We start from the raw sequence: 56,380 nt of genomic DNA on the forward strand, positions 1-56,380 counted from the left end.
CCATTGTCGCCATAGCAAGGCCTGCGCCATTAACCATGCAGCCAATGTTGCCATCAAGGGCAATGTAGCTGAGATCGTATTTGGAAGCTTCGATTTCTTTCGCATCTTCCTCTTCCAGATCGCGCAATGCGACAATATCCTTATGACGGTATAGTGCATTGGAGTCAAAATTCAGCTTCGCATCCAATGCCATCACTTCACCATCGCCAGTTACGACAAGTGGATTGATCTCGGCAATAGAACAATCTTTCTCAACGAAAGCGTTGTACAACGAAATCATGAATTTAACAGCTTTGTTAACGAGTGCAGTTGGAATGTTGATTGCATAAGCGAGCTTACGCGCTTGGAACACTTGCAGTCCCACAGCTGGATCAACGATTTCCTTAAAAATTTTCTCAGGGGAATGCTCGGCAACTTCTTCAATTTCCGTGCCGCCTTCCTCTGAAGCCATAATGACGACGCGGCCTGTGCCACGGTCAAGAACAGCACCGATATAATATTCTTTCTTGATGTCACAGCCCTGCTCAATAAGAAGGCGCTTAACTTCTTTACCTTCTGGGCCAGTTTGATGCGTAACGAGCACTTTTCCAAGGATTTCTCCTGCATATGCGCGAACTTCATCCAAGCTTTTTGCGACTTTAACACCGCCAGCTTTACCACGGCCGCCCGCATGGATTTGTGCTTTTACAACAACAACTTTCGTACCAAGCTCTTCTGCTGCTGCAACCGCTTCATCAACGGTGAACGCAACTTTGCCCTCAGGCACAACTACACCATACTGTTTCAATAACGCTTTGCCTTGATACTCATGGATATTCATTGTTGAAATCCTCCATTTCATAGACCGAAATCAGTCGTATGTACACAAACATCTATTATCATAGCATTTTTCCTCTGGTGTTACCTTATATTCGTGCAAGAAGACTTCGGCTTTTTTGATATGGATTCAATCTCAATTTGAGATTAAACGCCACAATCCGCTAATTTACTGCCTTTTACTCGCATCCACCACCCTTTCGTTCAATATTTGACAAAAATGGACAGCGCCCATTATGATTAGTTTGTACCAAACATTCGTTTGCTACTCCATAAGAGCAATCCATTATGGCATTTCACTTAAAATCATAACCGCGATATACAGGACGTAAGGAAGCACCTTCATCCCACTAATTGGAGGTGCTTTTTGTTATGTTCAGCTTAATGCAGAGCGCGACCGTTTATGGCGTCGAAGGCAAAGAAATTGCAGTGGAGGTCGATATTGCAAGCGGCCTGCCGCAAATTGCGGTGGTCGGGCTGCCAGACCCCGCTGTACGGGAATCCGTCGAGCGAGTACGGGCTGCTATTAAAAATAGCGGCTTCACCTTCCCGATGGAGCGTATTACCGTCAACCTTGCCCCTGCCGATTTGCGCAAGGAAGGCACGGCGTTTGACCTTGCCATAGCTGCTGGCATTTTGGCGGCTAGCGGACAATTAAATGCGGCACTCTTTCATAACACGATGATGCTGGGCGAGCTTTCGCTTAACGGATCTATTAGGCCGGTAACCGGCGTGCTTGCGATGATCGAACAGGCCAAAAAATCAGGCATCCGCCGCGTGCTGCTGCCGCTCGCCAATGCTCCGGAGGCTGCCTGGATAGCCGGTATGGAGCTTTTTGCTATCAAGCATTTAATGGATTTGCGTCCACAGGATAGCGAGGGGTTGGAGGCGATTCGCTGTCCTCCGTCCCAACAAAATGGCGACAAGAGCTATTCTGGGATGTTGGCTGAAAATAAACCTAAGCTTGCGCCTCACTGCGGCGACTACAGCGATGTTATCGGTCAGCAGCTGGCCAAGCGTGCGCTCGTTATTGCTGCGGCAGGTCGGCATAATGTGCTGTTTTCAGGCCCGCCGGGCACAGGAAAAACGATGATGATTCGCAGGCTGCCAACCATTCTCCCGCCTTTGACCGAGCAGGAAGCGATTGAAGTGACCAAAATATACAGCGCTGCCGGAAAGCTGTCTACTGACAATCAAGGACTGATTGCTGCTGCCCCTTTCCGCGCCCCGCATCATACGATTTCTGCAGGCGGACTCGTAGGTGGCGGATCTGTGCCAAAACCTGGCGAAGTGACACTCGCCCACCATGGCGTGCTGTATTTAGACGAACTGCCTGAGTTTTCGCGGCAAACACTTGAGGTACTGAGGCAGCCATTGGAAGATGGAATTGTGACGATTGCGCGCACTAGCGCCGTCTTTCATTTCCCCGCCCGCTTTATTTTAGCTATGTCATTTAATCCTTGTCCTTGCGGATTTTCAGGGCATGAGACATTAGATAAACGCTGTACCTGCACGGATGCCATCATTACCCGGTATAAATCCAAGCTGTCCGGTCCGCTTCTCGATCGGATCGACATCCAGCTTGAGGTTCCGCAGCCCATTGACCTCGGCAGCTCAATAACGGATATTAGCCGCAACAATCTGTCCTCTGAAGCGATGCGCCGCCTTGTCGAAGCAGCTCGGAAACGGCAGAAAGCACGTTTTGCAAAGCTGAAAATCGAGGGCGATGCAAGCTTATCTGGCTCATCCCTGCACCGGGTGATGCTGATTCGCCAGGATGCTGCGGAGCTGCTTGGGCAAGCGCTCCAAACGCTCCCTATCAGCATGCGTGCCCATGACCGCATTATGCGCCTTTCGCGAACGGTAGCTGATGTTGAAGGCAGCCACTATATCGAGGCCGAGCATGTAGCAGAAGCTATCCAATATCGAAAGCTACACTTATAAGCTGTTCAAAATAGGGTTAGGCATATAAGAGCAGAGCCGATTTAAACAAGTAATTTTAAACAAGTAATCCATCAAACAACAAAAGGAGCATCACCGCCTATTGCGCAGTGATGCTCCTTTCATTTTTAGCAGGACGGCTTTCATATTCCAATATCTGGGACTCACACGCTTTAAATGTTCGCAATTCAACCATGCACCGCTAAAATGCCGCTATTATATGCTTCAGCTCACTTATTGCATCATCGTGCTCCAGCGTAATAGCAACGACATCAAAGCGTATGCTCCGTTCCAGCTGCCGAGTCAGCTTCAAGTAAACTTGCGCTGTTTCCGCCACTTGTTTTTGCTTGCGCCAGTCAACCGACTCCGCGGCTGTGCCGAAACGCCCGCCTGACCGGCGTGTGCGCACCTCGACAAATACCAGCTTGTCTTCCCCGCACACAATGAGATCCAGCTCGCCCGATCGGCAGCGCCAGTTGCGCTCCTCAATCGTATAGCCGGCTTCCAGCAAGTAGGCTTCTGCAGCAGCTTCCCCAAGCTTTCCGGTCCATTTGCGCTTGTCCGCCCGCTTGCTGCTTGTCAGTTCAGGCTGGTCTGGCTTTCTATTAGTCATTCAAATCCCTCGCCTTACGATCCGAGCGATAAACAAAGCTGAGTATTTCCGCTACCAGCGTATAAAGCTCAGGTGGAATCGTCTGATCGATATCAAGCTTGGACAGCACTTCTACAAGCGAAGCATCCTCCTGCATCGGAATGCCGTTTTCCTTCGCCTTTTCTATTAGCTGCTCTGCTAAATAGCCTTTGCCTTTCGCAACGACGACAGGCGCTGTTCCGACGCCCGGCTCGTATTTGAGCGCAACTGCCCGCCGTATCGGTTCAGGTTTGTTGTTCTTGTTTTCTTCTGCGCTCATACCTTCAGGTCCACCCCTTTATAACGGCCGGAAAGAAACGTCCTTGGGGCAGTAATATGTCCTTCTGCAGCTCCATCAGCAGCGTGCTCCTCATTTTCTGCAATCGGAGAGGTTCGCAGCGACAGCAGCTGGTAGCCCGCCTGATTCAAGCTGTCTGCAACTTCCGCTCGGGAAGATTTCGCAAGACCATCCATTGCCGGATGATTATTCCACAGTGTCAAGCTTACAATTTTGTCCACGACATGGACGTCTACTACCGTATCTCCTAGCGTTTTCATCGATAAATCAAATAGCAGCCGGCAATTATCCGCATCCAGCTCGCCCTTTCGGCCTCGCCGCGTTTGAATATGGACCGATGCCGTCTGATTGCCGTCATCTCCCTTAAAAGGAACGAAAACGGTGAGATGGCTGAAAAGGGCGCCATTGCGCTCAGGAGACATTAGCAGCTGCTGGCCTGTAATATGCTGCACTAGCTGATGCGCCGCCTCTTTAAGTGCGGCGGGCGCGTCATCGGAGGTTGAAAGCGCGAGAAGTACGCTTTTCAGCGATTCCTGCACATTCTGCTTATTATCTTGAGCAAGAGCAGGCAATGGCTCCCCTTTGTACCCTTGCAGCGTATTCGCCCCAGAATCGGCTTTCAGCAAGTCAGCGCCAAGTTTACTGCCTTCAGGCAGCTTGTCGCTTGCCGCTGCTGCCTGCTGGTGTGCTTGGGCAGCTGCTAGAGGCCGCTCAGCTGCTCCAGAACGCTCTTGCAGCTGTCCGGAGCTTGCATTGCGCCCAGACGCGTTTTCACCGCGCAGCGCCTGTTCTGCGCCGTTACGGGACTGATTGGCGACACCCTGCTCTGCTTCTGCAGCGGCAGGCTCCGTCGAGCCTGCCGCTGGCTGTATCTGAATGCCAAGCAGTTGCTTTCCGAGCTGCTGCTCGTGATCGACACCGAGCCACTTCATCATCTGGCCGAGCCAGTTGGCCGGACTGGCTTCCGCTTTGCCAGCCGCTCCTGCTGCCGCAGCGGCGGCCCCCGTTCCCGCAGCAGCATCGCCTTTGCTTGCTGCCACAGCCGCTTCAGCCCCGCTCGCCTTCGCGGGCTGTCCACTGCTTGCCGTCTCCGCCGCTCTCGCCGCGGCGGCTCCCGCTTCTGCTCCGCGCGGCTGCAGCGCATTCGCGCGCCCGGCTTCGCCAGCGGCGGCTTCCGGCTTCTCGCCGCCGCCAAGCCCCCGCAGCAGCTCTGCGCCTTCGCCGAGCAGCGCTTGCAGCTTGCCCAGCTGCTGCGCAAGCTGGGCCTCCTTCCCGCCCGCCTGCGCCTGCCCGCTGGCGGCTTCCTTGCCGCCGGCTGCAGCCGCAGTCGTCGCCAGCTGGCTCAGCTGGTCCAGCAGCTCATGCGCCGCTGGACCAAACATCACCTGCTGCAGCGCACTAATCGTTGCTGCCGTCACAGGCAAACCGCGCTTGAATGCCGAGGCTGCCGCCTGCATCCATTGCTCTGTATCCGCACCAGACGGCATAGCTGCCGCCGCTTGCTGAAACACCTGCGCGGCATCCTTGTTCAGCGGGATGCCTTCTTGATTTAAGTTCTTTATGATTTGCGCCGCCCATTTCTGGTCGGGCAAAGCGAACTGCTTAAGCAGATCCTTAATTGACTGTTCCGGCAGCTCGGCGAGCGAAGCGTCTATTTGCTTCAGCATAATAAGGCCGCCTTCCGCCTGCGCCCCAACCTGAAGCATCGCTGCTTGGCCTGCGGCCAACGGCACCTCAAGCGTCGCCCTTACCTGCACGCCGTTGATTTGCACAATGGCCTCATTGTTGTCCGATACCTGCAGCACCAGGGCGCGTACCGTCTGTCCCGGCTTCAGCTCAGCTGAACGTATATCCGTTCCCGACGCTTCGCCCAGCATGCTTCTCATCATTTGTCCAATATTCATTGCCATCGCTCCCGTTTTACGATGAAATTCAGCTTACGCCCGTCAGGCTTCATTCTGCTTCGCTATCAAAACATGCTTTATTACCTTTATCGGCTAGTCGCCTTCGTATGATGAATCAGCTTTTTCGCCGCTTGCTCAATCAACCCCTATTTAACCCCCATTATACAAAAAAAAGACGGCGCATGCGCTGCACCAACAGCGCGCCGTCTTTCTTTATTTAAGCAAATCTAGCGATAGCCAAACCGCCCAATGCCATTATCCAAATAAGCATATAAACTTATAATCCGCCGCTCGTTTAAAATAATTGCTGCTGCTCCGCAAATATTTTCCCAAGAAAGGTTTTGCGATGCAGCGGGCTCGCCCCATACTCTAGCAGCCGCTCGCGATGTAGCTTGGTCGGGTAGCCCTTATGTACAGCTATGCCGTATTCTGGATACAGCTGCTCCCATTCATCCGCACATAAACGATCGCGCGTTACTTTGGCCAAAATCGATGCAGCAGCAATCGTCTGGCTGTTGGCATCCCCTTTGATGATCGCAAGCTGCGGCTTTGGCACATCCACTTTCTCTGCATCAATGAGCAAATAATCAGGCTCTATCGCCAATGATTCGATTGAAAGCTTCATTGCAAGCCTAGCAGCCTGCTTAATATTAATGCGGTCAATTTCAGCAGCGTCTACACGGGTAACCGACCACGCGATACACTTTTCGATAATGATATCATAAAGCTGATCCCGCTTTTTCTCCGAGAGCTTCTTGGAATCATTTACCCCTTCAATGACCAGATCAGGCGGCAAAATGACAGCAGCAGCGACGACATCGCCGAACAGGCAGCCCCGGCCAACCTCATCCACACCAGCAATTGCCTGGCAGCCTTCACTCCACAGCTTACGTTCATACTCCAGCATATCCGCCTATCCCCCGCTTCAAATCCTCAGGACTACAAGGACACTCATTGCATCAAAAATCTAGCTATTTTGCTTCCACGGTGCTTCAAGCGAAATATGGCCGAACTTGCCCGCACGCAGCTCCCGCAAAATAATGCCCGAAACCTTCTCCAGGTCAACTCGCGCTCCGCTCTGCAAACAACCACGCTTGCGTCCGATTTCCTCCATCACCTTGACGATTTCATCAGACTCATTCGTATCCGGCTGTTCCATCGTCAACTCGAAGCGCTCTTTCACACTATTCCAGTAACGGTCAACCAATTCCTTCAAAGCAAAAAACGCAATATCTTCAATATTCAAAACCTGCTCGCGAATCGCACCTGTCATCGCAAGGCGATAGCCGACAAGCTCATCCTCGAACTTCGGCCACAAAATGCCCGGCGTGTCTAGCAGTTCCATATCCTTGCCTGCTTTTATCCACTGTTGGCCTTTTGTTACGCCTGGCCGATCACCAGTAAGCGCAATATTGCGACCCGCCAGACGGTTGATCAGCGTCGATTTCCCCACATTCGGAATGCCGACGATGAGACCGCGCACCGCTCTTGGATTAATGCCCTTTGCGATTTGACGGTCAATTTTTTCCTGCAGCAGTTCTTTTGCTTTAACCGGAACCTCGTTTACCCGCGTTCCTGTTGAAGAATCGACCGCAATACATTCATGGCCTTCTCCCTTAAAATACGTAATCCATTGCTCTGTCACCTTTGCATCTGCTAGGTCAGACTTGTTGAGCACGATCAGCCGCGGCTTGCCGCCCAAAATTTCATCGACAATCGGGTTGCGGCTGGACATTGGAATACGTGCATCAAGCAGCTCGATCGTTACATCAATCAGCTTGAGCTTGTCCTGTATTTGTCGTTTCGCCCGCGTCATATGACCGGGGAACCATTGAATCGTCAATTTCTCACCTCATTCAAATGCCAATTAATGCTTAATAAAGCTCAGCTTGTTCAGCGGCCAGAAAATAACTTCCGCCCGTCCTACAAGCTCTTTATCCGAAATATAACCAAGGGCACGGCTGTCCTGGCTGTTGCTGCGATTGTCGCCCATTGCGAAAATCGTATCCTCCGGCACAGTCGCTTCCGTTATTCGCTCATTAGGAAAATCTGATTCTGTATTATAAAGCTGACCATTTGCCTGAGCCTGTTTAATGGCATCCGCAATGTATGGCTCTTCCAATTTCACATCATTAATGAAGACGTCATCGCCTTGAACCTTGATCGTATCTCCTGGCAGTCCAATGACGCGTTTAATAAAATCTCTGCCTTGTTCCGGGACATGGAATACGACAACCTCGCCTCTGTCAGGCTCACGGAATTTGTACAAAATTTTATTCACAATGAGACGCTCGCCTGTTTCAAAGTTTGGATGCATGGATTCACCTTCAACCATAAACGGCGCAAACAGAAAACTGCGGATAATGACGACCAGCACGACTGCTATAGCAAGCGCTTTGATCCACTCTACCGTTTCTTTCATCGCTTTTGCTTTTTGGCTAGGCGCTGCCTTGTCAGACTCAGCAGATGGAGTAGCCGTTTCGGCGCTATCTGATGTGATTTCAGTTACATTTTCATCATTACGTGATTGCTGGTCCATAAAAACGCCTTCTTTCCATCCTCGAATTCATACTTTCTGACAAGCTGTAAGAATAACGAAAGGGAGCTTGTTTAACCAAGCCCCCTCTTGTCTATTCGACTTAACGAATTTCTTTAATTCTAGCTGCTTTACCACGAAGGTTACGTAGGTAGTACAGTTTAGCGCGACGTACTTTACCACGACGTGCCACATCGATACGATCGATTTTAGGCGAGTTCAACGGGTAAGTTCTTTCGACGCCAACACCGTAGGAAATTTTACGTACTGTAAAAGTTTCGCTAATACCGCCGCCACGACGTTTGATTACAACGCCTTCAAATAGCTGGATCCGCTCGCGGGATCCCTCGATAACTTTAACGTATACTTTCAACGTGTCACCGGGACGAAAGTTAGGAAGGTCTTTGCGAAGCTGCTCTTGCGTAATCGCTTGTACGAGATTCATCTTGGATTCACTCCTTCCACCATAGACGTTCTTAATAGCTCTCCAACTTCCCATTTGAAATTGGGTCATTACCATTAGCGGACCGTCCGATTAATACGAACAACATTTGAAATCATACCATATTCAAACCCAAATTTCAACATCTTTTTCCGGGCTTGCCAACATTATCGCTTAAGACTGCTGTTTGTCCAAGGAAGCAAGCCATTTACGCTCCTTGGCGGTCAATTCAGCCTTCTCCAGCAGGTCAGGACGCCTGCTCCGTGTGCGAAGCAGCGATTGCTCGCGGCGCCATGTCTCGATGCGGCTATGGTGGCCGGAAATAAGCACCTCCGGCACCTCCATATCACGAAATACAGCGGGCCTTGTATAATGCGGATGCTCCAGCAGGCCTGTGCTGTATGAATCTGTTACTGCCGAAGTTTCATTGCCAAGGACGCCAGGAAGCAGGCGTGCTACGCTGTCGATAACAACCATCGCAGGAAGCTCCCCGCCAGTCAGCACATAGTCGCCAATCGAAAGCTCATCCGTTACTAAATGCTCGCGTATACGCTCATCATAACCCTCGTAATGACCGCAAATCATAATCAGATGCTCTTCCTTCGCCAGCTCCTCTGCCTTCTGCTGGGTGAAGGTTTCCCCTTGTGGACACATTAAAATAACACGCGGACGGGATCCTGTTCCGACCTGCTCCATTAAGTGCTCAACAGCCGAAAATACAGGCTCTGCTTTAAGCACCATGCCTCCTCCTCCGCCATACGGATAGTCGTCTACCGTATTATGCTTATTGCCGGAGTAAGAGCGAAAATTAATGGCATTCAGTGCTACGATGCCTTTTTCCTGTGCCTTGCCAAGAATACTGGCCCCAAACACGCCATCGAACATTTCAGGGAAGAGCGTAAGCACATCTACTCTCACGCTAAATCAACCCTTCCATCAGATGAACGGTTACCGTCTTCGTCGCAATGTCTACGTTCAGCAGTACTTCATCGATAACGGGAATTAGCACTTGGCTTCCTTTTCCTTTAGGGCGGTCCACGACCCACACATCATTAGCGCCTGGCCGCAAAATTTCAGAAATGGTGCCCAGCTCCTCGCCCTCGTCTGTTACGACGCGGCAGCCGATAATTTCGTGGAAATAATATTCCCCATCATCCAGCTTCCCAAGCTGCTCCTCTGCTACCTTCAGCAGCCAGCCCTTGTACTTCTCCACTTCATTAATATCATTATATCCCTTAAGCTTAATAATATAATTGCCCTTATGCTCACGGGAGCCCGCAATCTCTACTTCCAGCTTCGTGCCATGCTCCTCATGAATCATAACGAGCTTATTGCCTGCTGCAAAACGCAGATCTCCAAAATCGGTCTGGGACAGCACCTTCAACTCGCCGCGCAGACCATGTGTATTAACGATTTTGCCAACTGTAAACCATTTGCCGCTCATTATTCATGTATCCTTTCTTTCGTGTTTTCTTTTTATTATGATCAGGATTTTGCATAAATCAATGAAGCGCAGAACGCCAATAAGCGGTTGCTCCGCCATTCAAGGCCATTTATGCAAAATCCTCATGATACACGCATAAACGGCTGACGCCGGCCCGAAAAAAGGCGGCAGCAGCCGTTTTGCGTAAAAACAGAAAATATCCGCTATGAATATCATCCTGCTTTTATGTTTGAAAAAGGGTTAGGATAAACTACCCTAACCCTCTCCGAATACGTTTTACGATATGATGTCCACGATAACCCGCTTCTCTGATTTGACAGCTGCGGAGGTTACAACCGTACGCATCGCTTTCGCGATGCGGCCTTGCTTGCCGATAATTTTACCGACATCCTCCGCATGAACCGACAGCTCATATACGATGCCGCGGTCATCGTCTCTTTCCTTCACGTTTACGTCTTCCGGATGATCCACTAACGCCTTTGCTATGACAAGAATCAATTCTTTCATTATAAAGGCCCTCCGCTGTTCAACAGTTATTTCTGTTGCTTAAGCTCATGGAACTTTTTCATTACGCCTGCTTTGGAAAGCAAGTCGCGAGCTGTATCCGAAGCTTGCGCTCCGTTTTGCAGCCATTTCAAAGCTTTTTCTTCGTTGATGGATACTTGAGCCGGTTGTGCAACCGGGTTATAAGTACCGATCTCCTCGATAAAGCGACCGTCGCGCGGCGAACGGGAGTTAGAAACAACTACGCGATAAAAAGGGGCTTTGTGAGCACCCATACGTTTCAAACGAATACGTACTGCCATGTGAAATTCACCTCCTTCAACTAATAAACCTATTTGCTATTTAAAACGGAAACTTCATGCCTTTGCCCAGCATGCCTTTAAGGCCCTTCTTGCCGCCCTTGAGGCCTTTAGGCCCCATCATGGACGAAAACTGCTTCATCATTTTGCGCATGTCATCGAACTGCTTGATCAGTCGATTGACTTCGGCAACCGATGTTCCGCTTCCAGCAGCAACCCGCTTCCGGCGGCTGTGGTTAAGAATTTCCGGCTTCGTCTTTTCTTCCTTCGTCATCGAGCGCACAATCGCCTCAATACGGCCGATTTGCTTCTCATCGATTTTCATGTCTTTAAGGCCTTTGACCTTGCCCATCCCTGGCAACATATCCATCAACTGGTCAATCGGCCCCAAATTGCGAACCTGCGCCATTTGCTCCAGAAAATCATCAAATGTAAACTCGGCCGTGCGCATCTTGCGCTCCATCTCGGCAGCTTTGTCTGCATCAATGTTCATCTGGGCCTTCTCGATAAGAGAAAGCATGTCACCCATGCCGAGAATCCGCGATGCCATCCGGTCTGGATAGAACGGCTCAAGCGAATCGATCTTCTCGCCCATAGCAGCAAACTTGATTGGCTGGCCTGTTACAGCTTTAACGGATAATGCCGCACCACCACGGGTGTCGCCATCAAGCTTCGTCAATACAACACCGGTCAGCTCAAGCTGCTCATGGAAGCTTTGTGCTACGTTGACTGCATCTTGACCTGTCATGGAGTCAACAACGAGCAGCACTTCATCGGGCTTAACCAGCTGATGAATTTGCTTCAGCTCGTCCATCAGCGTTTCGTCAATATGAAGCCGGCCCGCTGTATCAATAATGACGTAGTCATTATGATTTTCTTTCGCATGCTGCAAGCCTTGCTTCGCAATTTCTACCGGAGAAGCTTGATCGCCAAGCGCAAACACCGGAGCATTGATTTGCTCGCCGAGCACTTGCAACTGCTTGATCGCAGCTGGACGATAAATATCGCAGGCTACAAGCAAAGGCTTATGATTGCTCTTCTGCAGAAGCTTGGCAAGCTTGCCGGACGTCGTTGTTTTACCTGCGCCCTGCAAGCCGACCATCATAATAACCGTTGGCGGTTTATTCGCTTTCGCCAGCTTGCTTTGCGTACCGCCCATCAGCTCGGTCAGTTCTTTATTAACGATGTTAATAATGACCATGCCTGGAGTAAAGCTTTTCTCCACTTCCTGACCAATAGCCTGTTCCTTTACTTTGGCGATAAAATCTTTGACGACTTTAAAGTTAACGTCTGCCTCCAGCAGCGCAAGACGTACTTCACGCATCGCCTCGTTTACATCAGCATCGGATACTTTGCCTTTGCCCTTCAGCTTGCTAAAAACGTTTTGCAATCGGCTTGACAAGCTTTCAAATGCCGCCATGATCCATCACCTCCGTTATTTCCTTACCTGTTGTTCGTCGTTATTAATTGCTCAATTATATCTAGAATTCCCTGCTTGGCATCCGTTCCAAGGGAAAGCTCTGTTACGCTATTTCCCAGATGTTCGGCAAGCTGCTGCAGCGCTTCATGCTTCTCCAGCAAGCGAAGCTTGCCCTCGTAGCTTTCAAGCACCTGCACCGCGCGCTTCACATGCTCATAAACCGCCTGCCTGCTAATGCCGGATTCCGCTGCAATTTCCCCAAGCGAGAAATCATCGTGAAAATAATATTTAAGTGAAGTCCTCTGCTTCTCAGTGAGCAGGGGCTCATAAAAGTCAAACAATAAATTAATTCGGGTCGTCTTCGCAAGGGCGTCTGGTTCACTAGCATTCATGACCTTTGCTCCTTCCCGTCAAGGGTAAATCCTTTACACCTAAGCAACGTCTCTTATCTTACACGATTGAAGCAGGCACTGTCAAGCTTTAAACCTTGTCATCCCTAAATGGATGCATTTTAGACCAAGCGTAAACGGCCGAAAGCCGTCCTCTGGCGGTAAAGCTAACGTTTCGCGGTGAAATATAAGCGGAGTATAAAGGGGAAACTTATACATTCTTATATTTTCAAAAAGCTTATTTACTGCTGCGTTTCCGCCTCTTCCGATCCCTCTTGATCCTTGATAAGGCCCGCAAACAAGGCATGTACAAACTGCTCCGAATCAAACTGTTGCAAATCCGTCATCTTCTCGCCTAAGCCTACCAGCTTCACAGGCAAATTCAGCTCATTGCGGATAGCAATGACGATGCCGCCTTTAGCTGTACCATCAAGCTTCGTCAATACGAGGCCGGTTACGCCGCTTTTCTCGCCGAACAGCTTCGCTTGGCTGAGTGCATTTTGGCCAGTAGTCGCATCGAGCACCAGCAGCACCTCATGAGGCGCATCTGGAATTTCACGCTGAATGACGCGGAAAATTTTATTGAGCTCTTCCATCAAATTGGACTTGTTTTGCAGCCTTCCCGCTGTGTCGCAAAGCAAAATATCTACGCCCCGCTGCTTCGCCGCCTGCACCGCATCAAACATGACGGCTGCCGGATCGGAGCCGGACTGCTGCTTAATGACGTCAACGCCTACGCGCTGGCCCCACACCTCCAACTGCTCAATGGCACCGGCGCGGAACGTATCGCCCGCTGCCAGCAGGACGCTTTTGCCCTCATTTTTATACTTGTAGGCCAGCTTGCCAATCGTCGTCGTTTTGCCAACGCCATTGACGCCGACGAACAAAATAACGGTAATGCCGCTACCCGACATGCGAAGCGCTGTTTTCTCGTTGTCATCACCCCTCAGCAACTCAACGAGCTTCTCCGACAATACCGGCTGCAAATCCGCCGCATCTTCGATTTTGCGTTTTTTCACTTCTGCACGCAGCTCGTCAATCAGCTTCATCACGGTATTGACGCCTACATCGGCGCCAATCAAAATTTCTTCAAGCTCCTCGTAAAACTCCTCGTCAATCTTTTTCCGGCGCGTAATGAGCTCTTCTACTTTTTCGACAAACGCTGTGCGGGTTTTGGATAACCCTTCTTTAAATATCGTCGTGACCGCTTCCGTCTTGGAAGCGATGCTTTCCTTCAATCTTTTGAAAAAACTCATCGCGATTGCTCCTCCGTCTTCGTAACTATGCTATATGATTTCCTCATTCTTAGATCCGCATGCTACGCGGTAGCCTGCTCCTCTTCTTCCTCCAGACGGACCGATACGAGCTTCGATACGCCGCCTTCCTCCATCGTTACGCCATAAAGCACATCGGCTTCCTCCATCGTGCCTTTGCGGTGGGTAACGACGATAAACTGCGTGAGCTCGGAAAATTCACGCAAATATTGGGCAAACCTAGATACATTCGCTTCATCAAGCGCTGCCTCTACCTCATCCAATACGCAGAAAGGCACTGGCTTCACCTGCAAAATTGCAAACAGCAGCGCAATTGCCGTAAGCGCCCGCTCACCGCCGGAGAGAAGCTGCAAGTTTTGCAGCTTCTTGCCTGGCGGCTGCGCTACAATGTCGATACCCGTATCGAGCACGCGATCCGGCTCGACCAGAACAAGATCTGCCCGGCCGCCGCCGAACAGCTTGGCAAACACGATGCTGAAGTGGCCTCTGATCGCTTCAAAGGTCGTTTTGAACCGTTTCGACATTTCATCGTCCATCTCGCGAATAACTTGATAAAGCGTCGTCTTGGCTTCTACCAGATCATCCTTCTGCTCTGATAAAAACTCATAACGCTCCTTGACGCGCTCATACTCGTCAATAGCGCCCAGATTCACGTCGCCTAGCATCGTAATTTGGCGCTTCAAATCACGAACTAGATTTTGTGTACCAATGACATCTTCAGGCACAGGGTATTGCTCTCTCGCCAGCTCAATGCTTAGCTCGTATTCCTCGCTGAGCTTGCGCAGCAAATTGTCCAGCTCCACATCAAGGCGATTGGCGGCGATTTCGTTTTGGCGCAGCTGCTCCTCGATTTGCCGGAGCTGCGTACGCTGCTCCTTCGTCTCGCTCTCGCCCTGTTCCAGCTCACGGATTCGATCCGCTCTTGCCGAACGCTGCAAATCCGTCTGCTCCGCGCATTCCTGCTTCTTAAGCTTCAGGTGATTAAGCTGCTCCACCTGCTGCACGCTCTCGTCTGCATGGCGAGCAATCTCCTCTTCCTGCTGTGCAAGCAGGGAACGGACATTGCCAAGCTCCTGCTTCGCTCGTACAATATCAGCCCGAACACGGGCGGCTTGGTCTTCAAACGACTGCTTTTCTTGGTCTGTCTTGGCTGAGCTGATTTTCAAATCGGTCAGCTGGCCTTGCAGTGCTTCCTTCGCCGTTTCGCTCGCTTTGCGGCGCTCCTCGGCAAGCTTGATCGCCTCCTGCAGCCTAGCTTCATCTGCTACCAACTTCTCAAGCTTCGCCTGCGCCTGCTCGGTAGTAGCCTGCATCGTTTGCTGCTCAGCCAAATGGCTGCTGCGATCAGCGGAATACAGCTGCTCCTGCTCATTAAGCTGCTTTTCCTCAGACAGCATCTGCTGAAGCTCTGCCCGCACCTGCTGCTCGTCAATACGCGATTGCTCCGAACGCGAGCGCAGCTCCTCCATATTTTGCGATCGGATCGACTGCTCCTTGCGTAGGTCGCTGAGCTTGTCGCGGAGCTGCTTCATCGTTGCCTCAGCTGCCGTAATTTCCTCATCCAGCCCTTCAATTTGCCGCTGCCGTCCAAGCAAGCTTGCTCCTTTTTTCTGCAAGCTTCCGCCTGTCATCGAACCCCCGGCATTTACAACATCGCCCTCTAGCGTTACAACCCGGTAGCGATATTGACATTTTGAAGCGATACGGTTCGCCTGCTCCAAATTTTCAGCAAGCAATACATTGCCGAGCAAGTTTTGAATAATAGACTTATATTGCGGGTCGCAAGAGACCAGATCAGCAGCAACGCCTACAAAACCTTCTGCGTTTTCAGCAAGTCGTCTGTCATGCTCAGGCACTTGCCTTCCGCGAATGACATCGAGAGGCAGAAAAGTAGCCCGGCCGAGCTGACGCTGCTTCAAAAATGCAATCGCTGCGCGAGCTGTCTTCTCATCCTCCATGACCACATGCTGAAGCGCACCGCCAAGCGCTGTTTCAACCGCTACCTCGATCCGCTCTGGCACGCGAACCAGTTCAGCAACCGCGCCATGAACGCCGCTAATGCCGCCCGAAGTGCGGCGCGACGCCTTGAGCACCTCCCGAACGCCGTGCATAAAACCGTCGAGTGCATCCTGCATTTCTTTCATCGTATCGCGACGGGAAATGCTGGCGTCGATTTTTTGCTCCCATTTGCGAATAGCAGCAGCCGCTTCATCTACATACTGCCCGGTCTGCTTCGCTTTTTCAGCCTCATCTATGTATTTGTTGCGAGCGCCATTAATATCTTTCAAAATCGCTTCCAGCTGTGCTTCCAGCTGCGCACGTCTAGCTCCACTTTTCCGCTTCTGCTCTTTCCACTTCAGCTCATCCTCGCCAAGACGCTCCATCCGCCGTCCAACAGCTTCCTTCTGCTGCTGGGCATAACGAATTTCGTTGCGCAGCTCCGCCATTGCACTAAGCACATCAAGCAGTTCGCCCTTCAGCGTCTCCTCGGCATCCGGCGCAGCTCCGCCAACAACGCCAATAAGACGGTCTTCCTCTTCAGCCAGCTTCGACTTCAAATCGGCAAGCTGCAGCTCCAGAGCAGCTGCACGGCTGCGGAATTCCGCCTCTTCCTGCATCAGCGTGCCAATGCGGGCATCCTGAGACGCAGCAGATTCCTCAAGCTGCAGCTTGTTATGCTCCAAGTTGCGTTTGCGTTCCTTCAAAACCTCGCCGTAGCCTTCGCATTTTTCATAATCCTCGCTATATTGCAGCATCGCTTCATGAAGGCGGTCGAGCTTCTCCTCAATTTCGCGCAGCGCAAGGCGATCCTTCTCCAAATGCGCATCATGCTTGCTCACAACCGTTGACAGCTCCAGCTCGCTTTGCTTGAGCACCTCCAGCTTGGCATTTGCCTCCGACCAAGATTTATGGACCGAATCAATGTTGTGAACGTACATGGAAATTTCTTTCGTTCGCAGCTGCTCCCGCAGCGCTTTATAATGAATCGCTTTCTCCGATTGTTCCTTGAGCGGCCCTACCTGGTCTTCGAGCTCAGTAACCAAATCGTGAATGCGCAGCAGGTTCTGCTCCGTCTCATCAAGCTTCTTCTGCGCTTCACGCTTGCGCGATTTATATTTAACGATACCGGAAGCTTCTTCAAAAATACCACGGCGATCCTCAGACCTAGTGCTTAGTATTTCCTCAATTCGGCCTTGTCCGATAATCGAATAAGCTTCCTTGCCGATTCCCGTATCCATAAACAGCTCTGTAATATCCTTGAGCCGACATGATTGCTTGTTAATCATATATTCACTGTCACCGCTGCGATGGACACGGCGGGTTACTGTCACCTCATTGTACTCCAGTGGCAGTGCTCCATCCGTATTGTCGAGCGTCAGCGACACTTCGCCATAATTGACTGCTTTGCGCGCATCGCTTCCGGCGAAAATAATATCTTCCATTTTGCCGCCGCGAAGGCTTTTGGCGCTTTGCTCGCCGAGCACCCAGCGGATGCCGTCGGAAATATTGCTTTTGCCGCTGCCGTTAGGGCCGACCACTGCCGTAATCCCCGTAACGAACTCCATCTCCGTCTTATCGGCAAACGATTTAAAACCTGCTAGTTCAATACGCTTAAGGAACATAAATTGTCTTTCACCTCACCCGCTATTGTACCACAAAATCCAGACGCCGGATAACCTCACTTTATGCCTTCTAGCATCCTTTCTTACAATAAAAAAAGAGGCTACCAGGATTTGTAACAATCCTGGTAGCCTCTTCCTATAGCTTCCTCTTTACGGCTGAGCGGAAAGGGAGTGCCACGCTTCTTCCGCTGCGCGCTGCTCCGCTTCCTTCTTCGTCCGACCGCTGCCGCTGCCGCATCTGGCATCACCCAAAATCACTTCCACGACAAACTCGCGATCATGCGCCGGTCCGCGCTCCTCGGTAATCCGGTATTCTACCGTACCGAGCCCATGATGCTGGGCGCGCTCCTGCAGCTTGGATTTGAAATCCTTCACGAGCAGTCCGTAATCGTTCGATTCGATGAATGGAAACACATGCTCTTCAAGAAAAGCACGGGCCCGGTCCATACCCGCATCGAGAAAAATCGCACCGACAAACGCTTCAAACAAATCCGCCAGCAGTGCCGGCCTTTGTCTGCCGCCCAGCTGCTCTTCGCCCCGTCCCAGCAGGACGTAGGCGCCAAGAGCGAGCCGTTCCGCAAAAAGGGCAAGTGACGGTTCACATACGACCGAGGCGCGCATACGCGTAAGCTCGCCCTCCGGCCGACGTGGATATGAGCGAAACAGAAATTCCGAGACGAGCAGCTGCAATACCGCATCGCCCAAAAACTCCAAACGCTCATTATGCTCGATTGTGCCATGTTTATGCTCATTTACATACGACGTATGCGTGAAAGCTTGCTTCAGCAGCCTATGTTGTTTGAAGCGTAGCCCCAGACGCGACTGCAGCTCGCTTAGAGAATCATGCTTCATAAACTTTCATCACGATCGTCGCATTATGACCGCCAAAACCGAAGGAGTTGGACATTGCGATACGAACATCCGCTTTGCGCGGCTCATTCGGCACATAATCCAAATCACATTCTGGATCTTGGTTGTCTAAGTTAATCGTTGGTGCAATGATACCGTTTTGCAGCGTCAAGCCTAAAATAACCGCTTCCACTCCGCCGGCTGCGCCAAGCAAATGTCCCGTCATCGACTTCGTCGAGCTGACTGCCAGCTTATAAGCATGGTCGCCAAATGCTTTCTTAATCGCTTTCGTCTCCGAACGGTCGCCTACTGGCGTTGAAGTGCCGTGAGCATTAATATAATCGATTTCTTCTGGAGCAAGTCCAGCATCTTTGAGCGCTTTCACCATACAGCGTGCTGCGCCGTCTGGATCAGGCTCTGTCATATGATGCGCATCGCCGCTCATGCCATAGCCAATAATTTCAGCGTAGATCCGAGCTCCACGTTTTTGGGCATGCTCGAGAGATTCCAATACAAGCACGCCTGCACCCTCGCCCATAACGAAACCATCGCGGTCTATATCGAAAGGACGGCTTGCTTTGCTTGGCTCATCATTGCGAACGGACATGGCGCGCATGGAGCAGAAGCCGGCCATTCCCGTTGGACGGATAGTCGCCTCAGCACCGCCGCACAGCATGACATCAGCGTCGCCGCGCATAATCATCTTATAAGAATCACCAATGGAATGCGTGCCTGTCGCACAAGCGGTAACCGCCGTGCTGTTCGGGCCTTTCGCGCCAGTCAGCATGGATACTTGACCAGATGCCATATTGGCAATCATCATTGGAATAAAAAACGGGCTGACGCGCTTCGGGCCTTTTTCCAGCAAAATATTATGCTGATCTTCCCAAGTGCCCAGGCCGCCAATACCGGAACCAATCATAACGCCTACGCGTTCTTCATCAGCGTTTTCACCGATTTTCAAATCTGCATCCTTAACCGCCAATTGGCTGGCTACCGCAGCGAACTGCACGAAGCGGTCCATACGGCGCGCTTCCTTCTTGTCCAATCCGAAATCCTCCGGATTGAAGTTTTTGATTTCTGCGGCAATGTACGTAGGGTATTCCGAAAAATCGAACGCTTCCACAACGGACACACCAGACTTGCCTGCGAGCAAATTGCCCCAAAACTCCTCAAGCTCATATCCGAGGGAAGTCATAACTCCCATACCTGTAACGACAACTCTTTGCTTCATTTCGATTCACCTCTATGAACTGCAATATAGATAACACGCTGCTGCGCTGTATCTTTTATATATAAATAGCTCTTACGCTCATTTATTCGTATTCATAATCACATGCCCTAGATGGAGAGAAGTCCCGTTTGTGACAACGGGACCCAGGCTTCCTTAGTTAAGAGATTGTATGTATTTAACAACTTCTCCTACTGTTGTGATTTTCTCTGCATCTTCATCAGAGATCTCCATATCGAACTCGTCTTCAAGCTCCATGACCAATTCCACGACATCGAGCGAGTCAGCGCCGAGGTCATCTTTAAATGAAGCTTCAAGCGTTACTTCCGCTTCGTCTACACCTAGGCGGTCTACAACGATACGTTTTACGCGATCTATTACTTCGGACATCCGGTTCACCTCCTCTTTGGTATTATACGAGAATTAAAACTAAAATGCCATACGTAACCGTTTTAATTCCCGGCAAGGCCTTTGCGGCACTTTTTTTACATGTACATGCCGCCATCTACATGAATGGTTTGACCCGTCATATAGCCTGCTACATCAGACGCCAGAAAACGCACAGCTGCTGCAATATCCTCAGGGCTACCAAGGCGCGCAAGCGGAATTTGACCGGCAAGCGATTCCTTCATTTCTTCTGGAAGCTTGTCCGTCATTTCAGTCTGAATGAAGCCTGGCGCGACGCAGTTGACCGTAATGCCTCGCGAAGCCAGTTCCTTCGCGCTAGCTTTCGTAAGGCCAATAACGCCAGCCTTAGCGGCAACATAGTTAGCTTGTCCAGGATTGCCAAGCACCCCAACGACGGATGAAATATTAATAATGCGGCCTGAACGCTGCTTCATCATTGGACGAGTAACCGCCTTGATGCCATTGAATACGCCCTTCAAGTTCGTCTCAATAACTTGGTCAAATTCCTCTTCCTTCATACGCATGATCAGGTTGTCTCTTGTAATTCCGGCATTATTCACCAAAATATCAATAGCACCGAACTGCTCCAGCACATCCTTGACCATAGCCTCGAATTCAGCCGCCTTGCCTACATTAGCCTGCAGTACAATTGCACGGCGTCCAAGCGCCTCTACAGCTTGAGCTGTCTCAGCGGCGGCTGCCTCGCTGCCCGAATAGTTAATGGCCACATCGGCCCCGGCTTCTGCCAGCGCGATCGCAATCGCTCTGCCAATTCCACGGGAAGCGCCCGTTACAAGCGCCTTCTTGCCTTCCAAATTCGCGAACATGATAAAACCTCCCCTATTCGGCTGCTTGCAAAGCATCCAGAGCTGCAATGCTGTTAAGCGAGATCACCTTGACGGATTTATCGATTTTTTTGATCAAGCCGGCAAGCACCGTGCCTGAACCGATTTCCACGAAAGTATCTACGCCTTCCGCGATTAAATAACGAACGCTGTCTTCCCACAGTACGGGCGAGTAGACTTGCTCGACCAGCAGTCCGCGAAGTTCCGCCGCATCCGTCACTGCACTAGCAGTAACGTTAGCTACAACAGGCACAGCTGCATCGCTCATGCTTACGTCTGCCAATACGCCAGCAAGCTGCTGGGCAGCAGGCTTCATAAGCGATGAATGGAAGGGGCCGCTAACCTCAAGCGGAATGACCCGCTTGAATCCTGCTTCCTTGCCGCGTTCGACAATCGCCTGAACACCAGCCGCAGAACCGGAAACGACGATCTGCCCTGGGCAGTTCACGTTCGCAAGCTCGACAACATGGCCTTCTGCCGTCACTGTACGGCATAGCTCGGCAAGCGCCTCGCGCTCTGCGCCAAGCACAGCTGCCATTGCGCCATGTCCACCCGGAACCGCCTGCTCCATAAAGAGACCACGGGAACGCACTGTACGAACGGCATCCTCAAAGGACAAAACGCCCGATGCTACTAGCGCGCTGTACTCCCCAAGGCTGTGGCCCGCTACATAGTCCGCTTTCAAACCGCGGCCTTCTAGCGCTTGCAGCAGCGCGACGCTTACCGTAAGCAGCGCAGGCTGCGTATTCGCCGTCTGCTTCAGCGTATCTTCCGGCCCGTCAAAAATAATCTCGCTCAGCTTGAAGCCAAGCGCTTCGTCTGCCTGTTCAAAAACCTGGCGCGAGCGCGAGAACGCTTCATAAACATCTTTGCCCATCCCTACAGCCTGAGCACCTTGTCCTGGAAATACAAAAGCGGTTTTACCCATCCTGCAATCCCTCCGTTACCAAATCAATACAGAAGCTCCCCAAGTCAGTCCGCCGCCAAAGCCGACGAATACGAGAGCGTCTCCTTCTTTCACACGATTTTGCTCAACCGCTTCCGCCAGCGCAACCGGAATCGATGCTGCGGACATATTGCCGTAGTTGTTCAAATTTATCATGCATTTCTCCTCAGACAAATTCAGACGGTTAAGCGCCGATTGAATGATTCGAATATTCGCCTGATGCGGAATAAGCAGATCGATTTGATCCTTCGTCATATCCGCTTTGCGAAGCGCTTCCTCTGCTGCGCTGCCCATAATGCGCACCGCAAATTTAAACACATCATTGCCAGCCATATGGATAAAATGCTGCCGTGATGCGACACTTTCCTCCGAAGCCGGCATGCGGGAACCGCCGCCGCTTACTTTCAGCAGTTCACCGCCGCCTCCATCCGCTCCGAGCTGGAAAGACTTGAAGCCTCTGCCTTCTGGCACCTCGCCAAGCACAACCGCACCCGCACCGTCGCCGAACAAAATGCATGTATTGCGGTCTGTGTAATCCGTTATGCGCGAAAGCGTCTCTGCGCCAACAACAAGCACATGCTTATACAAGCCGGAAGAAATCATGCTCGTTGCTGTCGCAAGGCCATAAATAAAGCCCGAGCAAGCTGCGGAAAGATCGAATGCTGCCGCCTGCTTGGCTCCAAGCTTCTCTTGAAGCAGACAGGAGGTCGATGGAAACGCCATATCAGGTGTTATCGTCGCCACGATAATGAGGTCGATATCCTCTACCGTAAGTCCCGCAGCTGCAATCGCAGCTTTGGAGGCTTGATAAGCGAGGTCTGAAGTCGCTTCTTCGGGGGCAGCCATCCGGCGCTCGCTAATCCCGGTGCGGGTAACAATCCACTCATCATTCGTTTCGACCATTTGTTCAAGCTGCTGATTCGTAATAATACGTTCAGGCACATATTTGCCTGTACCAATAATGCCTACAGGATGCAAATTCACCACAACACACTCACTTCCCGCTTATTTCCGCTGCGATCGATTCGGTCAGCTTGCCTTGAATGGCAATTCGCGCCTGGCGAATCGCGCTTTTGACAGCTACCTCGTCAGAGGAGCCGTGGCATTTCATGACGAGCCCGTTCAAGCCGAGCAGCGGAGCGCTACCATGTTCTTTATAATCCATTTTGTTTTTGAGCTTGCGCAGCTTCGGCAGCATAATCGCTCCGGCCAGCTTCGTAAGCAGCGTTTCGCCAAAAGCGTCTTTGATGAAGCCAAACAGGCTGCCTGCCGTGCCTTCCATCGCTTTCAACATAATATTTCCAGCAAATCCGTCGCAAATGAGAACATCACAGCTGCGGCTAAGCACGTCTCTTGCCTCAACATTTCCGATAAAATGAATCGGCGACTGTTCGAGCAAATCGTATGCCGCCTTAGTCAGCTCATTGCCTTTGCGAGCTTCCGTTCCAACGTTGAGCAGCCCGATACGCGGCTTTTCCATTCCATGCACTTTGGAGCGATAAATGCTTCCCATAATAGCGTATTGCAATAAATGTTCTGGCTTCGCGTCCATATTAGCGCCCAAATCAAGCGCCAGCATGCCGACATCGTCCATCGTCGGAAGCATAGGCGCGAGCGCCGGGCGCTCAATGCCGTCCAGACGGCCGACAACGAGCAGCCCTGTCGTCATCAATGCTCCGGTATTTCCGGCAGACAGCATCGCATCTGCCCGTTTTTCACGGACGAGCTGTCCCGCCACGACCATGGAAGCCCCTTTTTTACGCCTAACAGCCTTTACCGGCTCATCATCAGGTCCGATAACCTCATCGGCATGACAAAGACTAATATTGGCTGGCTTATTGCCACCCATCAACTGCTCGATGATGGCAGTATCGCCAACCAGTACAAGCTCCGTATCCGGCCACTCGTGCGCGGCTTCAAGCACGCCCTTCACAATGAGCCCTGGCGCATTATCTCCGCCCATAGCGTCAATGGCGATCCGCATGTTCGTCCCCTCCTTCATTCTCCGCCTCCCCCGCGGAGCGGAAAATCACAAAATTCCCTTGAAAAACCATTTCTTCACCAACATACGTGAAAATTTCGACCTTCGCTTTGGAGCGTTCGCCGGAAATGGACCTCACATAGGCTTTCGCTATGCATTTTTCATCTAATTTTACCGGGCGAATGAACCGAATGTCCGCCGTTACCGTTAAAGCGATGGGATTGTCGATAATGGCGACGGCTAGCGAATTGGCTTGGGCAAAAACATGATGGCCCCGGGCAATGCCGGTTCGCGAGAACACATGCTCCTCACGTATTTCAAAGATCGAAATTCCGCTCTTGTCCAGCTGAAGATCAACAATATCACCTATCACTTCATGAAGCGGCAATGACCGTACCGTATCGTACGAACGCTCCGCCATCAGCTTCAGCCGCTCGCGCAGTTCGGGAATACCAAGTTCCATCCGATCCAGGCGGATCGTTTGGATGCTTACCTTTAAATGCCTGGTAAGCTCCCGGTCTGTCATGAACGGATTTTCCTCCATAAGTTTGGCAAGCAGCTGATGCCGCTGCCGTTTGGGCATTCGTTCGATCGTCGGCACCACCTTGGACTGGCGTGAGCAGGCACAAAAACGGCCTTTTTCACCAATCATATATTTTATAAAAACGCCGGTCCAACAGACCAACATCTGCTATTATCACCTGGTACTAAACTTCTCTATAAAAAAAAGCCTCTGTAAGCAGCGAAGCAAGCCTAGACGGTTACTTCCACCTAACTAAAGGCGGCTTCGTCCCGAGAAGAAACGAAAAACGCTGCTATAAGGAGCTAAACGTGTGCAAAAAAACAGCACCTCACCAAGCGATGAAGTGCCATTGTGAGATCCCGGAAATTATTGAGCAATAATTTCTTTCGTTTTGTAGTATCCGCACACTTTGCATACGTGATGAGCCAATTTCAGCTCTCCGCATTGCTCGCATTTTACCATACCTGGCACAGCCAGCTTAAAGTGAGTGCGACGTTTGTCGCGGCGAGTTTTGGACGTTCTTCTTTGAGGTACTGCCATGTTTAACACCTCCTTCACAATATTCGCGAAGCGATACACTATTGATCCTTGAACAAATCCTTCAATGCTGCAAAACGATGGTCTAGCTTCTCGTTGTTGCAACTGCATGTCTGTTCATTTAAGTTCTGTCCGCATGTGTGACAAAGTCCTTTACAATCGCTCTTGCAAAGCGGGGCAAACGGCATAAACAGTTGAAGCGCCTCTTCCACATAAGGCTGCAAATTCAATCTTTCACCGGATACCGCAATGAAGTCGCTGTCGTCATCCTCTTCCTGCTCATCCTCGTCTTGGCCACGTTTCGGCGCAGGCTCAAACTGCTCGGAGAAAGGAATGACTGTATGCTCCTGAACGGCTTCCAAGCATCTGGAGCAAGCAAGCTCCCAATCGATCGTCATTTGACCATCAACCAAGATCGACCCTGCATTTCCTTCTACCTCAAGCGCTACATGGAGCGGACCTGTGTGAATCACATCAGCCCGTCCTTCAAATAGAGGGGCAACATCAATGGATTCATTGATTGTATGCTTCAACCTCTTGGACATCGTTTCTTCTACATGAAACTGCATATTATCACCTCAAACAAACAAAATTTATTATAGCTATTTTATAAGGGTTTTGTCAACATTTTCACAGAGGATTAGCTATTTTCCACTTTCAACGGTTGAAAATGAGGGTCACGATTCATATGTTGATCATAGCTGTGCTATTCTTAAAATATAAGCAATTATAAGTTGTACACTTATTATAGGCTTATATTTCATCGCGAAACGGCTGCTTTGCCGCCAGAAGACGTCTTCAGTCGTTTACGCTTGAAATATAAGCAATTATAAGTTTTACAACTACAATAGGCTTATATTTCTCGGACTGAAACGCGCCGCACCGACAAAGGACGGAGGGCAGCCGTTTCACCTTGTAATGCAATCATTTTACAATTAAGGAGCACGGTTATATGCGTACGGTAGGATTAATTGTTGAATATAATCCGTTTCATAACGGCCATCGCTATCATTTGCAGCAGTCGCTGCTGGCAAGCAGGTCTGACGCCGTTGTCGCTGTCATGAGCGGGCACTTTCTCCAGCGCGGCGAGCCTGCCGTGATGGACAAATGGAGCCGTACGGAAGCTGCGCTGCGCGGAGGCTGCGATCTCGTCATTGAGCTGCCTGTAGCCTACGCTACTCAGGCGGCGGAATGGTTCTCCTACGGCGCCGTTGCGCTGCTGGAGGCAACGGGCGTCGTCGATGGCTTCTGCTTCGGCACGGAAAGCGGCGATTTGGCTCCACTTATGGATGCCGCCTCCGTCATCGCCCAGGAGCCGCCCGCTTTCGCCTCGCAGCTCAAGGAGCTGCTGGCTACGGGAATGAGCTACCCGAGCGCTTACAGCAGCGCGGTAGCCGCTTATTTGGGCAGCATAGGCAAGGCGGAGGCTGCCGCTTTTCCTTTTGCCATGCCCAACCATACGCTGGGGCTGCATTATTTGATCGCCCTTGCGCGTCTTGGCGGGCGTATGGAGCCTTTTACGATTCGCCGCGAGAAAGCCGCTTACAACCAGGAAGACGTAACGGACAGCGCCATTGCCAGCGCTACAGCCATACGCAAACAGCTTCTGCTGGAACGGCAGCTTTCAGGCATTAAGCCATTCGTGCCAGACACAACCTATGACGTATTGGCACGCGAATGGGGTGCAGGGCGAAGTCCCGTAAGCTGGGACAGCTTCGCCTCGCCGCTGCTGCATGCCATCGTCACCCGTTCAGCAGCGCAGCTGGCCGAGCTGCATGAAATAACGGAGGGGCTTGAACACCGCATTCGCAAAACGCTGCCTCGCCTAAAGGAGCTTCAGGTGGAGCATTTGCTTGCTGAGCTCAAAACGAAACGTTATACCCGAACGAAGCTGCAGCGGTCTCTGCTTTCGATCTTGCTTGGACATGCCAAGTCGGATTTCACACCGGACAAGCTGCGGAGCGGGCTGCAATATATTCGCGTGCTTGGTTTTAGCGAAAAAGGCAAAGGGCTGCTGCGAAAAATGCGCACGACCGCGACGTTGCCTGTCCTATTAAGCGCATCGGCTGCCGAGCAGCCCTACCGTTATTTAGAGCTCGATACGCAAGCTACTGCTGCCTATATGCTCGCTAATACAGGAAGCCAGCAGTCGGGCGCCTTATTTCGCGACTATTATGCCAAGCCGATCATGCTCTAATTCACACGGCCTATTTTTCGCTGACATACTGCTCAATGACCTGCTTAGCCTCGCTAAGACTATTCACGCTGACGACCTTCATGCTCGTTCCTATGTCCTTCGCCTTGTCCGCAGCCTCCTTGTAGTTCGCGGACGGGGCGAGAAACAGCTCAGCTCCCTCGCGGCTTGCCGCAATGACCTTGAACGCAATTCCGCCAATTTCACCGACCGTCCCATCCGCTGCGATTGTACCTGTTCCGGCAATAATCGCGCCACCCGTCAAATCCTGCTTGCCGAGCAGCAAATCAAGCGACTGCAGAGCAAACATCAACCCCGCCGAGGGGCCGCCAATGGCTCCTGCATCGATTTGCAGCTTAAAGCGGCTGTCATCCGGCTGCAGGCTGCGAAGCTCAGCGAGCTGTACACCGCCAAGCGCGCTAGGAAGCTTGTCCAACGTTAAAGGAGCCTCATAGGCGCCCAGCGTAATCGCAACGTCTTGCACCGCTCCTCCCCGTTTTACGGTAAATACAGCCTCATCGCCAGCCTTATAGGCTCCAAGCTCAGTGACGATTTGCTTGGCATCCGCAAATGGCTTGCCGCCTTTTAACGAAACGAGAACATCTCCAGGCTCCCATCCACTTCCCTCACTGCCGTCACTGTCCTGCAACACATCCGACACCGCAATGCTGTCGACCACTGATTGATAGGAAAGATGGGCGAAGCGGTACGCGGCTTCAATAGCTTGATTTTGCGAGCCTTGCATGACGACGGTCATTCTCTCGGCATATTCCTGCTCCGTATAACCGCGTAAAATCGATGAGCGGCTGTATGTCGCGATATCCTTATCCCATGCCGAAGAGAGGGTTTCCCACCAATTCGCATCCGAGAGCCTGACAGCCGTCATAAGAAAAGCTCCCTCTTCTGGCGTCGAATTGAGCGATGGGCTTGATGAAGGCTTCACCGCTGCATCGTCATTCCGCTCCTCTACCAAACGCACCATCGGCTTCGTCGGAGCAGCAAGCCCAGGCTCGTACATGACATAAGGCGTTGGTGCGTACAACAGCAAATACATGAATAAAGCGGTCGCCAACATAATAAAACCTAGCTGCCTTACTCCAGACGATTTCAAGGACAACTTGCGCCCCTCCGTTCCTCATAAAGCTTCTTTATCACATATAACAACGGTCTAACGGGCCAAGCGAGTGCATACATATCGTACAAGCCGCTATACTAGCTGCCATTTGCAATCTCCCAACGCTCTCAAGCAACCGTAGTATTGCAAAATTTCTCTTTGGCGGCCTTACAGGCGCTGCAAATAGCCCGCATTTTCCATAAGCGCAGCTGTAAAATGGATATTCTCGCCCTTATCGAAGGCATTCCATTCCCTACGATACGATGACCTGAAATGGAGTTGATCGTCCAGTGGCTAAAACCTTGCTCGCAGCGCTAGCATCCATTCTGCTGGTCGGAGCTGTTATTTACCAGTCCGAGGCAGCCTTTCAAGCTTCCCTTCAAGGGCTGACCTTATGGTGGAATATTGTTTTTCCCGGGCTGCTGCCGTTTCTCGTCCTATTTGAGCTCATTACCGCCTTTGGCCTCGTTCACGGAATTGGCGTGCTGCTCCAGCCCCTCATGGGCCGATTGTTCCGCCTTCCCGGTGAGGCTGCACTGCCCTTGCTGTTCGGCTGGCTATCCGGCTTTCCCGCCGGTGCTGAAACGACGGCCGTGCTTCGCAGGCATGGGCATGTTACGCTCCAAGAAGGCCAGCGGCTGCTCGCCTTTTCACATATGCCAAATCCTATTTTCATGCTTGTCGTTCTTGGCGCAGGCTTTATGCATCAGCCGGAGCTGGGGCTCTTGGTCGCAGCAGCCGTCTGGCTGTCTGCGCTGTGGACCGCCTGGCTGCTGCTGCTCACCAGCAGGTCCGAGGCTTTCCCGGCCCACGCCGCCCAGGTGCAGGAAGGCCGATTGGTCGAGCGGGCGGCCAAGGCGATCACCGCTGCGCGGGAGAGCGACGGCCGCGGCTTCGGGCGGGTGCTCGGCGAAGCCGTATCCGGCGGCGTGCAGAAGCTGATGCTGATTGGCGGCCTGATCATTTTCACCGCTGTCATCGCCCGGCTTATGCAGCCGCTTTGGCTTTTTATCAGCTCAGGAAGCTGGTGGGAAGCGCTCTTCCTGCCCGCGCTGCTCGAAAGCCATATCGGCACCTACACAGTTGCCGTATTGGAAGCACCGAACCTGGCACCTGTGCTGAGCACAGCAATCACCGCCGCGATACTCGCATGGAGCGGCATCAGCGGGCTGCTGCAGGCAGGCTACTCAACGAGCGGCACAGATCTTAAGCTGCTCCCGCTCGCTGGCGCCAAGCTGCTTCATGCCGGGCATGCCGCTTGGTTCGTGGTGCTCTTGTGGAAGCCGGCGCAGCTGATTCTCGCCAGCGCCTCTTTTGATTTTTTGCGGCAAGCCGCTAGCGCGCTGCCAGCTGTTTCATCAAACGGGGCGTGGATGAATAGCCCTTTTCCGGGCTATTTTCACGCGCAGCATTTCCCTAATCTGTGGCCCTATACGTTGGCTGCATCAGCGCTGCTCGTACTGCTGCTCGCAGCGTTGTATATGCTGGCACGAAGAGAGGCTGAAACACCTAAATAATGCCTGGTTTCAACTATGGATACAGCTTAATTAAGCCAAGTGCCTTCTACTGTTTCGACTTGTACTTCTCAGTCAGGCGCTTCTCCACCGCAGGCGGAACGAGCTCAGATACCGCACCTTGAAACTGCGCGATCTCTTTCACGATGCTGGAGCTGAGATAGGAGTATTTCGGATCGGTCATCATAAAAATTGTATCAATATCCTCATCGAGCAGCCGGTTCGTCGATGCCAGCGTAAGCTCGTATTCAAAATCCGTCACGGAACGAATGCCCCGTACAATTACGTTGGCGTTGCGGGACTTCATAAAACGCACAAGCAGATCGCGGAAGCTTTCAACCGAAACATTCGTCAAGTCCGATGTCAGCTCAGTGATCATTTCCTTGCGCTCCTCCAGGCTGAACAGCGGATTTTTGCTCGTGTTATTAAGTACAGCTACTATTAAATGGTCGAACTGCTTCGCCGAACGGCGGATAATATCCAAATGCCCAAAAGTGACAGGGTCAAAGCTTCCAGGGTATACGGCTACGCGAATCTGGTCATTCGTCTGCATCGTTAAGTCCTCCGTTTTGAGCTTCATTCGGCTCGTAGCGATAAATTGTTACCGTCGTGTCGCCGTATTTGTTTTTTTTCATTTGAAAAAAGCCGTTCCACTGCTCTTCATAGCTATGGGCTGCGTCATGTTCAACGACAATCGTTGCCCCGTCTTCAAGCATGCCATGGTCAGCCATATACGTCATGAGCTTGTCCGCCGTTATGATTCGGTAAGGCGGGTCCAGAAAAACAAGCGAGAAAGCGATTCCACGCTTTTCCAGTAATTTTAGAGCCCGTTCCGCATCGTTGCGGTAAATTTCCGCTTCCTGCCCCATGCCGGCCGCCTGCGTATTGTGGCGAATGATGTCGATGCTATTTTTCTCCTGATCGATAAAAATCGTCCGCTCGGCCCCCCTGCTCCAAGCCTCTATGCCAAGCCCTCCGGTTCCAGCAAACAAATCCAGCGCAACGCCCCCATCAAAAAAAGGCCCTATCATGCTGAAAATCGCTTCCTTCACCTTATCGGTCGTAGGTCTTGTATTGTTGCCAGGCACCGCCTTCAGCGGTCGTCCCTTGGCTGCGCCCGCAATGACTCTCACTGCCAAATGCCCCCTTTATTCGCTATCCCGCCTATCGTACCATAATTGCCCCGGGATGTTAAAGAGGATGAAGCTTTTGTAAAAAAAGCTCGACTATCGCCAATTTACAGCTTCTAAGGAATAAAAAACCACAGCCCGCAATTGTTGCTGACACTACGCGGCTCGGGACACAGCCTCCTTTTTTTGAGGACAGAGGTTCCGCTATTCCGGCTTTTGATCCGATTTTATGACGTATGCGGACAGGAAATCCGTTATCTCCCTCAATATCCTGACAAAATGGCTGTTTGCAGCGTATTAACGTCCCCTGAGTCCGCGGGCTTGCCTTAACACGTGATTCTGTCGAAATAACCGCTGCTATGTCCGCCAACTATCTTTGTACAGGGAGTAAAACCCGGAAGCGAAGTGCATAGAGCGACCTTTCGGTATATAGGTTCACGTTCGTCAGAGGCGACATACCCGGCAGGAGAGGCAATACGTCTGGTACTAAAATCGATCTAGATCAGGCTTACATACACGGACTAGCTAAGTGGATTGATAGAAACTACCATACTCTCTACTCCTTCTTCCACATATCGCCAAAACATAACTTTTGTAGTATATTGGTGTCGAAACAATGATAAAGGGAGCGGACACATTGCAAACGAGAAAAACATTTTACAAAAAGATTAGTTATGGCCTATTAACAGCGGTCGCTATTGGCGTTCTGAGCGGGTGCTCCTCGGATGAAGCGGCTACTGCATCACCAAGCCCTTCAGCGAAGATTGAAGCTTCGGCATCGCCTTCACCAGAGACCGAGGCAACTGCCGCACCGACCGCCGAGCCTGAAAAGGACTTGAACGTAAGTGAACAGCTTACGCTTGGTTATATTAACTCCTACTACAACGAAACCGATGTAGAGGCCAGAAAGAAATTTGCTCAGGAGTATATGCATCCTGATGTTCAAAGCATATTTGCATTTGCCGCATCTGCGGTTATTGATGAGAAGGATCATTTTTTAAATCCGAAAGTTGTGGAAACGGTCGACTATGAAAAAGACGGAACGAAAGGCTCCTTGACCTTGGTCAAAGGAGACGGGGATAAGGAATTTATCGGCCTTATTATAGAAGATAAATTCAGCTTTGGATTCATTTCAACCGCAACTAGCGATGATATGAAGGCCGCTTTTGAAGGGGTTCGCGAGCAATTCAAGTAGATTTTAGTATAGGAGTCGGTATTGTTGAAAAGAAGAACACTGTTGTTCAATCAGACCCGGTTTATCATTGTCGCTCTCGTGGCAGGCAGTCTGGTTGGGATCATTTATACGGGGAATAAAGATAAGCAAATAGCGGATGAAGTGCCATCTCCCCCTTCAATAACAACGAGTTCGGAGCGGCTGACATCCTTTTCCCCTTCACCAGAAGTGTACGAATACGATAGGAGCAAGCATGAACAATGAAGAGCCAGCCGTTTTATAAAAAATGGTTGTTTTGGGTAATCACCGTCATTTTGATTGCTGGCCTAGTTAATGGCGGGCTGCGTGATGATGATTCCGCAGACACATCTTCCGTGAAAAGTAATGAAAGCAAGCTCGATAAGGCATCGTCCAAGTCGGAATAGCTGTAAAGAGTATAATGAGATCCTAGGGGGCAATTAAAATGCAGCAAAGAAAACCGATTTATACAAAATGGTGGTTCTGGTTAATCATCGTCCTAATCGTAGGAAGTGTAAGTAATTTGAATAAAGATAGAAGCACTACTCCAACTGCTACAAACGCAGAAAGTTCAAAAAATGAAACCAAAGCGGCATCTGAAACAGCGAGCAATGCAACAGACTCTAAGAAGGACGAGTCCTCGAAAACTGAAAAAGCCAAAGCTGAAGGTGTGGTAGCAACCGACGTGGAAAGCTTCCGTAAAGCGTTCAATAAAGCATCAGAAACGCTGGGAGCCAAGTTTACCGTTAAGTCTTTGAAAGTAGAAGGTTCAGGCTTTCAGCATCAGCTTACTGACTCCATCTACCTCAATGGGTTTGTAAATAAAGAAACAGGAGCTATTAAAGAGCTTCTTATTATGGGCGCTGGTGATGGTACTCCGCAATCGGGGGCTAATTTGATTTTGTCATTCGGAGCTTTAATCGGAGCAACTAATCCTGATTTGGAAACCAATGAGAGCGGAGATATTTTTGAGGAGCTAGGTTTGATGGAAAGCAATGTTGATTTATACAACCTTAATAAATCTGCCGAGCGCAATGGCATTGTATACACCATTAAATCCTCAAAGGAAACAGGTATATGGTTTATGGCTCAGAATGCTACTGTAAAATAAAATGCAAAAAAATAGAGCGCCCCTTTCGGGGCGCTCTATTCATGGGAGATGTGTTTTTACATTCCTAAGCGTGGATGACGTTGCCTGAAAATGCTTGCTATATATGGAGTTCTATTGCCCGTTACTTGATGGTTTCGGGCTTTTTTGATGCTTGATGAAGCATTCTGTCATCAATCCGTCATCAAGTGGCGAGTGCTATTTCTTCCTAATTTAATATTCACCGTCCATCAACTTTCTATAATTTTTACCGATAAATAAATAAAGGAGTGTGAAGCATGTTTGAATTTTTCATGGGATTTCTAGCGTTTAGTTTGTTAATAATAGAGGTAATATTCACATATTACCGTTACCATCAATTAAATAGCCCTCTTCCAAAGATAACGGATACTTCCCCTGTGCGCACTCACAAAAAAGTATTTAAAAGGCGATTAGCTTATGAAAAACTAACAGTAGCAGAATTCGATATTATAAGCTTGGCATTGAAATCGATGGATACAACCAGCACAATAGAAAAAATAGTTGATGTATATTCTAAATTAATATTTTCCACTTTTCTCGGAATAATTGCAATTTTGGTGTCAGCAAATACTGATATGCTACCTCGTCTTGCAAACACTACTATGTTCATTTTGTATGCAGCATGTATTCTTGCATTATGTGCCTCTATTCACTTTGCCTGTTTAGACTTGAGAAACTCCATGACTCGTGCCCATCTTATTATCATTGAAGAAATAGAAAAAAGCCGGCAGAACCAGCCGCAGCCTTAAGAAAAATTATCATGGCATATTTAAGTAGGGATTGCTCTATATTCTGATCAAACCGTATGGGAAAGCATCCCTGCGGCTTTTTCTATTTACTTAAGAAGATAAAAGCACTACCGAAAAGGAGCCCGGCAATGTTCAATCCATATGATTACTACATAACGCCAGATGAGTACGAAGAAGCAGCACGGAATGGAATTAAAGCACAATATGTTAACAGTAGAATTGGAGCGCTAGCATGGGATAAACGATCCGCAATTACTAGGCCAACCCAAATAAAAAAAGACCGTTCTAGGATCGTTTCAATTGCTAAAGCAAACGGAACCGCATATGGGACATTCACAGCCAGAGTCAGAAAAGGGTGGAATTTAGAAAGGGCCGCCACTCTTGCCCCAGCATATTCGAATGGAGCTATGCGTCTTAAAGAAATATATGGCGAAGACTACCTTAGAAAATTGAATGAAAAACTATTTATTAATTCAAGAGCTAAATGATTGCCCCAAACTAAAAATCCGGCAGAATAAGCTCGCCAAACTTAAACATACATGGTCGCATCCCCAGGCATATCGACTCTCAATATCCGAGCTATCCTTGCGCCCTATAGTCTCTTTAACACCCAAATCGTTCAAAACATTTCAACTATGTCATTCGCGGACTGCTCTCCTCCAACCCACTCGTTGGTGCGACGGGATTTTGGATATAAACTCTTGTTCAGTAGCTTTGCTTTGTGTAATTAAACTCACTCAAATACAGCTTAATAGAATATTATTTAATCAGCTGGAATCTCTATCATAATTGTAAGTTCAAAAAAATTTATGAAGTTATTTCCGAATGAAGTCAGCTTTGTTTCATGTCTCTTTGCTGAAAAGTGACTACTAGCTCTATATCTGGAAGACAGACTATTGCTAAGGTGTTCAAACATTTGAGTAACAACATCATCAAGACTTCTTATGCCTGTATCAATTAGGCCCAGTTTTTCAAGCTGATTATCTAAGTAAGAGGTGTAGCCTTTATTCTCATAATAAAGCTTCAATTCTTCTGGATCATCTGGAAGATAGTTGCTCTCTTGTTTTCTCGAACTTCTGTTATATTTAATCAGCCGTTTTAGTCCATCAATTCGCAATTCTCGAAGCACATCAAAATAACCCATCATTCTGCTTTCTTCTCTGATATTATTTTTGTATGTATACTCAAGGCCATTCATAATTAGGTCAACCTTTTCTTCTTCTTGCTCTTCAAACAATTCATTTAGAGTGAATGGAAATGCTTTTTTACGTATGAATTCATTTAATAACTCGTCATTCTTTTCAATCATAAGGGACGTGATCGTTAATAATCTGCTTTCAATTTTCTTGACTCTTGCTTGAAGTCTGTGCATCTTATAGGCATTATACAATTTCCCTATATACGGAACGGCATCTGCTGATCCTTCCAATAAATCGTAAGCTGGTGAATCAGGACTAATCCCTAACATATCAGCTAGTAATATTAAATTATTAGACTCCATTTTGACTCCCCTTTCTTTTATAACCAATACTAAGAATGGAAACTAATCGAAATATTTAAAGTATCCCAACAAGCCCGCCATTACCGATATACCAATCACTGGACGCATTAAGAAGCGTGGTAAAAACCACGAAATAATTCCCCCTATAATACCGCAGCAGAACATAACAATCAGCACAATAATCAACTTGTTAAATATGGCGTCCGCGCCAGACTGTACTCCTGAAAAATCTATCATCCCAATCCCTCCATATTCTTTATCGGCAGATCACCACTGGGAGTATATAGTTGATTCAGAGACCTATATAGGAAACCAAAAGTCTTTGAACAAACACACTCTACTTGGCTGTGATATCCTACGTTTGATTTCACCGATCTTTGTTTACCCCGGTGTTGTCACCCTTTCGGCAAAATAAAAAGCCGTCCGAATGGACGACCTTTATTATTAATGATTTTTTTTCAGAACAGATTTTTCAAAATCGCCCCAATTAGGAAATTCGTCTAATGAATTGTAGTACGTTCCCCGATACCCAAATGTGTTCCCGTCAAACTCACTATCAACATACCTGCGACTTTTTCTTTCGTCATCTGTGGCGGTCTGAATATAAAAAATTCTCACTACACTCATAATATCTTCCGGCGATTCCCCTGTTAATGCTGAATAAGAAGAGACGTCAATGGAAAAATTCTCAATTGTTGACCCATCAATAAAGCACTGTAACTGCCCCTCATGCTTGACTATACTTGCATTGAAAATTGCAAGATAGGCGCTGCGACACAAAGTATAGAATTCTTCTTGATAACCGCCATCCAATATCTTTTTATTCAGATCAGTGCCTTCTATTTCTTCGTTTAACTTTTCAAAAAATGTAGTCCTAGGCATACTATTCATCCCCTTTTATACTCTAGCAGAAACAACAATTCGACAAAAGGAAGTTTTTTCTACAAATATGTCAAATATACCATATATATCATTTAAGGAGGTTTTGAGCAAATGAGACATTTCCTAGTCGGTGCGTCATATATTGTTTCTGGAGAAGATTCAAATGGCAGATTTATTGGAATAGATAGCCACAACGAAGTCAATGGTCGAGTTGGCGCAATTTTTCGTTTTGCCAACAAAAATTATATTAAACCAGACGAAGTTTTTAAAGAATGTCTTCTGCTAAAATCAAGGTCAGAATTAGCAATTGATGAAGGGTATTCAATTACAAGCAAATCTCTATCGCATGAAGATAGCGGAAACATTCCGCTCGATTTGCTATTAATCAATTTCAGTGGGAATGAATACGAAGATTTGCTTAGGATTAAGAAAGGCTGGGCTCTGGAGCCTGAGTAGCCTTACTGTTCTTATTTGACAATCAACTCACATTCGTAATAAACTAAATATTATTTTGATTGTTAAAGGTAGAGGTTTAAATCCTCTGCTCTCCAAGTTTACGATTCAATTAAGAGAGAATCCGATATTGAATAATCTGCTCGCAGGTATTCAGTCGGTCGCTCTCGCAATTGTTCTCCCACTTATTATTACAAAGGGGTTGGTGCCTATGTGCATAATCGTAATTCTGTTGTCCTTGGTTGCTTCTGGAGAGCTGGTGTAAATAGCACAATATACAATAGAAAGCGTTACGGCCAAGGGCAACGCCCAACTACAATCCGTCCACTTTGGGCGGTTTTTTATTTTGGTCGACAACCATTTATCAACGTGGCCCGGTCATGGTGAATCGCCATATCCGAACCGGTAAAACAAACCTAAATTATTTTGATTTCGGTAGTGCTGTTTCCCATAGCCTACAAGCTCAGCGCAAAATTGCGTTCTCAGCATCGAAACTTCTCCCCAAAACGGAGGAAAAGTCTTTTTCTCAATTCTGAGAAAAAGTCCGCTCTAAAAATCAATTCTTAAATCTGAGGGCTGATAATTGAGCCGTGAGCAGTAGGCTATTGATATTAGGTATACTCAAAGTTGAGCGCACTCCATGGTATCCATCAATTGGATAGAATCCTTTGATCTTGTCGAATGAGTGGCAATGTCACCACCTAATCATTCCGACGTCTGAACATTCGATATTCGTCGATGTTGTTCGTTTTCCATTCCCGTGATTAAAAGTGCGACGACGTACTTTTTGTGCATGTTCTAGCAATGACAGGCAAGCCCTGACTATTCCCCTTTAATGAGCGTCAGCACAAAGCCTCTGACTACCTTCTCAGCAGTCTTTATTCCTTCTTGCCACCTCGTTAATCATCATTTTCTTATAAAAGTTCATTTTCAAAATTCATAATATCCTCTCTTAAGTTCAATCTGCATTGATTTTTTTATATTATCGAGTGACGATTTTAATTCTTCTTTCTGAGTGGCTATCTCAACACGTTTCCCCTCTAACTCTTCACGTGAAAATATTGGTAAGTACTCAATATTTAACAAGTATAGCTTAAATGTTTGAATGAGTTTATTTAATTCGGTTGACACCTGATCGGATAAATACAAACTAGTTAAGAGACATAAGTTTTTGCTTCATTTATTGTATTCTGCGCACCATTAATTTCAGCTATCCTCAAATTCTCTTTCAAATCATTTATTAATTCAAGCTTCTTTTCATCCCAAGTAACTATGTATTTCTGTATAAAAATATCTGGTAAATTATAATCATGTTTAAGGCTGTATTCCAGCTGTTGGGCATTCATGTTGATAAAACTCGGCTCACTTCTGAGTCCCATTAAACTCATGGCCCTTCCTTCGGCAAGCAGTAATAACTCATATATTTTGGGATATGCTTCATGCTTTTTCACAGTAAATAAACTAAAGTCATGCATTCTTCGTTGTAAATCAAATTTGTTAAGTTCTAATAAATTTTGAAGGTCAAGTTTATGATTTTCCATTTTCTTATCAAAAAGATGATCTAAGTTCTTTTTAGTAAAGTAACGAACTCCTACCCAAATAGTTGCTAGCAACACTCCAGATGAAATCACCAATTCTAAAGGTTCAATTATAATTGACACAAACTATCCCTCCATAAAATATACATCTTACAAATGATCATTCGACAATATGAAATATTATCCTTTAAAATTTTCAATTAAAAGAAAAAAGAGCCCCAGGGCTCCCTAAAAATTATTGAATCAGCCACGCAGTTGCTGCACTTAATATAGTAATTATGACACTCATTTTTTGAGAACCACTGTGTTTAATTCCGTCATCAAACGCAATTTCTAGCGCTCAATTAGAAAAATCAATTCCTTGAAACCCCCTTGATTCATAAAAGTTTACAAAAAAAATCGAGCGCCCCTTTCGGGACGCTCTATTCATGGGAGAGGAGAAACCGGACGAAGAGCTTATGGGGAACGTAAGTCTTCTCCGCGGTTGTCTACGACATCTTGCGACGCCGATAATTTTATTTTGTCCGTTTTGCGGACATTTATACCTTCACGACAAGAAAAAGATGGAAAGACAGCCAAAAAGCTTCGGACATCCTGTATAATTCATGGTAAGCACAAGCGTAAACAGCTGTCGCCGTCCTCTGGCGGCAAAGCAAGCTGCCGTTTTGCTTTGAAATATAAGCCCATTATAAGGATGAAACTTATAACTTCTTATATTTATAAAAAACTTACACCAATTTAAAGGGGATGCACCATGGACTTTGTGGCAATTGACTTTGAAACCGCCAACTCCAATCGCTCCAGCGCCTGCGCGATCGGCATCGTCGAGGTGCAGGGCGGCAAAATCGTTTTCGAGCAGGTTTGGCTCATTAATCCGCAGCAGCATTTTGACCGGATGAACATTGAAATTCACGGCATCACTCCGGCTATGGTGGCGGATAGCCCTACTTTTTCCGAGCTATGGCCTGTACTTGAGCCATTATTAAAAAATAAACAGGTAGTGGCGCATAATGCTTCCTTCGATATGAGCGTCCTGCGTTATTGTCTAGATGATGCGGCTCTGCCTTATCCGGCATTTCATTATTACTGCACCTATCAGCTTAGCAAAAAACTGCTGCCGGACATGCCCTCCTACCGTTTGAACGTATTAGCTGGCCATTATCAAATTCCGTTAAATCACCATGATGCGCTTGATGATGCGAGAGCGGCAGCATTAATTTTAGTAAGACTGCTAGAGCGCGAGCAGCAGCCAAGCCCTACCGAGCTTGCGCTCGACAAGGGCTATAAAATAGGCAAAATGCATGCTCGCGGTTACTCGCCCTTCTCAACAACAGCTGCTAAAAGCAAGAAGCAACCAAAGCCAGCCGCCTCTGCCAGCACTAAACGTGCTGCAGCTAGCGCCACAGAAATAATAACCGAAAATTCTGGACTAAAGCTTGTCAGAGGGCAAAAAGCTGACATTACCCTCCATTTGGGGTTGAATCAGCTGGTTGCTCGCGTTTCATGGAAATTGTTAAATCCGGCGCTTGAAATTGACGCCACGGCCTTCCTGCTATCTGCTGCAAGACGGTGTGAGCGGGATGAAGATTGTATTTTTTACGGAAATCCCGTTTCATCTGATAACTCCGTCTCCTACTCCAAGCTAGGCCCCAATGCAGCACAGTTTAAAATCGATTTCAGCAAGCTGCCGCTGCAGATCCAGCGAATGGCCTTCACTCTCTCGATCTACGAAGGCGAGACACAGCAGCATGATTTCAGCCAGGTGACCGAAATCAGCATCTGTCTGCTGCATCCGCAAACGGAACAAGTGGTAGCTCAATTCGATTTTGGCGAAGATCTGCTTAAAGAAACAGCTATCGTCATTGGGGATTTATATTTGCACAACGGCAATTGGAAATTTGACGCCATCGGCAAAGGTTTTTTTAGCGGCTTGCAAGCTTTATGTGAAAATTTCGGCCTGGAAGTTAGCCATATTTCAAATGAGGCACATTCATTATAACAACCTTGATGACGCTCTGGCCTTACTCCCAGCTATCATATCTCAAGCCTTCAATGATCTGCGGTCGTTTCGTAATGCCCGCAGCGGCTTGCAGGGCTATTTTGCCTTTGCCGCTCTTCACCAGCTCAAATAGCTGCTCCGTATGGAATACACCGCCTGGCAGGCCGCCTTCATAAACAGCGGTGGCAACAGCGGTCGCCACTTTAGCGGTCGCTGCCGCCTCGTGGGAACCATCGACCAAATATTGAACATGCTTCTTCTTACCCGCTTTCATTCCCCAGCCATCTACTTTAACCGCATAGCCGTCTGAGCCAAAACGCATCATCCCAAAGCTGCTCACAGCGGCAGAGCGAATCCATTTGACTTTCAGCAGCCGGAATAATCCCGTTGCGCGTATCCACGCAACCAAGCGGGTGACCGCACCTGAATCGAAACAAAGCCTTGTTGATACGGTCGGCACTTTCAGCGTTCTTGGCAGCGACTGCTGATCGGAGAACGGGAAACGGTAAGCCATGCGGCTGCCCAGCTCCTTGCCGAAGTCGGTGCGCTTGCCGCCGCTAAAGCTGACCGTCTGCGCGACACCGCCATTTTCAACAATTGAAAATGCACTGCCAATGCTGTCGACCGTCCACTCTATCGCCGCCTTGCCATGCTGATCGCCAAGCCCCAGCATAATTGCGATATCTACGCTATCGAGCTGATCCAGCTCCTGCTGCGCCTTGCGTGCGAGCAAATTCGTTACACCTGGCGCTAGCCCGACGCTCAGCACCGCTGTCGCCTGTGCCTGTGCAGCTTCCTCTGTATGCTTCTCTAAGCTGGTCAGGAAAGGGCCATACGCTGAAATATCCACGTAATGCGTTCCACTCCGCAGGCTAGCCTGTACAAAGGCATCATCCGTCTGATCCATACACATGACAATTAGCTTGACACGTTCGAAATCCATTTCCTGCTTCCAGTTGCTTAAATTAAATGCCATTGGTTTCACCTGGCCGCCCGTCTGGTCCGCGAATTGTTTCGCACGCTCTAAGCTTCTGCCCGCCGCATACACTTTACCTGGAAATTTTGCTCCGAGCTGCTTGCTTATATCTCCGCCCACATGGCCGTAGCCGCCTATAACAACGATGTCTTGTTTCATTTGTCCTGCCTCTTCTCTTCTATGTTATGCTCCCCGTCTGCTTTGACAGCAAACCATCCTGTAATAAGGTAGGAACCGAAAAATTTTGAAATATGGTTAAAGCCAACTTCCCGAAGCAGCTCTTCCACCTGCTCTGGCGGCACAGGATCTGATTCGGCGCCAAGAGAGGCGGCAAACCGCTCCCAATCCTCCAGCGGAATGCCATTATCCAGCATGTGGCTTTGCCAAGCGCTCATTTGCACGGCGAATGCTTCCTCCTGGCGATCACAGCTTATTGCGGCAATCAATAACGGCGCTCCCGGCTTCAAACGTTCGGCTATGCTGCGCAGCAGCTTCCTTTTCTGATCCAGCCCCTTTATAAAATGCAGCACTAGCAGGGAAGTCGCTGCATCATACAGCTTGTCCTTCGGCAGCTCGTCTGCCGTTCCCTCGTGCAGCGTTACTCCCGCTTCCAATCGCTCCATCCGAATGCGCTGCTCGGCTATTGCCAGCATGCGTGCAGACGGGTCAACCCCGGTAAAGCTCCACGCTGGATGCGCACCGCCGAGCGTCACAATCTCCTGCCCGCCGCCTGCGCCAACAACTAATATGTCCTGTTCCCTTTCAGGACCAAGCATCGCGTTCATTAAACGATCTGTCATATCATACAGCATGAAATAGCCGGGTATTTTTAAAGAAATCGTTCGTCCATAGCCCTCCACTTGGGGATCATTCCAACTCATTGTTTTCTGTTGTTGCGGCTGCTTCTCATTCATCGGTACAGCTCTCCCTTCAACTCTGTATATGGTCCACCCTTTTCAATTTGGCGGGTATTCTGTAAAATGTAATCTGTAATTAATGTTAATTATATCGGGTCGCCACAAAATCACTATCCCATAAATGTGGGTAATCAGGAGAGCTGGGATGAACAAGCAAAGAGAAAGTGTACGGAAACAGCTCGCCAAATTAGAGGAGGCTAACCTCCGCTCCAGCGAATACAGGGAGAGGCTGCTTGCAGAGCTGCGAACGACGATGCCTTTTGCAGCCGCATGCTGTACGCTGGTCGATCCGCATACGATGCTGTCTACTGGCGCAGTTACGGAGGAAGGCGTAGAGGCCATTCATCATCTATTGTTTGAATATGAATATTTGCGGGAGGATTTCAATTCGTATGAGGAGCTTGCCAAGCTTGCGGAGCCCGTTGCTACATTAAGTGGCGCAACCGAAGGCGATTTAAGTCGAAGCCTCAAATATACAAAGGTGCTGCAGCCTGCCGGCTTTGGAGATGAGCTGCGTGCAGCACTTACGGTGGATGGGGCTTGCTGGGGGTATTTGACGTTATTTCGGCAGCTCAATGAGCCGTTTTTTCAAGAAGAGGAACGCTTGTATATCGCTTCCTTAGTCCCAAGCATGGCCCGCACCTTGAAAAAAGCGAGCTTGCTGCTGCCAGATAGCGAGGGCGCCGCCTTTCAAGACGATCCTGGCATTCTGATTCTGTCTGAGCAGCTGCTGCTTCTATCGAGTAATGACGCTGCAAACAGCTGGCTGTCGCTGCTCCGCGAATGGGAGTTCATCGACGAGCAGACACTGCCGAGACCAATCCGTGCCGTTTGCTCGCGTGCTTTGGCTGCAAGCACCTCGGATAGGGAGCCACAGACCGACGCAAAAGTATGTATCCGCATTCCTGATGGCCCCTACTTATCGCTGCGAGCCAGCAAGCTCCAAGCCGCGGATCACTCGGTTCAGCTTGCGGTATGGTTCGAGCTTGCGAAGCCTGGCGATATTTTGCCAATCATTGCTGAAGCTTATGCGCTAACTTCGCGCGAGAAGCAGCTGGTCGAACGGTTATGGCGTGGCCTTTCCACGAAGGAACTGGCCAGTTCCTTGCATATTTCCTCGTATACGGTGCAGGATCATCTCAAATCTATTTTTGCGAAAACGGAAGTGTCCAGCCGCAGAGAGCTGATCTGGAAGCTTTTTTCCCGTTACAATCTCCCTGCGAATGAATAACGAATCGATAACAGGTTCATAAAGCAGCTATTTGCCTATGTTTCAGCTGTCTTCCTCTGAATGCCAAGAGGGGTAGGCAGCCGATCGAGGCTGTAGCTGTTTTTTTCATTTTGATAGTCCGTTAGCTTTTGATCACCTACCTTCTCAGCCCAGTCTTTCAGCTGTTCCCGCTCGCCCTGATAGTCATAAAAAGGGATGCTGAATCCGCACGCCGTCGTCACCTTATGAATATCTAGCACAATAATTTGCCTAGCGCCTGGCAGCAGTTCAAACCTCCCAATCAGCTCATTCCAGCGCTCAGTTCCTGGCAATACAACTTTCCCTGTGCCGAAAAGTCGCATAATAACGGGCTTCCCCTCCATTGCTATAAACATAATCGTCATCCTGCCATTTTCCAGCACATGCGCACTCGTTTCATTGCCGCTCCCCGTCAAATCGAGATAAGCGACCTCCTGGTTCGACAATATGCGAAACGTATCGTAGCCTTTCGGAGATATATTAACATGCCCTTCCGCCGTCAGCGGAGCCGATCCTACAAAAAACATGTGCTGCCGCCCGATAAACTCCTCGTGCTCCGGCAATAATTTATCAAATGCTTTACCCATTATTTTCAGTTCCTCCTTGTGCAGCTAGCTAACCAAATCATAAATGCCGACTGGATATGTAAGCTTATTATCTTATTATATATCGTTTTTTCTTATTCTATATTCTACTTCTGTATCCCTTTCCTCATCGCCTGTTCCACTGTATAGTATACAGGGAGAGCTTATCCATTTTGTTGCACCCCTACGCTGCAGCACTCTATAGAAGGAGAGAAAACAATGACTACCACCACCCTTACCTTGCTTGATGCTTTGAAACAAAGACGCGCAGTGCGTAATTATTTGCCGCAGGAAGTAGAGGAAGAGAAAATCGCCGCTTTGCTGGAAGCTGCAACGCTCGCCCCTAACGACCGCCTGCGGGAGCCTTGGCATTTTTATGTCGTTCGCGGCGAAGCAAAGCAGCGTTATGAGCAATTGGCGCGTACCTATCTGGAGGAGCGTTTTCCAACCAAGCCGCATTTAGTAAAAGAATCGATTAAAGTGCTGGAAACGACGCCCCTTGCCATTGTTGTAACGGCCGATATCATTGAAGGGGACGAAGCTTCCTCCAAGGACAACGAATATGCCGCAGCCTGCGCCATTCACTCGATGTGGCTGACCGCCGAAACGCTGGGACTTGGACTTGTATGGCGTACACGCGGCATCGGCCTCGTCCATGACGAGCGGATGTTTGCCTTTATTGGATCGCCGGAGGGCAAAAAAATAATCGGCACCCTTTTCATCGGATACCCGCAAGGGGAAGCGCCAGCTACTGCGCGCAAGCCTTATGCAGAGAAAACAACCTGGCTGTAACGCTTAATTTTGCGCAGCTCCTATTTTCATGCAACCTGCTAAAGATTGCTTCGTATGATAAGGGATGAGTTCCTTATGCTAGGAGGTGCGCAGATTTTATGAATACTTTCGGAAGAGGCTGTCTGTATATTATTATCGGCTTCGTGCTATTGTTTATTTTCGCTTTTGTTGCTGGCAGAACCATTCACATTCCGTGGTTTATAACGATTCCGCTGATTGTGCTTGCTTTCTGGGCAGCCTCCCAGCGTAAAAAATAGCTGCCTTGCCCTTATATAATCGTCACGGTGCGTGTGCTCGGCTCCCATTCGATTTTTTTATTCAGGGAAGCAGCCAGCGCACGCATCGTTACATACCCCGTTCCTCCATCCAGCAGCGACTCCAGCTCCTGGCTATTCACCGTTACTTTTGAACCCGTCCAGCCAATTTTTCCGCCGAGGCGGCTGCCGAGCGCTCTCGCTGGCACCCACACGGTGCCATCACGCTCATAACCGATCACCTCCACCATTCCTCCTTGCAAAATCGGCACCGTCTTCGCGCCCTGAAATACCGTTGTCTTTACAGCCGCTGCAGCCTCGTTATCATACTGTCGAAGCCCATTGCTGTTTATGATGGCGATCAGCTTGGCTGCATACGCCGGATCGGTTGCATAGCCGCAGGCCAGCAGCATTTGCGCCTGTTCCTCTGGCGTCTTCGCAAGCCTCACTCGATCATACCGCGCTTTCATAAACAGTAGATCCTGATCCTTCATAAAATGATAGACACTGCTGTATGCGCGAAAGGCCGCACTCGTATTTATATTTCGGCCATCGACATGCTCCCACGTCCCTTTTACGACCGCTTGGCCCTGCCAATAGGCATTGGGCGAAGCTCCCAAGACTTTAATTCCACCTAAATTATACCAGGAATGAATGACACCTCCGGTTTCCAAAATATACTGCGCCAGTCGTACAGATGGCAGCATCGGTGAGCCCTCGCGCCGTACTTGTATGACGGCAGGCACCAATGCCGCAATAAATTGCTGTCTTGTCATAGCCACCATCGCTCTCTCTCCCCCTTCTTTTTCCCAAGTTGATTATTCGTCAAGTTGTCCATCTATTATGGCTTATGCAGCAAACCTGTTTTGTGGCACGGCCACCGCACACTCTCCCACGTTCAGTGTATCAAGCACAGCTTCCTCGATGAGTACCGCTCGGTTATTGCCGCACATTCTGCATGCTTCTAGTCATACGCCGTTTTTTACTATCCATTAGGTCATTGTCCATGAATCTGAGGTCCATCGTGAATACAATATAGTCAAGCGCGTATCCGCTAACGATTTCTCCACATGCAAATGACGAGAAAGGAAGGAAACAAGTGGCCAAATCACTTAAGCGCAAGCGACATCAAACGTCCGCCAAACGCAAGCAGCACAGTTCTTCCACAAAATCGCTTCTGGCCAAACGCCGTAAACGCAAAGCTATCAAACCGCGGGCCAAGCGGCGGGCCGAACGCAGAAAGAAAAATAACGGCGGCCTTCGAAAAACAAAAAATCGCGCCTCCTCCAGCCTATCGCAGCACGTCAAACAGACCCGTCAAGCAGAGGATCACCCATCTGCCGAAGAGGTAATTGATCCGCAGCCTTGGACCGCACAGGGCATAAATCTTGTCGGCTTTATTCATGCGGAAATGGGCATTGGCGAATCGGCCAGACTTGCGGCAAGAGCGATTGAGCGAGCCGAGATTCCTTTTGGCATTTTAAACTTCCCGCTTCAAGTCGCTACCCGGATGTCGGATATGAGCTGGGAGCATAAAAAAACAGAAGACCGCCCCTTTAACACGAACCTGTTTCATATGAATGCGGATTATATGGCGCCGGCTATGGACCATTTTGGACGCAGCCTGTTCCACAACCGCTACAATATTGGCTACTGGCACTGGGAGCTCCCTGATTTTCCAGAAAAGTTCGTTCCAGCGTTCAAGCTGGTGCAGGAGGTGTGGGTATCCAGCCGCTTCGTGCTTGATTCGGTCGTGCAGAAATCACCTGTTCCTGTCGTCATCATCCCTCATGGCGTGGAGGTTGAGACTTCTCCTGAGGTTACGAGGGAATCACTTGGACTGCCAACCGATCGCTTCCTATTCACGATGATGTACGATGTACAAAGCTATACGCATCGCAAAAATCCGCAAGCTGTTATAGAAGCGTTCCGGCTCGCTTTTCCGAAAAATGATCCAACGGTCGGACTCGTACTCAAGGTCAACAATACGAATTTCCGCCCGGAGGATATAGAACCGCTGCATCAGCTCGCTGCCGAGCACAGCAATATTTTTATTATTGATCGTATTTTCTCCCGCCTGGAAGTCAACTCGCTGCTGAGTGTCACGGATTGTTTCGTCTCGCTGCATCGCGCTGAAGGCTTTGGACTGGGCCTCGCAGAAGCGATGTATTTGGGGAAACCGGTCATTGGCACGAACTGGTCCGGCAATACCGACTTTATGAACGAGACCAATTCCTGTCCCGTCAATTACGAGCTGGTGCAAGTCGGCACCGATTGGGGACCGTATCAGGGATATCAGACTTGGGCTGAACCCGATGTGCATCATGCCGCCTTTTATATGCAAAGGCTTATTCAAGAGCCGGAGTGGCGCGAAGCCATTGCAGCGCAAGGGCAGCATACGATTCATACGTCCTTTTCGCCGCAGGCGGTTGGCGGCATGATCCGCGCACGCCTGACCGAGCTTACGCTTCTCTAACTTTAAAATCACACGAGACACGGACTGCCTCTGGCGTAAATGCTGGGGCAGTTTGCTTTTTCCAGCTTATGCTCAGTTCTCCACCACGCCTGCTTAGCAATTACATAATAGCAACGTAAAAACACCCTCTACACCTTTATCAGACAACGATAAAGCCGCCGTCCGATTTTCCGTCTAGAGGGTATTAGCCAAAAAGTACTCCAAGCTATGCTGTTCCCCACAGACGTGGTCATTCTACATGCAGCCTAACCTAATTCCGCCCGCCAGTAGCTTAACAAATCCTGCATCGTCTGCTCAAAAGGAATCTCCGGACGCCAGCCCGTACGATGATGAAATTTAGAATAATCGCCGACTAGCTCGGGCACATCCGCAGGCCGCAGCCGCGCCGGGTCTTCCTGAATCGAAATGGTGCTGCTGCTAAGGCCGACCAGCGTCTGCAGCATCTCGCCAATCGCCCGCGAGCTTCCCGATGCAATATTGTATACTTCTCCAGGCTCGCATTTTTCAATAGCCAAGTGGTACGCTCGCACAACATCGCGCACATCGGTAAAGTCGCGCTTTGCCTCCAAATTGCCCACATATAGAACGGGCGGCTTCAGTCCCCGTTCGATTTCGACGATTTGCTTCGCAAAGTTGGAGGTTACGAACTGCTCGCCGCGCCGCGGTCCCGTATGATTGAAAGTTCGCATGCATACAATATGCATCCCATAGCTGCGATAATATTGGTAGCCTAAATAATTTTGTGTAATTTTGCTGACAGCATAGGGACTGAGAGGACGCAGCGGCGTCGTTTCCTTAATCGGAATATCCTGCGTGTCTACCTGGCCATATTCCTCACTAGAGCAGGCGAGCAGCAGCTTGCAGTTGATTCCTGCCTTTCGTACAGCTTCCAGCAAATGAATTTGCCCGGCAATATTGTTGTAGATCGTCGCAAGCGGCGATTCCCAAGACTTTGGCACGAAGCTTTGCGCTGCCAGATGAAAAATCATGTCCGGCCTAACGTCCGCTATCATTTTTTCCACATCGGCTTCATTAGTCAGCTCGCATTCATACAGCCTCACAGCGGGCAGCAAATGAGCGATATGCTTAATACTGCTGGTCTTTCTTACGGTGCCGGACACTTCCATTTGATGCGCCAGCAAATACTCTGCCAAATGGCTTCCGGCAAAGCCGGTTATGCCTGTAATCAATGCTTTCACGGCATGCCTCCCTCTCGCTCAGCATCCATCGCGGCTATCGCATGTTTAACCGCCTGCTCCTGTGTTTTATGACAAATCAGCAGTCCTTCGTCCGTCGATACGACGATCAGATTATCAACGCCAATGACTAGCACCCGCTGCCCCTCCGCGTAAACAATGCTATTGCTCGTGCCCGTCGGATAGATTTTCCCGAGCAAAATATTCCCATCAGCATCCGCCCCGAATATGCGTTCAAGCGACGTCCACACGCCAACATCGTCCCATGTAAAAGCAATCGGCAGCGTATACAGTCGTTCCAGCTTTTCTATCAGTGCATAATCGATAGATTGCTTCGGCAGCTGCACATAAGCTTTTGCAAGCTGCTCTCCTTCAAGTTCAAAAACACGCCACATATCTGGCTGGTAAAGCTGCATGTAACCTGCAATAGTCGACGGCTTCCATATAAAAATACCGCTGTTCCAGTACATATTCGGTATCGCGATCAGTTCCTCCGCCCGCGAGAGCGTCGGCTTCTCGATAAAGGCTTTTACCGTCTTAATGCCTGGCCCATATTTGCCATCTTCATGCTCACCCGCTTCAATATAGCCGTATCCCGTCTCTGCTCTTGTTGGCACAATCCCCATCGTTACGACAACGCCTTCATCCCGAGCTGCCTGTTCCGCTGCCCGCAGCGCCTCCATCAGTTCGGCAGCATCTGGAATGTATTGATCCGAAGGAGCCGTTACAATGACTTCATTTAATCCCCGTTTCTGAAAAAAACTCGCCGTCAGCGCAATGCAAGGCGCTGTATCCCGCTGCTCCGGCTCAATAATGAGCTGTTCCTCGCTAAGCTGCGGCAGCTGCTCCCGAACAAGCGGCAAATAGTTGCGGCTTACTGCTACATAAACATCCTCCTCCGGCAAGCAGCTGCGAAAACGGCTGTACGTTTCCTGCAGCATGGTTGCCTCGCCGGATGTTAAGGAAAGGAACTGCTTCGGCTTTGCCGTCGTGCTTCTCGGCCAAAAGCGCGTCCCTTTTCCCCCTGCCATAATAACCGCCTTCATGCCGGTTCACCCCAAAATAAATGGCTTTCTATTATACATGTGCGTGTAGCCAATGTGCAGCTCCTTCCTACCATAGCCGGTGCCGAAAGTATAGTATCGTCTCTTCAACATCGTATGCTTTGCTAGAGCTTTCATAGTGGACGAATTGCCTGCCCTTGCCGCAAATCGGGCATTTATCGCCGCCTTTATTGCATTTGCCAGGAGAAGACTGATCGGATCGCTTGAGTCAGACTTTAGAATCTATCATTTTGTAAAATATACGATTATTCTTGGACAAATACCGTTGCTATTACGCTCTATCAACATATGATGTGATATATGATTGAAAGGAGATGAATCAATTATGGGTGAAACTGGATTAACTGGTTTAACTGGCCTTACAGGACTTACTGGTGCGACTGGCCCTACTGGCCCTACCGGACCAACAGGACCTACTGGTGCGACTGGTCTAACAGGCGCAACTGGACCTGCTGGTCCCGGTTCTCATGTTGTAGGTATCCAAGGTGCTGTTCCGACTGCTATCCCAGCTGCTGCTACAGCTGTCACTGCTGCAACTCTGATTGTTCCGGTAACGGCCACTTCCAACCAGGTGATTATTGAAGGTACCGTTAATGTATCCCTTAACTTTACTGCTCTTCTGGTTGTAGCGCTCAACCCGACCATTACTGTAGACCTGCTGCAAGATAGCGTCACTGTAGCTACAGTAGTAAGCACCGACTTGCTTGCAATCACATTGCTCGGATTGTTCTCTTTAGAAAGAGCGATTCCGATCACTTACTTCAACGGCGGTCTGGCTGCTGGCAGTCACACGTACGAACTGCAAGTTACAGTATCGGGCGTCGTCATCGCGGCAGGTACTACAGCTGACATCACTTACTCGTCGCTTACTGCTACAATTGGCACTATCCCTTCCTAAGCTGCTGCGTCCATTACAGCAAAACAACCGTCCCTCACGGGACGGTTTACATAAGATCGCTTTAAGAAAGAGCTTTACGGTGGAGTTTCGCTTCACCGGCTTAATTATGAGGAGAAAGAGTCTGATTAACGCTGCTGCCACCGATTTAAGCCTGCAATGGCGCCTCCCCTTTGATGATTGCATTAGCCATATGGCCGAAATCAAGCGCAGCCTTGCCCATTTCTGCTGCTATCGCATCCGCAAGGATTACAGCCGCAATGCCCGCTGACACTAACGCCAGATCAAAGTTTTGCCCTCTGATCTCCCCCATCACCCGGTCCACATCATGGATTCCTTGAACCTGCGCAACAGCTCCTGCAACCGCCACGCCGCTCTCAGCGAGCACTTCGGCGAGCGGCTGCGCCAAATTCCCAACAACAAGCACTTTTCGTCCTTTCATCAGGCGGGACAAATGACCGTCCTGATACAAACGATAATTGACGAGCGAATCTGTCAGCACTTTGCTGCGAAAGTCAATGCCATACGATTGAAAAACGTCCGTGGCCAGCCGTTGGTAGTTCGGCTGCCGCAGCTTTGGAATGCCTACAATGTCAGCCCGCTTTACCGCTGCCAGCAAGCGGTCGCGTGCAGCAATGTCCGGCACCTTCACTCCGGCATACTCTAAAAACCCGCCCTCCTGGCGAATCTGTTCAGTCGGCAGCACACTCTCCTGTGCCAGCGTCAACAGCTCACCATCACCAAGACGCACGACAGATAGCGGCTTGCGCTGCTCCAGCGCTTCCAGCAATCGCCCTGCCACCTGCTCAGCAGTCAAAAGGTGGATGATGCGTTCTCCTAGCGCAGCGATGCCCGATGCGATTACCTGTGCTACGGATGTATCTGGAAGCACATGAGTTTCCGACAGCTGCTCGTCGATGATGGCATCGCCGCCCTCGTAGCGTCCGATTTTCAGCCCTTTCTCGTAGCCAGCCTTCTCAGCGAGCTCCCAGCCGTGCGAGTGGTCTGTCTTTTCTTCCTCTGCCTGCTTGCTTCCATCTTCATAGCCTTTGCTGTAGCCTTCCTGATGACCGATTTGATAACCATCCTGATAGGGTGCCTTAGCCGCCTGCGGCTTGTCGGGCTTTGCCGAGCGATTTTTCCTCTTTGAAACGGCACGCCTCTTCCGCCGCTTAATCGGAATGCTGGAGGCTTTGCGCCTTCTCGCTGTTTTCATGCTGAACACCTCCTGCTTTGGTGCAAAATTTGGATTTGGTCAAGGTGAAACGGCTGTCGCCGGCCTTTGGGGGCGCAGCGCGTTTCATTCCGAGAAATATAAAGAAAGGATAGCGTTACGATATCCTTTCTTTATATTTTAAATAAACTGCTGCGGATCCACGCCCCATTTGTCTGAAAACAGCATCCGATTGCGGGCAAGCAGACGCTCTACCGCATCCTCGCCCTCCTGTTTAAAGCTTGCACTGCCATGATGATAAACGAATGTATCCTTAACCATCAGCAGTCGGTAGCCTGCTTGCCGCGCACGATAGCAATAGTCATCATCCTCATAATGGCCTGGCGAGAAACGCTCATCCAGCAGACCAATTCGGTCCATCAGCTCCCGTGAAAACAACAGGCAAAAGCCAACCAATCGGTTGACCTCCTCATAATTGCCTGCCGCCTCTGTGCCAAGCTGCTCCGCCATCTCCGTATAATTGCCGCGCATTTCGATTTGCTGCCTGCCGCTTACAAAGTTGGACATCGGCCCCGCGATGCCGACCTGCTTGCTGCTGCATAAAGCTTGCCTCAGCTTGCCAAGCCAACCAGGCGCCACTAGCACGTCATTGTTCAGCAGCAGCAGTTGCTCCCCGCGGGCCAGACGCAGCCCCCAATTACAGGCGGCGGGAAAGCCCTGATTGCTCGGCAAGCCGACAAATGTAATATGCTGCTCACGTAAAAATTCGATTGTGCCATCCGTTGAGCCATTATCCACAACGATCAGCTCATAAGCTTCCGGTGTACTGCTGCGAATGGAATAAATCGCCTCCTGCAGCAGCGGCAAGCGGTTGTAGGTTGGAATAATAATACTGGTCAGCATCTATTCCCCTCCTCCGCCAGCACTTCTGCGATCCCTTACTCCGTCCGTATATTGCAGGCGGGCATTTCCCGCGTTCATCATCCACGCCAGTGCTTCCAGATGGTCGCCTACAATAAGCCTCGCTACCTGGTTGCCCATGCCTACATTTCCCGGACGCAGCCGATTATGTCGAATGACATCCACCATGCTCGCTGTACCTACCTTGAGGCCATATCGGAGCGCAATCGCCTGCGCCTTCGGCGGAACGGCCAGATGCGCTGCTCCAATCGCCTCAATCGCTTTGCGGGAGAGCGCATGCGGAACGGCAGTCAAGGAATTAACCGTAAGATCGGACCGGTTCACCGAGCGGTTAATGAACTCCTTCAGCATCATAACTTCATCTCTTCCCGAAAAATTTCCCATATAAGATGATAAATTATTGAGCACCATATCCGTCCCTCCAGCGACTGCTTCAATAAAAGGCAGCAATTGCTCCGCAGCAACCGGAATATCCGCATCGACGAACAATACGATATCCGAAACCGTTGTTCTTGCGCCCACCGCCCGTCCCACATCATGACCGAGTGCTCCAGCGTAATGAATGAGTACAGCTTTGCCGCTCTCCCGAACTTTGCTCGCCGTCATGTCGGTCGAGCCGTTCACGACGACGACGATTTCATGTAGAGGAAGCCTCTCCAATTGTCGAATCATCGAAGCCATGGATTCCTCTTCATTCATCGCCATCACGACCGCCGCCACCGTCCGATTAGTCGGCAGCAGCACCCAATTTGGCGCCGGGCTTCCCGTAGCGGCAAAATATCCCTCTATGAAGGCCTTCATACAGGCCAAATATGCTGATTTAGAAGCTGCTCCGCCCGCCGCAAGGCAGTAGCTATGCCATAACCGCTGCAGATGCTGCTGCTCATCGGCTGGCTCAGGCTCCTGTCTCGTCGTTAAGCCCGCTGCGAGCCCGCCGTTTCGTGCTTTTGCACACATTCCTCGGATGATCGCAGGCTGCAGCGCCCCCCCGCGCTGCGCCTGACCCCTGCGCTGTCTGCGCCTGCGGACCGCCGGACGTCTGGCCGTGCGGCGGCGAATGCCGCCTTGTGAGCTGCGCGGGGTTCTTCTTCCCGCACGGCCGCTTTTTCTACTGCGGCTTCTCAACCTATTCCACCTCGCATCCATTCGGATATATTCGTTTATGTTGTCATTGTATGTAGGGGAAAAGCGCGCGCAACGGCGGCTGTACGTCTATAAAGAGGAGAAATGTGCGCTTTGACTTGGCGCAACTGCCCTATCCTATCTGGCAAGCTGCACATAGGATAGTGTAGTTATGCTTCTATTTTGCAAGGCAGGGGGATGTTATGGACTGGACGTTTCACAACCCGAAATTTATTGCAGATGCAGCACCTGAGCTTCCCGCAAGCTTTATTGCAGGCGGAGCTTGGTCCGGGCATCGAAAATTTGCTTATGATCTTGTCCGTTTTGCACGCCCAAGCCTAATTGTGGAGCTAGGTACGCTGTACGGCACATCCTATTTCAGCTTTTGCCAAGCAATTAAGGATGCTCAGTTGAAAAGCGCATGTTATGCGGTGGATACATGGATGGGCGATGCCCATACCGGAGCTTACGGTTCGCTTGATGATTCGATGTATGCTGCGGTCAATGCTGTAAGCGCTCGTGAATTTCCCGGAATCGGAACACCGCTGCGCGGCACCTTTGACCAGGCGCTGGCTGCCTTTCCGGACGGTTCCATTCAGCTATTGCATATTGACGGCTATCATGTGTACGAAGCCGTTCTGCACGATTACACGACTTGGCTTCCGAAGCTTGCGGAGGGCGGCATCATTTTATTTCATGACACCGTTGTTCGGCTCGCAGATTTTGGTGTTTATCGGCTTTGGTCGGAGCTTTCGGCAATGCCTCATTTGCATTTCGAGCATTCCAACGGTTTAGGTGTTCTGTTCCCTAAAGGCTGCCCAGCCAGCTTCCAGCCGATCATTGGGCGGCAGCAGGAGCTTGCCGCTCATTACGGTTAGAGATAGAAGCATATTTTGCAATTCTAGCATTATGCAGCGCGCAGAACGATACGCTACGCCAAGCGCGCTGCATAATCAGGATTGAAGGAGGCGATCCCTATCTACACTATCCCTCAGCAGTTTTATGAAAAAACGAGAGATTGGGCGCAGCAAGCGGCTGTCCCTCCCGATCTGCTTTCCTATTATTATCAAGTCATTTACCCAGCTGAAATGCTGACGCTTCCTTCGGGCAAAGGCATCGATCAGCCCCGCTGGGTGACGACTTCTGCCTTTGACGAAGCTTTTGTAGCGGCCATTCCTGGCGGAAGGCTGGTGACGAGCAATGCTTATGTTGTTACGCCGGACAATAAGCGGCTGCGTGATGTCGAGCTCGACTGTCCGCTCATTGATTTCTCGGAACTGCCAGAGCCTCAGCATTTCAAGGGAACGGTCGCCACGCTCATTTGGGGCTGGAACATGCCGCATATTAAGGCGTGTACGCAAAACATTTTTGGACACTGGTTTTTCGACCTGCTGCCTAGGCTCCATTTGCTGGAGAAAAGCGGCATTCCAATTGACAAATATGTCATTGGCAAGCTGTTTCACCCCTTTCATTATGAATCGCTCGCCATGCTCGGCATTCCGCTCCATAAGTGCATTCAGGTCGAGGATGCAGACTTCCATCTGCTCGCCGACCGCCTAATCGTGCCGGCGGTGCCGCTGATGGTCGGCAAATGTCCGCCGTGGGCATCGCATTTCATGGCCAAGCGGCTTAAAGCTGACCGGCGTGTGAAAGCCAAAAAAGGCTTTGAGCGTCTTTATATTACCCGCAAGGATGCCGCGGCCCGCTTTGTCGCCAACGAGGACGAGGTTCTCCGTTTTCTCAAAGGCAAGGGCTTCAGGGAAATCGTCCTCACACCGCTCTCTACCGCAGAGAAAATCGCGATTTTCTCGTCAGCGCAGCATATTGTGGCTCCCTTCGGGAGCGGCAGCATCAACATCGCTTTTTGCGAGCCGGGCGCAGCTCTTTTTGAGCTTGCTCCTTCCACCTTCGTTGACCCTTATTTCTGGAAGCTATGCGCACATGCTGGCGTAGACTATTATGAAATCGTATGCGAGGTGGAGCAGCCGCCCAAGCCCTTCGTTGGAACAGACAATATTGTCGTTAATATCAATAAGCTTGAACATGTGCTGAAGCTCGCAGGCATTTAGACCCGCTGCGGGCCTGGACATTGCTCCTGCTGCGAATAACTGCCCTCGCGCCAACATATATTGAATTCGCAAGCGCAACACTTATCATATTTCACGGAGCAACGGCTGGCATCCTTCCTATTAGGCAGGAGACAGCATCGTCGCCAGCAGGAGGTTTATAACAATGCGGATTCTTGTATGGTCTGTCCATTTTTCCATCGGCGGTGGGATGAGACTGCTCCATAATTTAATTTCGGCTATGGCCAGGCAGCCGGACGTCGAGCAGATCAGGCTCGTCCTCTCACCCGATTCCCTCATACGCAACGTGGCGGAACTGCGTGCATTAGGCAAGGTTGAGATGGTATCCACCCAGTACAGCATCGATTCCGACCAAAATTCCTATTTGCTCGCCGGTATCGACGTCGTCTATTACTACTGGCCGCACACCCACCCCTATCACGCGCTTGACCGTCCAA

61 protein-coding genes (2 of these 61 cut by a window edge) are annotated in these 56,380 nt (G+C 49.7%); 19 read left to right on the forward strand and 42 right to left on the reverse strand.

Annotated elements, in window-relative coordinates; all coding sequences use genetic code 11:
* On the reverse strand, nucleotides 1-820 hold the 5' portion of the coding sequence (sucC, locus tag AC50Y5_RS23655) for an ADP-forming succinate--CoA ligase subunit beta (RefSeq protein WP_430162054.1). The gene continues 341 nt to the left of window position 1, outside the view; 820 of the gene's 1,161 nt are visible here — the first part of the coding sequence; its start codon is at nucleotides 818-820; its stop codon lies off the left edge, out of view.
* Between the two features lie 368 nt (nucleotides 821-1,188).
* Between sucC and AC50Y5_RS23660 the strand changes: the two genes are divergently transcribed.
* Nucleotides 1,189-2,760, forward strand: a complete 1,572-nt coding sequence (locus tag AC50Y5_RS23660) for a YifB family Mg chelatase-like AAA ATPase (RefSeq protein WP_494863961.1) — start codon at nucleotides 1,189-1,191, stop codon at nucleotides 2,758-2,760.
* Nucleotides 2,761-2,959: 199 nt separating this feature from the next.
* Here AC50Y5_RS23660 and AC50Y5_RS23665 read toward each other — a convergent pair whose 3' ends face one another.
* From AC50Y5_RS23665 to AC50Y5_RS23785, 25 genes are all read right to left on the reverse strand, one after another.
* Nucleotides 2,960-3,370: a YraN family protein gene (locus tag AC50Y5_RS23665; RefSeq protein WP_494863962.1), complete on the reverse strand. Its 411-nt coding sequence runs from the start codon at nucleotides 3,368-3,370 to the stop codon at nucleotides 2,960-2,962.
* A complete protein-coding gene (locus AC50Y5_RS23670; RefSeq protein WP_056038296.1) occupies nucleotides 3,363-3,668 on the reverse strand; it encodes an EscU/YscU/HrcU family type III secretion system export apparatus switch protein in 306 nt (101 codons plus the stop codon). Before AC50Y5_RS23670 ends, AC50Y5_RS23665 begins: the two co-directional genes overlap by 8 nt.
* Nucleotides 3,665-5,590, reverse strand: a complete 1,926-nt coding sequence (locus AC50Y5_RS23675; protein ID WP_494863963.1) for a TP0910 N-terminal domain-containing protein — start codon at nucleotides 5,588-5,590, stop codon at nucleotides 3,665-3,667. The genes AC50Y5_RS23670 and AC50Y5_RS23675 overlap by 4 nt, the downstream gene beginning before the upstream one ends.
* A 295-nt stretch (nucleotides 5,591-5,885) precedes the next feature.
* A complete protein-coding gene (rnhB, locus tag AC50Y5_RS23680) occupies nucleotides 5,886-6,497 on the reverse strand; it encodes a ribonuclease HII (protein ID WP_099520690.1) in 612 nt (203 codons plus the stop codon).
* 60 nt (nucleotides 6,498-6,557) lie between these two features.
* A complete protein-coding gene (gene ylqF / locus AC50Y5_RS23685; protein ID WP_056038305.1) occupies nucleotides 6,558-7,433 on the reverse strand; it encodes a ribosome biogenesis GTPase YlqF in 876 nt (291 codons plus the stop codon).
* 24 nt (nucleotides 7,434-7,457) lie between these two features.
* Nucleotides 7,458-8,129, reverse strand: coding sequence for a signal peptidase I (gene lepB / locus AC50Y5_RS23690; RefSeq protein WP_081418927.1), 672 nt, complete (start codon nucleotides 8,127-8,129; stop codon nucleotides 7,458-7,460).
* A 100-nt stretch (nucleotides 8,130-8,229) separates the two neighbouring features.
* The gene (gene rplS / locus AC50Y5_RS23695; RefSeq protein WP_056039073.1) at nucleotides 8,230-8,571 is read right to left on the reverse strand and encodes a 50S ribosomal protein L19; all 342 of its coding nucleotides are present in this window, start codon (nucleotides 8,569-8,571) and stop codon (nucleotides 8,230-8,232) included.
* 171 nt (nucleotides 8,572-8,742) lie between these two features.
* Complete coding sequence (gene trmD, locus AC50Y5_RS23700; protein WP_056038307.1) at nucleotides 8,743-9,486, reverse strand: tRNA (guanosine(37)-N1)-methyltransferase TrmD; 744 nt, start codon at nucleotides 9,484-9,486, stop codon at nucleotides 8,743-8,745.
* 1 nt (nucleotide 9,487) lies between these two features.
* Nucleotides 9,488-10,012 carry a ribosome maturation factor RimM gene (gene rimM / locus AC50Y5_RS23705; protein ID WP_494863964.1) on the reverse strand — a complete coding sequence of 175 codons (525 nt, stop codon included), beginning with the start codon at nucleotides 10,010-10,012 and terminating at the stop codon, nucleotides 9,488-9,490.
* A 276-nt stretch (nucleotides 10,013-10,288) separates the two neighbouring features.
* Nucleotides 10,289-10,519, reverse strand: a complete 231-nt coding sequence (locus tag AC50Y5_RS23710) for a KH domain-containing protein (RefSeq protein WP_056038316.1) — start codon at nucleotides 10,517-10,519, stop codon at nucleotides 10,289-10,291.
* A gap of 26 nt (nucleotides 10,520-10,545) precedes the next feature.
* A complete protein-coding gene (gene rpsP / locus AC50Y5_RS23715) occupies nucleotides 10,546-10,818 on the reverse strand; it encodes a 30S ribosomal protein S16 (RefSeq protein WP_046230688.1) in 273 nt (90 codons plus the stop codon).
* 40 nt (nucleotides 10,819-10,858) lie between these two features.
* Nucleotides 10,859-12,235 carry a signal recognition particle protein gene (gene ffh / locus AC50Y5_RS23720; protein WP_494863965.1) on the reverse strand — a complete coding sequence of 459 codons (1,377 nt, stop codon included), beginning with the start codon at nucleotides 12,233-12,235 and terminating at the stop codon, nucleotides 10,859-10,861.
* A 23-nt stretch (nucleotides 12,236-12,258) separates the two neighbouring features.
* Nucleotides 12,259-12,627: a YlxM family DNA-binding protein gene (ylxM, locus tag AC50Y5_RS23725; RefSeq protein ID WP_056038321.1), complete on the reverse strand. Its 369-nt coding sequence runs from the start codon at nucleotides 12,625-12,627 to the stop codon at nucleotides 12,259-12,261.
* A 239-nt stretch (nucleotides 12,628-12,866) separates the two neighbouring features.
* On the reverse strand, nucleotides 12,867-13,880 hold the full coding sequence (ftsY, locus tag AC50Y5_RS23730; protein ID WP_056038324.1) for a signal recognition particle-docking protein FtsY: 1,014 nt from the start codon (nucleotides 13,878-13,880) through the stop codon (nucleotides 12,867-12,869).
* A 62-nt stretch (nucleotides 13,881-13,942) separates the two neighbouring features.
* Nucleotides 13,943-17,521, reverse strand: a complete 3,579-nt coding sequence (gene smc / locus AC50Y5_RS23735; protein ID WP_056038327.1) for a chromosome segregation protein SMC — start codon at nucleotides 17,519-17,521, stop codon at nucleotides 13,943-13,945.
* Nucleotides 17,522-17,671: 150 nt separating this feature from the next.
* Complete coding sequence (gene rnc / locus AC50Y5_RS23740; RefSeq protein WP_056038330.1) at nucleotides 17,672-18,373, reverse strand: ribonuclease III; 702 nt, start codon at nucleotides 18,371-18,373, stop codon at nucleotides 17,672-17,674.
* Nucleotides 18,363-19,604: a beta-ketoacyl-ACP synthase II gene (fabF, locus tag AC50Y5_RS23745; protein WP_056038332.1), complete on the reverse strand. Its 1,242-nt coding sequence runs from the start codon at nucleotides 19,602-19,604 to the stop codon at nucleotides 18,363-18,365. The genes rnc and fabF overlap by 11 nt, the downstream gene beginning before the upstream one ends.
* 153 nt (nucleotides 19,605-19,757) lie before the next feature.
* Entirely contained in the window at nucleotides 19,758-19,991 is a 234-nt protein-coding gene (gene acpP, locus AC50Y5_RS23750) for an acyl carrier protein (RefSeq protein ID WP_046230681.1), read from the reverse strand.
* A gap of 95 nt (nucleotides 19,992-20,086) precedes the next feature.
* Nucleotides 20,087-20,836, reverse strand: a complete 750-nt coding sequence (fabG, locus tag AC50Y5_RS23755; RefSeq protein ID WP_056038335.1) for a 3-oxoacyl-[acyl-carrier-protein] reductase — start codon at nucleotides 20,834-20,836, stop codon at nucleotides 20,087-20,089.
* 13 nt (nucleotides 20,837-20,849) lie between these two features.
* On the reverse strand, nucleotides 20,850-21,782 hold the full coding sequence (gene fabD, locus AC50Y5_RS23760) for an ACP S-malonyltransferase (RefSeq protein ID WP_494863966.1): 933 nt from the start codon (nucleotides 21,780-21,782) through the stop codon (nucleotides 20,850-20,852).
* Nucleotides 21,783-21,797: 15 nt separating this feature from the next.
* Complete coding sequence (locus tag AC50Y5_RS23765; protein WP_056039075.1) at nucleotides 21,798-22,784, reverse strand: beta-ketoacyl-ACP synthase III; 987 nt, start codon at nucleotides 22,782-22,784, stop codon at nucleotides 21,798-21,800.
* A gap of 10 nt (nucleotides 22,785-22,794) precedes the next feature.
* Nucleotides 22,795-23,784: a phosphate acyltransferase PlsX gene (plsX, locus tag AC50Y5_RS23770; RefSeq protein ID WP_056038340.1), complete on the reverse strand. Its 990-nt coding sequence runs from the start codon at nucleotides 23,782-23,784 to the stop codon at nucleotides 22,795-22,797.
* Complete coding sequence (gene fapR, locus AC50Y5_RS23775; protein WP_494864019.1) at nucleotides 23,768-24,364, reverse strand: transcription factor FapR; 597 nt, start codon at nucleotides 24,362-24,364, stop codon at nucleotides 23,768-23,770. Before fapR ends, plsX begins: the two co-directional genes overlap by 17 nt.
* Nucleotides 24,365-24,670: 306 nt before the next feature.
* A complete protein-coding gene (gene rpmF, locus AC50Y5_RS23780) occupies nucleotides 24,671-24,844 on the reverse strand; it encodes a 50S ribosomal protein L32 (protein WP_042160385.1) in 174 nt (57 codons plus the stop codon).
* A 38-nt stretch (nucleotides 24,845-24,882) separates the two neighbouring features.
* A complete protein-coding gene (locus AC50Y5_RS23785; RefSeq protein ID WP_056038343.1) occupies nucleotides 24,883-25,410 on the reverse strand; it encodes a YceD family protein in 528 nt (175 codons plus the stop codon).
* A gap of 383 nt (nucleotides 25,411-25,793) precedes the next feature.
* On the opposite strand from AC50Y5_RS23785, the gene AC50Y5_RS23790 reads away from it, so the two are divergent.
* Nucleotides 25,794-27,038, forward strand: a complete 1,245-nt coding sequence (locus AC50Y5_RS23790) for a nucleotidyltransferase (protein WP_494863967.1) — start codon at nucleotides 25,794-25,796, stop codon at nucleotides 27,036-27,038.
* 10 nt (nucleotides 27,039-27,048) lie between these two features.
* Here AC50Y5_RS23790 and AC50Y5_RS23795 read toward each other — a convergent pair whose 3' ends face one another.
* Nucleotides 27,049-28,152 carry a YlbL family protein gene (locus AC50Y5_RS23795; protein WP_494863968.1) on the reverse strand — a complete coding sequence of 368 codons (1,104 nt, stop codon included), beginning with the start codon at nucleotides 28,150-28,152 and terminating at the stop codon, nucleotides 27,049-27,051.
* A gap of 287 nt (nucleotides 28,153-28,439) precedes the next feature.
* On the opposite strand from AC50Y5_RS23795, the gene AC50Y5_RS23800 reads away from it, so the two are divergent.
* Entirely contained in the window at nucleotides 28,440-29,666 is a 1,227-nt protein-coding gene (locus tag AC50Y5_RS23800; RefSeq protein ID WP_494863969.1) for a nucleoside recognition domain-containing protein, read from the forward strand.
* A gap of 46 nt (nucleotides 29,667-29,712) precedes the next feature.
* Here the strand turns inward: AC50Y5_RS23800 and coaD are convergent, their stop codons facing one another.
* Nucleotides 29,713-30,216 carry a pantetheine-phosphate adenylyltransferase gene (gene coaD / locus AC50Y5_RS23805; RefSeq protein ID WP_056038356.1) on the reverse strand — a complete coding sequence of 168 codons (504 nt, stop codon included), beginning with the start codon at nucleotides 30,214-30,216 and terminating at the stop codon, nucleotides 29,713-29,715.
* Nucleotides 30,203-30,796, reverse strand: coding sequence for a 16S rRNA (guanine(966)-N(2))-methyltransferase RsmD (gene rsmD / locus AC50Y5_RS23810; protein WP_494863970.1), 594 nt, complete (start codon nucleotides 30,794-30,796; stop codon nucleotides 30,203-30,205). Before rsmD ends, coaD begins: the two co-directional genes overlap by 14 nt.
* 634 nt (nucleotides 30,797-31,430) lie before the next feature.
* On the opposite strand from rsmD, the gene AC50Y5_RS23815 reads away from it, so the two are divergent.
* The 6 genes from AC50Y5_RS23815 (at nucleotide 31,431) to AC50Y5_RS23840 (ending at nucleotide 34,351) form a co-directional block, all read left to right on the forward strand.
* Nucleotides 31,431-31,988 carry a hypothetical protein gene (locus AC50Y5_RS23815; protein ID WP_056038360.1) on the forward strand — a complete coding sequence of 186 codons (558 nt, stop codon included), beginning with the start codon at nucleotides 31,431-31,433 and terminating at the stop codon, nucleotides 31,986-31,988.
* Nucleotides 31,989-32,012: 24 nt separating this feature from the next.
* Nucleotides 32,013-32,231: a hypothetical protein gene (locus tag AC50Y5_RS23820; protein ID WP_056038363.1), complete on the forward strand. Its 219-nt coding sequence runs from the start codon at nucleotides 32,013-32,015 to the stop codon at nucleotides 32,229-32,231.
* The gene (locus AC50Y5_RS23825; protein ID WP_155973317.1) at nucleotides 32,228-32,392 is read left to right on the forward strand and encodes a hypothetical protein; all 165 of its coding nucleotides are present in this window, start codon (nucleotides 32,228-32,230) and stop codon (nucleotides 32,390-32,392) included. The genes AC50Y5_RS23820 and AC50Y5_RS23825 overlap by 4 nt, the downstream gene beginning before the upstream one ends.
* A 38-nt stretch (nucleotides 32,393-32,430) precedes the next feature.
* On the forward strand, nucleotides 32,431-33,096 hold the full coding sequence (locus tag AC50Y5_RS23830) for a hypothetical protein (RefSeq protein ID WP_056038366.1): 666 nt from the start codon (nucleotides 32,431-32,433) through the stop codon (nucleotides 33,094-33,096).
* A gap of 275 nt (nucleotides 33,097-33,371) precedes the next feature.
* Entirely contained in the window at nucleotides 33,372-33,863 is a 492-nt protein-coding gene (locus tag AC50Y5_RS23835) for a hypothetical protein (RefSeq protein WP_494863971.1), read from the forward strand.
* Between the two features lie 128 nt (nucleotides 33,864-33,991).
* Nucleotides 33,992-34,351: a hypothetical protein gene (locus tag AC50Y5_RS23840; protein WP_494863972.1), complete on the forward strand. Its 360-nt coding sequence runs from the start codon at nucleotides 33,992-33,994 to the stop codon at nucleotides 34,349-34,351.
* A 275-nt stretch (nucleotides 34,352-34,626) separates the two neighbouring features.
* Here AC50Y5_RS23840 and AC50Y5_RS23845 read toward each other — a convergent pair whose 3' ends face one another.
* From AC50Y5_RS23845 to AC50Y5_RS23855, 3 genes are all read right to left on the reverse strand, one after another.
* A complete protein-coding gene (locus tag AC50Y5_RS23845) occupies nucleotides 34,627-35,364 on the reverse strand; it encodes a hypothetical protein (protein WP_494863973.1) in 738 nt (245 codons plus the stop codon).
* A gap of 42 nt (nucleotides 35,365-35,406) precedes the next feature.
* The gene (locus AC50Y5_RS23850) at nucleotides 35,407-35,601 is read right to left on the reverse strand and encodes a hypothetical protein (RefSeq protein ID WP_494863974.1); all 195 of its coding nucleotides are present in this window, start codon (nucleotides 35,599-35,601) and stop codon (nucleotides 35,407-35,409) included.
* Nucleotides 35,602-35,808: 207 nt separating this feature from the next.
* Nucleotides 35,809-36,246: a hypothetical protein gene (locus AC50Y5_RS23855; protein WP_494863975.1), complete on the reverse strand. Its 438-nt coding sequence runs from the start codon at nucleotides 36,244-36,246 to the stop codon at nucleotides 35,809-35,811.
* A gap of 111 nt (nucleotides 36,247-36,357) precedes the next feature.
* On the opposite strand from AC50Y5_RS23855, the gene AC50Y5_RS23860 reads away from it, so the two are divergent.
* A complete protein-coding gene (locus tag AC50Y5_RS23860; protein WP_494863976.1) occupies nucleotides 36,358-36,702 on the forward strand; it encodes a hypothetical protein in 345 nt (114 codons plus the stop codon).
* Between the two features lie 1,151 nt (nucleotides 36,703-37,853).
* Here AC50Y5_RS23860 and AC50Y5_RS23865 read toward each other — a convergent pair.
* Nucleotides 37,854-38,360, reverse strand: coding sequence for a hypothetical protein (locus AC50Y5_RS23865; RefSeq protein ID WP_494863977.1), 507 nt, complete (start codon nucleotides 38,358-38,360; stop codon nucleotides 37,854-37,856).
* A 631-nt stretch (nucleotides 38,361-38,991) separates the two neighbouring features.
* Between AC50Y5_RS23865 and AC50Y5_RS23870 the strand changes: the two genes are divergently transcribed.
* On the forward strand, nucleotides 38,992-40,236 hold the full coding sequence (locus tag AC50Y5_RS23870) for a TerD family protein (protein WP_494863978.1): 1,245 nt from the start codon (nucleotides 38,992-38,994) through the stop codon (nucleotides 40,234-40,236).
* A gap of 22 nt (nucleotides 40,237-40,258) precedes the next feature.
* Here the strand turns inward: AC50Y5_RS23870 and AC50Y5_RS23875 are convergent, their stop codons facing one another.
* Together AC50Y5_RS23875 and AC50Y5_RS23880 are read right to left on the reverse strand one after the other, a co-directional pair.
* Entirely contained in the window at nucleotides 40,259-41,371 is a 1,113-nt protein-coding gene (locus AC50Y5_RS23875; RefSeq protein ID WP_494863979.1) for a saccharopine dehydrogenase family protein, read from the reverse strand.
* The gene (locus tag AC50Y5_RS23880) at nucleotides 41,368-42,126 is read right to left on the reverse strand and encodes a class I SAM-dependent methyltransferase (RefSeq protein ID WP_063892606.1); all 759 of its coding nucleotides are present in this window, start codon (nucleotides 42,124-42,126) and stop codon (nucleotides 41,368-41,370) included. Before AC50Y5_RS23880 ends, AC50Y5_RS23875 begins: the two co-directional genes overlap by 4 nt.
* A gap of 148 nt (nucleotides 42,127-42,274) precedes the next feature.
* Between AC50Y5_RS23880 and AC50Y5_RS23885 the strand changes: the two genes are divergently transcribed.
* The gene (locus AC50Y5_RS23885) at nucleotides 42,275-43,360 is read left to right on the forward strand and encodes a helix-turn-helix transcriptional regulator (RefSeq protein WP_056038371.1); all 1,086 of its coding nucleotides are present in this window, start codon (nucleotides 42,275-42,277) and stop codon (nucleotides 43,358-43,360) included.
* Nucleotides 43,361-43,395: 35 nt separating this feature from the next.
* Here AC50Y5_RS23885 and AC50Y5_RS23890 read toward each other — a convergent pair whose 3' ends face one another.
* Nucleotides 43,396-43,965, reverse strand: a complete 570-nt coding sequence (locus AC50Y5_RS23890; RefSeq protein ID WP_494863980.1) for a pyridoxamine 5'-phosphate oxidase family protein — start codon at nucleotides 43,963-43,965, stop codon at nucleotides 43,396-43,398.
* A 216-nt stretch (nucleotides 43,966-44,181) separates the two neighbouring features.
* Here AC50Y5_RS23890 and AC50Y5_RS23895 point away from each other — a divergent pair, with 216 nt between their 5' ends.
* Together AC50Y5_RS23895 and AC50Y5_RS23900 are read left to right on the forward strand one after the other, a co-directional pair.
* Nucleotides 44,182-44,754 carry a nitroreductase family protein gene (locus AC50Y5_RS23895; protein ID WP_056038377.1) on the forward strand — a complete coding sequence of 191 codons (573 nt, stop codon included), beginning with the start codon at nucleotides 44,182-44,184 and terminating at the stop codon, nucleotides 44,752-44,754.
* 98 nt (nucleotides 44,755-44,852) lie between these two features.
* Nucleotides 44,853-45,011, forward strand: coding sequence for a hypothetical protein (locus AC50Y5_RS23900; RefSeq protein WP_200931650.1), 159 nt, complete (start codon nucleotides 44,853-44,855; stop codon nucleotides 45,009-45,011).
* Nucleotides 45,012-45,022: 11 nt separating this feature from the next.
* Here AC50Y5_RS23900 and AC50Y5_RS23905 read toward each other — a convergent pair whose 3' ends face one another.
* Nucleotides 45,023-45,793: a glucosaminidase domain-containing protein gene (locus AC50Y5_RS23905; RefSeq protein ID WP_056038380.1), complete on the reverse strand. Its 771-nt coding sequence runs from the start codon at nucleotides 45,791-45,793 to the stop codon at nucleotides 45,023-45,025.
* 314 nt (nucleotides 45,794-46,107) lie between these two features.
* Between AC50Y5_RS23905 and AC50Y5_RS23910 the strand changes: the two genes are divergently transcribed.
* Entirely contained in the window at nucleotides 46,108-47,484 is a 1,377-nt protein-coding gene (locus AC50Y5_RS23910) for a glycosyltransferase family 4 protein (RefSeq protein ID WP_494863981.1), read from the forward strand.
* A gap of 245 nt (nucleotides 47,485-47,729) precedes the next feature.
* Here AC50Y5_RS23910 and AC50Y5_RS23915 read toward each other — a convergent pair whose 3' ends face one another.
* Together AC50Y5_RS23915 and AC50Y5_RS23920 are read right to left on the reverse strand one after the other, a co-directional pair.
* On the reverse strand, nucleotides 47,730-48,683 hold the full coding sequence (locus AC50Y5_RS23915) for a GDP-mannose 4,6-dehydratase (RefSeq protein WP_056038383.1): 954 nt from the start codon (nucleotides 48,681-48,683) through the stop codon (nucleotides 47,730-47,732).
* Entirely contained in the window at nucleotides 48,680-49,726 is a 1,047-nt protein-coding gene (locus AC50Y5_RS23920) for a mannose-1-phosphate guanylyltransferase (protein ID WP_056038387.1), read from the reverse strand. The genes AC50Y5_RS23915 and AC50Y5_RS23920 overlap by 4 nt, the downstream gene beginning before the upstream one ends.
* Nucleotides 49,727-50,069: 343 nt before the next feature.
* Here AC50Y5_RS23920 and AC50Y5_RS23925 point away from each other — a divergent pair, with 343 nt between their 5' ends.
* Nucleotides 50,070-50,642: a hypothetical protein gene (locus AC50Y5_RS23925; protein ID WP_056038390.1), complete on the forward strand. Its 573-nt coding sequence runs from the start codon at nucleotides 50,070-50,072 to the stop codon at nucleotides 50,640-50,642.
* Nucleotides 50,643-50,787: 145 nt separating this feature from the next.
* Here the strand turns inward: AC50Y5_RS23925 and AC50Y5_RS23930 are convergent, their stop codons facing one another.
* From AC50Y5_RS23930 to AC50Y5_RS23940, 3 genes are all read right to left on the reverse strand, one after another.
* Nucleotides 50,788-51,855: a GT-D fold domain-containing protein gene (locus AC50Y5_RS23930; RefSeq protein ID WP_063892608.1), complete on the reverse strand. Its 1,068-nt coding sequence runs from the start codon at nucleotides 51,853-51,855 to the stop codon at nucleotides 50,788-50,790.
* Nucleotides 51,856-51,993: 138 nt separating this feature from the next.
* Nucleotides 51,994-52,716: a glycosyltransferase family 2 protein gene (locus AC50Y5_RS23935; RefSeq protein ID WP_056038392.1), complete on the reverse strand. Its 723-nt coding sequence runs from the start codon at nucleotides 52,714-52,716 to the stop codon at nucleotides 51,994-51,996.
* Nucleotides 52,717-53,859: a glycosyltransferase gene (locus AC50Y5_RS23940; RefSeq protein WP_494863982.1), complete on the reverse strand. Its 1,143-nt coding sequence runs from the start codon at nucleotides 53,857-53,859 to the stop codon at nucleotides 52,717-52,719.
* 200 nt (nucleotides 53,860-54,059) lie between these two features.
* Here AC50Y5_RS23940 and AC50Y5_RS23945 point away from each other — a divergent pair, with 200 nt between their 5' ends.
* From AC50Y5_RS23945 to AC50Y5_RS23955, 3 genes are all read left to right on the forward strand, one after another.
* Nucleotides 54,060-54,734, forward strand: a complete 675-nt coding sequence (locus AC50Y5_RS23945) for a class I SAM-dependent methyltransferase (RefSeq protein ID WP_494863983.1) — start codon at nucleotides 54,060-54,062, stop codon at nucleotides 54,732-54,734.
* Between the two features lie 81 nt (nucleotides 54,735-54,815).
* Nucleotides 54,816-55,925: a glycosyltransferase family 61 protein gene (locus AC50Y5_RS23950; RefSeq protein WP_327204931.1), complete on the forward strand. Its 1,110-nt coding sequence runs from the start codon at nucleotides 54,816-54,818 to the stop codon at nucleotides 55,923-55,925.
* A 163-nt stretch (nucleotides 55,926-56,088) separates the two neighbouring features.
* Nucleotides 56,089-56,380: the 5' end (the start) of a glycosyltransferase family 4 protein gene (locus tag AC50Y5_RS23955; RefSeq protein WP_494863984.1), read on the forward strand. The gene runs 881 nt beyond the window's last position; only the first 292 of its 1,173 coding nucleotides appear in the window; the start codon lies at nucleotides 56,089-56,091; its stop codon lies beyond the right edge, outside the window.

The organism is Paenibacillus sp. JT22N7, from assembly GCF_059383875.1.

Coding starts and splice junctions, on each gene's coding strand:
- AC50Y5_RS23880 (WP_063892606.1), bottom strand. CDS start 42,126: ATGAATGAGAAGCAGCCGCAACAACAGAAAACAATGAGTTGGAATGAT.
- AC50Y5_RS23835 (WP_494863971.1), top strand. CDS start 33,372: ATGTTTGAATTTTTCATGGGATTTCTAGCGTTTAGTTTGTTAATAATA.
- fabG (WP_056038335.1), bottom strand. CDS start 20,836: ATGTTCGCGAATTTGGAAGGCAAGAAGGCGCTTGTAACGGGCGCTTCC.
- AC50Y5_RS23790 (WP_494863967.1), top strand. CDS start 25,794: ATGCGTACGGTAGGATTAATTGTTGAATATAATCCGTTTCATAACGGC.
- AC50Y5_RS23930 (WP_063892608.1), bottom strand. CDS start 51,855: ATGAAAACAGCGAGAAGGCGCAAAGCCTCCAGCATTCCGATTAAGCGG.
- rnhB (WP_099520690.1), bottom strand. CDS start 6,497: ATGCTGGAGTATGAACGTAAGCTGTGGAGTGAAGGCTGCCAGGCAATT.
- AC50Y5_RS23890 (WP_494863980.1), bottom strand. CDS start 43,965: ATGGGTAAAGCATTTGATAAATTATTGCCGGAGCACGAGGAGTTTATC.
- AC50Y5_RS23840 (WP_494863972.1), top strand. CDS start 33,992: ATGTTCAATCCATATGATTACTACATAACGCCAGATGAGTACGAAGAA.
- fabD (WP_494863966.1), bottom strand. CDS start 21,782: ATGGGTAAAACCGCTTTTGTATTTCCAGGACAAGGTGCTCAGGCTGTA.
- ffh (WP_494863965.1), bottom strand. CDS start 12,235: ATGGCGGCATTTGAAAGCTTGTCAAGCCGATTGCAAAACGTTTTTAGC.
- AC50Y5_RS23855 (WP_494863975.1), bottom strand. CDS start 36,246: ATGCCTAGGACTACATTTTTTGAAAAGTTAAACGAAGAAATAGAAGGC.
- smc (WP_056038327.1), bottom strand. CDS start 17,521: ATGTTCCTTAAGCGTATTGAACTAGCAGGTTTTAAATCGTTTGCCGAT.
- rimM (WP_494863964.1), bottom strand. CDS start 10,012: ATGAGCGGCAAATGGTTTACAGTTGGCAAAATCGTTAATACACATGGT.
- lepB (WP_081418927.1), bottom strand. CDS start 8,129: ATGGACCAGCAATCACGTAATGATGAAAATGTAACTGAAATCACATCA.
- AC50Y5_RS23850 (WP_494863974.1), bottom strand. CDS start 35,601: ATGATAGATTTTTCAGGAGTACAGTCTGGCGCGGACGCCATATTTAAC.
- AC50Y5_RS23825 (WP_155973317.1), top strand. CDS start 32,228: ATGAAGAGCCAGCCGTTTTATAAAAAATGGTTGTTTTGGGTAATCACC.
- AC50Y5_RS23710 (WP_056038316.1), bottom strand. CDS start 10,519: ATGAAAGAATTGATTCTTGTCATAGCAAAGGCGTTAGTGGATCATCCG.
- AC50Y5_RS23935 (WP_056038392.1), bottom strand. CDS start 52,716: ATGCTGACCAGTATTATTATTCCAACCTACAACCGCTTGCCGCTGCTG.
- AC50Y5_RS23675 (WP_494863963.1), bottom strand. CDS start 5,590: ATGAATATTGGACAAATGATGAGAAGCATGCTGGGCGAAGCGTCGGGA.
- AC50Y5_RS23900 (WP_200931650.1), top strand. CDS start 44,853: ATGAATACTTTCGGAAGAGGCTGTCTGTATATTATTATCGGCTTCGTG.
- AC50Y5_RS23945 (WP_494863983.1), top strand. CDS start 54,060: ATGGACTGGACGTTTCACAACCCGAAATTTATTGCAGATGCAGCACCT.
- AC50Y5_RS23860 (WP_494863976.1), top strand. CDS start 36,358: ATGAGACATTTCCTAGTCGGTGCGTCATATATTGTTTCTGGAGAAGAT.
- AC50Y5_RS23670 (WP_056038296.1), bottom strand. CDS start 3,668: ATGAGCGCAGAAGAAAACAAGAACAACAAACCTGAACCGATACGGCGG.
- fabF (WP_056038332.1), bottom strand. CDS start 19,604: ATGAAGCAAAGAGTTGTCGTTACAGGTATGGGAGTTATGACTTCCCTC.
- rpmF (WP_042160385.1), bottom strand. CDS start 24,844: ATGGCAGTACCTCAAAGAAGAACGTCCAAAACTCGCCGCGACAAACGT.
- rplS (WP_056039073.1), bottom strand. CDS start 8,571: ATGAATCTCGTACAAGCGATTACGCAAGAGCAGCTTCGCAAAGACCTT.
- AC50Y5_RS23660 (WP_494863961.1), top strand. CDS start 1,189: ATGTTCAGCTTAATGCAGAGCGCGACCGTTTATGGCGTCGAAGGCAAA.
- AC50Y5_RS23925 (WP_056038390.1), top strand. CDS start 50,070: ATGGGTGAAACTGGATTAACTGGTTTAACTGGCCTTACAGGACTTACT.
- plsX (WP_056038340.1), bottom strand. CDS start 23,784: ATGCGGATCGCCATTGACGCTATGGGCGGAGATAATGCGCCAGGGCTC.
- AC50Y5_RS23830 (WP_056038366.1), top strand. CDS start 32,431: ATGCAGCAAAGAAAACCGATTTATACAAAATGGTGGTTCTGGTTAATC.
- rnc (WP_056038330.1), bottom strand. CDS start 18,373: ATGAAGCATGATTCTCTAAGCGAGCTGCAGTCGCGTCTGGGGCTACGC.
- ylxM (WP_056038321.1), bottom strand. CDS start 12,627: ATGAATGCTAGTGAACCAGACGCCCTTGCGAAGACGACCCGAATTAAT.
- fapR (WP_494864019.1), bottom strand. CDS start 24,364: ATGCCCAAACGGCAGCGGCATCAGCTGCTTGCCAAACTTATGGAGGAA.
- AC50Y5_RS23885 (WP_056038371.1), top strand. CDS start 42,275: ATGAACAAGCAAAGAGAAAGTGTACGGAAACAGCTCGCCAAATTAGAG.
- ftsY (WP_056038324.1), bottom strand. CDS start 13,880: ATGAGTTTTTTCAAAAGATTGAAGGAAAGCATCGCTTCCAAGACGGAA.
- AC50Y5_RS23665 (WP_494863962.1), bottom strand. CDS start 3,370: ATGACTAATAGAAAGCCAGACCAGCCTGAACTGACAAGCAGCAAGCGG.
- AC50Y5_RS23920 (WP_056038387.1), bottom strand. CDS start 49,726: ATGAAGGCGGTTATTATGGCAGGGGGAAAAGGGACGCGCTTTTGGCCG.
- AC50Y5_RS23895 (WP_056038377.1), top strand. CDS start 44,182: ATGACTACCACCACCCTTACCTTGCTTGATGCTTTGAAACAAAGACGC.
- AC50Y5_RS23870 (WP_494863978.1), top strand. CDS start 38,992: ATGGACTTTGTGGCAATTGACTTTGAAACCGCCAACTCCAATCGCTCC.
- AC50Y5_RS23785 (WP_056038343.1), bottom strand. CDS start 25,410: ATGCAGTTTCATGTAGAAGAAACGATGTCCAAGAGGTTGAAGCATACA.
- AC50Y5_RS23905 (WP_056038380.1), bottom strand. CDS start 45,793: ATGGTGGCTATGACAAGACAGCAATTTATTGCGGCATTGGTGCCTGCC.
- rpsP (WP_046230688.1), bottom strand. CDS start 10,818: ATGGCAGTACGTATTCGTTTGAAACGTATGGGTGCTCACAAAGCCCCT.
- AC50Y5_RS23845 (WP_494863973.1), bottom strand. CDS start 35,364: ATGGAGTCTAATAATTTAATATTACTAGCTGATATGTTAGGGATTAGT.
- AC50Y5_RS23875 (WP_494863979.1), bottom strand. CDS start 41,371: ATGAAACAAGACATCGTTGTTATAGGCGGCTACGGCCATGTGGGCGGA.
- acpP (WP_046230681.1), bottom strand. CDS start 19,991: ATGTCCGAAGTAATAGATCGCGTAAAACGTATCGTTGTAGACCGCCTA.
- coaD (WP_056038356.1), bottom strand. CDS start 30,216: ATGCAGACGAATGACCAGATTCGCGTAGCCGTATACCCTGGAAGCTTT.